Here is a 57,671-nt window from a genome sequence, read left to right as displayed (position 1 = left end):
GCAACTCCGCAGCGCCGCCCTCGCCCTGAACTCACCAACCAACCGCGGCACCAGGCCCCCACCACCTCCGCCGGCGAACTAAGCCCGGCCGCCGAAACCTCAGCCCCCGCCGCCGAGCCCAAGCGTCACCCCCCCCGCCCCGTCAGCGTCACCAAACCGCCCCCAGCCACCCCGTCCCCAACCGCGTCGTCATCGCTGCCCCGCCAGAGCCACGAAACTCCGTCCACCCGCATTGCCCCCAACGGCGTTCTCATCGCTGCCTCGCCAGTCTCACGAAACTCCGCCCGCCCAGCCGCATTCCCCCTACCGCCAAGCCCGCCCCGCCCAGCCGCGCCACCACCACTGCTCACGCCACCACTCGCCGAACCGCCCGGACTTCCCCCGCCGGGCAGCCGCCGCGGTCCCCGGCCGACGTCCCCTTCCCGAGCCTGTCCAGTCCAACCGCACCGTCACCGTCTCCCCCTCTCCCCAGCGGACCACTCGCCCCCGCGGTCCGCGTCCCTTTGCGCGGACCCGTTGCGCCGCAAGGGTGAACCCGCCGCAGCGAATTCCGGCATACCTCCCGAACCAGCCCCCCGCGGGACAAGAGCAGCCGACCGCACCTTGACTTCATAATGGTCTAGTCCAATGCTTACCGCATTCATTTCCCGAATGCTCGCCGGAGGACAGATGCAGCGAAGCAGACTGGCCGCCACATTCGTCGCCGCCGCTACCGTGGCCGGGGCAGCTGCCGTCGTGGCCGCGACCGCCCACGCGCAGACCGGGGCGACGACCGGCCTCGACAACAACTGGTACGCCGCCGCGCCGTACCTCATGCCGCAGAGCAACAACCCGCCCGACCCGGTGACCGTCATGAACGCGACCGGGCAGAAAGCGTTCCAGCTGGCCTTCATCCTCGCGCCCAAGGGCGGCGGATGCAGCCCCACCTGGGACGGCACCACACCGGTCTCCTCGGACACGACCGTCGGCGACGCGATCAACCGCATCCGCGGCAACGGCGGCGACGTGTCGGTTTCGGTCGGCGGCTACGGCGGCACGAAACTCGGCCAGACTTGCGGCACTGTCGACGCGACCGCCGCGGCCTACCAGCAGGTCGTCGCGAAATACAACCTGAAGGCCATCGACTTCGACCTCGAAGAACCCGAGTACGAAGACACCGCGGCCATCGCGAACGAACTCGGCGCCGCGAAGAAACTCCAGGCGGACAACCCCGGCCTGTTCGTCTCGGTGACCATGCCGGGAACCGCGGCGGGCACCGGCTGGTTCGGCACTCAGCTGCTGGACCAGGCGAAGTCGATCGGCTTCTCTCCCAACAACTTCTCGATCATGCCGTTCGACGGCGGCTTCAACGGCGGCGGCGCGTCGCAGGTGTCGGCGCTCGAGGCGTTCCACGGCTTGCTCCAAAGCCACCTCGGCTGGGACAGCGACACCGCGTACGCGCACGAGGGTTTCTCGGGAATGAACGGGAAATCGGACACGTCGGAGATGTTCAACGTTTCCGATTTCCAGACCGTGTACGACTACGCGACGAGCCACCACCTCGGCCGGTTCACCTTCTGGGCGGTGAACCGCGACCGGCAATGCACGACGACGACCGACAACAGCGTGTGCTCGAACGTCCAGCAAAACGACTGGGACTTCACGAAGTTCACCACGCGGTTCGCCGGCGCGACGCCGCCGCAGACCACTCCGCCGACGACCCCGACCAGTCCGACCGGCAATCCCCCGGGAACCTGTTCGGCGCCGGAATGGCAGAAAACACAGGTTTACACCGGCGGCACAGTGGTTTCGCACAACAGCCACAAATGGACTGCCAAATGGTGGACCCAAGGCGAGGAACCCGGCACGACCGGCCAGTGGGGCGTCTGGACCGACAACGGAGGCTGCTGACCGGCCAGTTTTCCCGATCGGGCGTTGCGACGCGGATTCCGTGCCGCAGCGCCCGATCCGTCAGTCGCATTTCAGTCGCATTGAGGAATCAGGGACGAACGCCGGGCAGATGCGTATTCGCCCGGCGGACTTCCGAAGCCAGCGCGGGCACCTCGATCACCCGTCGTCCGGCCGCGACAAGCCGCTCGACCCCTTCGGCCTCGACGAACAACGACGGTTCCCGCCAGGCCATCACCACGCGCGGAATGGCCGTTTCGAGGATCAGCTGCGTGCAGCTTTTGGGGTGAGACGCGCGATCGCTGCACGGTTCGAGCGAGCTGTACATGGTCGCGTCGGCGAGTCGCGGATCATGCGGATCGAGCTTCGCCAGCGCGGATTCTTCCGCGTGGTTGCGCGGATCGCCTTCGCCCGAATGCCCGGTGGCGAGCACCGTCCCGTCCGGCAGCCCGACGACCGCGCCGACCCGGAACGTCGAGCTCGGCGGGCATTCGTCGGCGAGCTCGATGGCCTGCCGCAACCGCAGCAGATCGAGCGACGACGGTTCAGCCGCGGCGCGATATCGCAGCACCGCGACCTCTCCGAGCCGCCGCACTTCCGTCAGTTCCAGCGGTCGCGGGAACGCACCCGGCCCGAGAAACCGCGGCGCCCGCGGGTCGCCGACCATGATCGGCGCGATCGCGAGCCGGAGTTCGTCGGCGAGCCCGGCGTCGAGGAACTGCGTGTGCACTGCCCCGCCGCCCTCGACGAGCAGCGTCCGGATCCCGCGCGCGCCGAGATCGTCGAGGACGCGCTCGAGTCGTGGCGGACTGCCGACCTCCACGACGGTCGCGACCGCACTCAAGCTGTCCGCGCTGCCTCGCGGCGCGTAGACGAGCTTCTCGGCATCGCCGACGGTGAAGAACCGCGACGCCGGATCCAGCTTGCCGCTGCTCGTGACCGTCACCTTGACCGGTTGCTCCGGCCGTCCCGCCGCGACCCGCTCACGGCGGAGTTCGGCGGAGCGCACGAGGAGCCGCGGGTTGTCGGCCCGCACCGTGCCCGCGCCGACGAGGATCGCGTCGGCCTCGGCACGGAGCCGGTCGACCTCCGCGAAGTCGTCCTCGTTGGACAACAGCAGACGGGTGCTGCCGGCGTCGTCGAGGTAGCCGTCCAGCGACTGCGCCGCGGACAGCAGGACGTGCGGCCGCCCGGTCATCGTGCCCATCCGCTCATCGTGCTCCGGCCAGGTCAGGCAGGCACTACGGCGTACTGGCGGACGTACAGGTCGGTGTAGGTCACCGGCCCGCGCGGCCCCGGCACCCGGTCGAGGTTGATGCCGGTTTCGGGCACCGCGAGCAGCTTGAAGCCGTCCAGCAGCCGGGTCGGCGCGTTCCAGAACACGCCCGTGCCGGTGTAGCCGTCGAAGAACTGCTCCGCGGCCGCCGGGTTCTCGGTCGCGATCCCCGCGGCGAGCCCGGACGTGCGCTCGTTCGCGATCTCGACCGCGTCGACCAGCCCGCCGACCTTCTCCACGGTGACCGTCGCCTCCCGCTCGGAGTCCAGCGCCCACTCGTAGCCGATCGGATGCTCGTGCGGCGCGAGCGAGGGCGTGACGCCGCGCTCGGCCAGCGCCGACTCGATCTGCGGCCACACCGTGTCGTGCACGTCCTCGTGGATCAGCAGCAGGTTCAGCCGGTTGCAGACGCCGAGCCGGTCAAGGCTCGAGAACACGAGGTCACGGACCTTGCCCGCATCCGCAGCGGCGTCGACGTACAGCACTCCACCGCCGTCGGCGTGCGCCAACGTGCGCACCCCGTGCACCGCGGCCTCGGTCGCCAGCGCGCGTGTGCTGTCACCGCTGCCGCGCAGGATGACGAGCGGCACGAGCCCAGGCAGCCGAACCAGCGCCGACGCCGCCTCGCGCTCCACGCGCGGCACCAGCTGCACGACGTCCGGGTTGATCCCGGCGGCCTCGAGCGCGGGCGCGATCACGACGTCCCGCAACCGCTGCGCCGAACCCAGCGCCGCCGACCCGGTCCGCAGCACGCCACCGTTGCGCGATTTGACCAGCTGCGACGCCACGTCGACCGTCACGTTCGGCCGCGCCTCGTAGTTCGCGCCGATGACACCCACCGGACGCCGCCGCTCGACCAGCCGCAGCCCACCGTCCAACGTGGACACGTCGACGGACCGCTCCTGGTGCGGCGCGCCGGCCAGCAGCCGCAGTTGCGCAGCCATCCCGTCGAGCCGCTCGGGCGTGATGGTGAGCCGGTCGAGCAGCCCGGCGCTCATCCCGTCGGCCGTAGCCTTGGCGACGTCGGCCCGGTTGGCCTCGAGCACCTCGTCCCGGTGCGCGACGAGCCGCTCCGCCATCCCGACGAGCGCCGCGTCCACCGCGTCGTCCCCGGCGGCAGCCAACGACGGCGCAGCAGCCTTCGCCGCCCGCGCACACTCCTCGACGGCCTTCGCGACCTCGTCCATCGCCTGTCTCCCTCCGGCGGCTCAGCAGACGTCCAGTCTGCCGTACCGCCCACATGGGGAGACGACGGGCTCAGCCCTCGGGACACCCGCGGCGGCGGTTTCCTGGTCGGCAACATGGTCGGCACCGCCGCCGTTCACGGCCGCGGTGGCTCTGCCTGCGGCCCGCCACTGGCACGGACGCAGGCCGCGCCGACCACTCGCGCCGGCCAGAGCACGGGCTCGCGATCGCACCGTCGCGGTTCCGCGCTGCCCGCCTGGCTCGCCGACCGCCGCCAATTCAGCGGCCGCCGCCAGTTCACCGGCCGCCCAGCAGGCACTCCGCGCACCACCGGCTCCACCGCAACCCAGCGATCCCGCACCGTCGCACGACGCCACCGAGCCGCCAGCCCGTGTCACCTCACCGCAAGCCAGAACCGCAGCGACCGCGTCACAACGCCAACGGCTGCAGCAACCACAATCCGCCAGCGATCACGCAGCTCGCCGTGAGCACGCCGAACACCAGCACCCACAAGACCGCAGGCACAGCGGTCAACCGGCTCAACTGGTCGGCGTCGGAGTCCCGCGCCTGGCCACGCCGCCGTTTGAGCTGAAGCTCCACCACCGGCCGAACCCCGCCGAACAGCAGGAACCAGGTCAGCAGATACACGAACGGCGCCTGCACCACCTTCGGCGCGACCAGAGCCACCAATCCGAGCACGACAGCGCTCGCCACCACCGTGAACACGCCGTAGGCGTTGCGCACCATGATCAGCACGCCCAGCAGCAGCAACGCGACCAGCACGAGCACCGTGGTGATCAGGTCGGCCCCGACCAGGCTCGCGAACAGCAGTCCCAGGACCGACGGCGCGATGTATCCGGCCAAGGCGGTGAACGCCATGCCCGGCCCCTCAGGCTTGCCACGCGACACGGTGACCCCGGAGGTGTCCGAGTGCAGCCGGATCGACCGCAGCCGCCGTCCGACCGTCACCGCGGCCAGCGCGTGACCTGCCTCGTGCACGATCGTGATGACGTTGCGGGCGAACCGCCACGGCGTCCCGCCGGCCAGCACGACCAGCAACGCGATCCCGCCGGTGACCAACGTGATGACGCTCGGCGTGTTCGCCTGTTCCAGCGCCGCTCCGACTGTCCCAGTGCCCGCTGCCATGGCCGCACCGGAGAGTTCTCCGGTGCCCGGTCGAGCACTGAGCACAGTCGAGACGGCGAGTGCAGGCGTAGTCACGCGGACACCTCACCACAGGCCCTATTTGGCTGCTGTGAGTGCCCGGGCAACACCCGTCGACCGCGATTCGGTATGGCGCGGCCTCATTCCATGGCGTCTCCCTCCTGTCGATCCGCGACTTCAAGCACCGTTCAGTCCGTCACCTCCCCGGACACCGACGCGCTCAGCCGATCAAGCCGGAACAGATGGGCGACCCACGACCGATACGGACGCCAATCCTCAGCCAGCGGTTCAAGCTCGTCCGGCGGCGTGTCGGGAGGCAACGCGTACTCCGCGCACAGAATCTGGTGGAGCTGGGTGTCCAAGCGGGGAAAGAGATCGGGATGTCCCGCGCCGCGCAGCAGGACCTGCTCGGCGGAAAACGCTCCGATGCCCGGGATCGCGCACAGCCTGCTCAACGCGTCGGGGATCGGCAGCGCCAGCAGCTCTTCGGTGTCCAGGCGGCCGTCGACAGCTGCCCGGGCGACAGCTCGAAGGCGTGCGAGCCGAAACGGCCCCACTGCCGGTTCGTCGCCCAGCTCGGCCAGAATCTGCGGCGACGGAAAGGAAAACAGCCCGTCTTCGCCCACCTGACGGCCATGCCGCACAGCGAGCTGGTCGCGAAATCGCCTCGCCTGCTGGGTCCGCATTCCTTGCGTGAGCACAGCCCAGCAGGCCGCTTCATACGGCGACGAAAACAGCACTGGGCGAGCTCCGCTGTGACGGGCGTGCAGCCGCCGGACCACCGAGTCCCGGCTCGCGATCTCGGCGAACCCGGATTCGTCGACATCGAGCGAAAGCATCCGGCTCACCTGCGCGACCACCCGCGCGGCGATCTCCACCGGCGCCGCCACTCCGACCTCGACCGTGCCCGGGGATCTCTGCCGGATCGCGGCACCGGCATGGGTCCAGGCGCCCTCCACCGGGAACGCCACCCGCAGCACGCCCGGTTCGGCGGCGAAGGCCCCCGCCGGGCCAGCCCCGGCGAGCCACCGCGAGGCGGCACTCAGGTCGAAGGCCCCGTGCACGGCGATTTCGCCGGTGGGCAGGTCGATCGGACGCAGGATCGGTGCGGTCATCAGTCAGTCCTCCTCGCTGGTCTCCGCGAGTCGGAGACCGTGCGGACGACGTTAGGAACAGGCACCGACAATGCCGGGCCTCGAACGCTTGATCGGACAGATCTTCACTCGAACGAGTGAGCCACTGATGCCGCATACTGCCGGTATCCCACCGAGAGGACCTCCGTGCCGCACCACAGCACTCAGCAACGGCTCACCGATCTGCTCAGCGAGCCGGCCACGACAGCCGACGGCTTCCGCGACACGCTCGGCGACGCGGCCCAGGCCGGCCCGCCCACCGGGCTCACTCAGCGGCTCATGCGCACCACGCTGCTGCCGCAGTTCTACGAACGCTACTGGCGGCCCGTGCTCGGCCGCGTCCTCAAAGGCCCCAGCGGCCCGAGCATGGCCGGCGAGGTCGCGCTGGCCTCCGAACGGCTCGCGCTGCAGCCGGGCCAGGTCGTGCTCGACGTCGCGTGCGGGACCGGCAGGTTCACGCGCGCGTTCGGGGACGCGGTGGGACCGGACGGGCTCGCGATCGGCCTGGACGGCGCACGCAGCATGCTTTCGCGCGCGGTCGAAGAAACTGATTCGCCGACCGTGGCCTACCTTCGCGCCGACGCGGTCGAACCGCCGCTGCTTTCCTCCACTGTGGACGCTGTTTGCTGTTTCGCCGCCTTGCACATGTTCGCCGAGCCGGAACGCGCGCTCGATTCGTTCGCCCGGATTCTGCGTCCGGGCGGCCGGATCGTCCTGCTCACGAGCGCCCGCCGAGACTGCCAGCTGGCCCGGATCGCCGACACCGCAGGAGGAATTGTCAGCGGGCAACGCATGTTCGACCGCGGGGAGATCGCCGCCAGCTTGCGCGCGCGTGGCTTCGACGAGGTGCGCGAGCAGTACTTCGGCGTGGCCCAACTCGTCTCCGGTCGACTGTCCGACGTGCAGTGATCCATTTCTGTCGGGGTTCGGAGTTAGCATTCCCCGCATGACCCACGCCGCACCTGTCCCGCCCGACGACAGCCACCTCCGTTCCCTCATCGAAGCCACCGCCGATGCCGTGGCCGCCGCCGAACCGCTCAGCTCCGATTACGCCGGGGCTGACGCGGAAACCCGTGCTGCGGTTGAAGAAGAAGTGCGTTCCCGCGCGGACGAACTTGTCGCGCTCAGCCAGGATCTGCACGCGCATCCGGAAGAGGGGTTCGCCGAACACCGGTCAGTCGGTGCTCTCGCCGAGCTGCTGCGCGCCCACGGACACGAAGTCACCGTTGGGCTCGGCGGGCTGGACACCGCGCTGCGCACCGGGACTCCGAACAACGACGGGCCGCACATCGCTGTTCTGTCCGAGTACGACGCGCTGCCCGGATTGGGGCATGGCTGCGGGCACAACGTGATTTGCACTGCCGGAGCGGGCGGGTTCCTCGGTGCGGCAGCAGTGGCCGAACGGCTCGGCGGGCGTGTGTCGCTGGTGGGCACTCCCGCGGAGGAAGGCGGTGGCGGCAAGGAGACACTCGCGCGAGCTGGGGTCTTCGACGATGTCGACGCGGTGATCATGCTGCACCCGTTCAGCCACGACATCGCGTTGCACCCGTTCCTTGGCAGGCGGCAGCTCGAGATGGTGTTCCACGGCGTCGGCGCACATGCTTCAGCGCAGCCGTTCATGGGACGCAACGCGCTCGACGCGGCGGTGGCGGCTTATCAAGGAGTGTCCGCGCTGCGCCAACAGCTGCCGTCGAGCGACCGGGTGCACGGCATCTTCACCGACGGCGGTGCACGGCCGAACGTGATCCCTGCCCGGGCGGCTCTTCTGTTCTACCTCCGGTCGGCGAATCCCGACACGCTGCGCGACTTGGCCGGCCGGATGACCGCGATCGCCCACGGCGCGGCGGAAATGACTGGCTGCGGGGTGGAATTGCACTGGGACGCGCAGCCGGCGTATCTGCCGATCCGGTTCAACACGACGCTGGCCGGACGATGGTCGGTCAACCAACAGGGCACCGGGCGGAAACCGCTGCCGCCGGGCATCGTGCCGGAGTTTCTGACCGGCAGCACGGACCTCGGGAATTTGTCTTTCCGGATGCCCGCGCTGCACCCGATGATCGCGGTCTCCGGGCCGACGGTCGCCTTGCATACCAAGGAATTCGCCGATGCTGCCGGGTCGCCGACAGGTGATCAGGCGGTCGTCGACGGCGCGTTGGGGCTGGCTCTGACAGTCGCCGACTATCTCGCCGACGCGGAGTTGCGCCAAGCCGTGCATGACGAGTTCGAGGCAGCGGGAGGGGCGCTGGACGTGCCGAGTTTCTTTGACTGACAGGTAGTGAGGGGCGGATGACGACGGCCGGGAGGTTGGAAAGGAGGTGCGCCGCAGTCGGATTGACGGGTTGGGCTGACGCTTTGGACGAGTTGGGCTGGCACTGGGCCGGTATGAGTGGCGAGCACCGGTGGGCTCATGGTCCTGACAGGCGCCGCCCTGCCTTGGCCTCACGGCACGGCACGGCACGGCACGGCACGGCACGGCACGGCACGGCACGGCACGGCACGGCACGGCACGGCACGGCACGGCACGGCACGGCACGGCACGGCACGGCACGGCACGGCACGGCACGGCACGGACGAGGATGCACTGCCTGAGAACGGCTGAGAATTCTCAGCTGATTCTTCTCAGGAAAGCCTGAGGGTTTTCCACAGGCTGCTCATAAGCACGGGCGCGAGTCTGGGTTCATGACCGAGAACGAGAGCCGGCCCGGCCCCGCTACAGCCGGTGGGCGCCAGCCGCACCAGAGCAGTGAGCAGTACGGGCAGTATCGGACCGGGTCGAGTCCGTTCGCCGCGGGGCAGGGGCAGCCGCAGGAGGTCGGAGGCGGGCCTGTCGGGCAGGCCGGAGCGCGTGGCGGGCAGGAGACTGCCGCCAGCGCTCAGCAGGCGGGGCCGAGCGGCGCGCAGCCGCCCAGCGGTGCGCAGGCAGTCGGATCGGGCGCGGCATGGGCTCCCCAGACGGGTGCTGTCGCGGAGTCCGGGCCGAACACCGGGCCTCTGCCGAACGTGCACGCCGCACATCCCCAAACCGGCATTCCGCGCCAGCAACCGAACACGCAGCACCACGAACTCGGCACCCCGCACCAGGAAACCGGCACGCCGCATTACCGAGCCAGCGCGCCGCAGCAGCAGCCCGGCACTCCGCACTACGGCCCGATGCCGCAGCCCGCACAACCACCTGCGGCCCTGGCTGGTCCGAGGAAGCGACCCGGCCGCCTGGCCGCACTGGTCGGGGCTACGGCGCTGGCCGCGGCTCTTCTCGGCGGCGGTGCCGGTGCGGCGATCGTCGGGCTGACAGGTGGTTCCAGTGCGTCCTCAAGCACCGCGTCGCCGGCCGCCACTGGGCAGACCATCAGCAACACCACAGCCTCAGGGGACGTCAGCACCGTCGCGGCGAAGGTGGTGCCCAGTGTCGTTCAGGTGAACGTCACGACCGGTCGGGGCACGGCGATCGGATCGGGCGTCATTCTCACCGCGGATGGTCGGATCCTCACCAACGCGCACGTCGTGCAGGGGGCGCAGACCGTCACGGTCACCACGTCGGACGGCAAGAAGTACCAGGCCAGGGTCGTCGGCTCGGACACCAAGAGCGACATCGCCGTCCTGCAGGCGCAGGGCGCGAGCGGGCTCACCGCGGCGACGCTCGGCGATTCGAGCAAGCTCGCCGTCGGGCAGCAAGTGATCGCGATCGGGTCGCCGGGCGGGTTGCAGAACACCGTCACCACCGGCATCGTCAGTGCGCTCAACCGGCCGCTTTCCGACGTCGGGGGCGGCGACGGCGATCAGCAGAACTCGCCTTTCGGGAGGCAGACCTCGAACGTCACGTCCGGGCCCAGCTACACCGCGATCCAGACCGACGCTTCGATCAACCAGGGCAACTCGGGCGGCGCGCTCGTCGACGGCCAGGGCCGGGTGATCGGCATCAACTCCGCGCTCTACAGCCCGAACTCGTCGGCGGGCAGCGTCGGAATCGGGTTCGCCATCCCGATCAACGACGCCAAGAAGATCGTCGACCAGATCGTCAACGGCTGACCGGAACTCCGGAGGCGGACCGTGGTCGGGGCGGCCCGCCTCCGCTCCTCACTTTCGGGACGGTGAGGAAACCTGGCCGCTCTCTCCGGGAAATCGGGGCCTGGAGAGAGCGGCTTCTTCACGCGCCCGGCAGTTCGTAGACCAGTGTGAACGTGTGCTTGCCCTCGTCGACGGCGATGTCGGCCGATCCGGAGATGCCCGCCAGTTCGTCCGTGCCCGAACCGGGCAGCAAGACCAGCGACAGTCCCTCGTCTCCGGCCGTGTGCCGGAGGACGAAGCTGCCCTTCCGACCGTCGACGGAGCCGGTGAAACGCTCGAAGGCGACGTATGCGCGCGACGTCTCGTTCGACGCCGTCAGCATTTCGACCCGGCTGGTTCCCTCGACCGCGCCGGTGAACGTCTTCTCGATCAGTACCTGCGCGAACGCCGTGCCACCGGCCTCGTCCTGCGCCTGCGGCTCCCATTTGTCCAGCTCGAACGCGGCGACGGCGGTCCTGGTCATGCTGTTGCTCCTCTGCCGGAAACTCGATCCCGCACAGTCAACCGCCGATACCTGCCATCTCCTGTCAGGTATCTCAGCGCCGCCGGTTGCCGAACAGCCCTCGCGAGAACTCCCGGCCGAGCGAACTCGCCGCCGAGCGCATGAACGACTTCACCGCGGGGTTGCTCAGCACCTGCGAGATCATCCCCGGTTCCTCCTTCTCCGGGTGCGCGGCCGGTGCCTCGGGCTCCGCGGCCGGCGCGGCATCCGGGGCCGGCACGGCTTTCGCCGCCAACTTCTCGTACGCCGACTCGCGGTCGATCGTCTCCCCGTACTTCGCGTTCAGCTCCGACGACGCGACCGCCGCACGGATCGCATCCGCACCGATCGACCCCATCTTCGACCGCGGGGCGCGCAGCCGCGTCCACGCGACCGGCGTCGGCGCGCCGCGTTCGGACAGCACGGTGACGATCGCCTCGCCGATCCCCAGCGACGTCAACGCCGTCTCAAGGTCGTAGTGCGGCGACTTCGGATACGTCTTCACCGTGCGCGCCAACGCTTTCTGGTCGTCCGGTGTGAACGCGCGCAACGCGTGCTGCACCCGAGCGCCGAGCTGGGACAGCACGTTGTTCGGGATGTCGGTCGGCAGCTGCGTGCAGAAGAACACGCCGACGCCCTTCGACCGGATGAGCTTCACCGTCTGCTCGATCCGCTCGAGGAACGCCTTCGACGCGCCGGAGAACAGCAGGTGCGCCTCGTCGAAGAAGAACACCAGCTTCGGCTGGTCGAGGTCGCCCTCCTCAGGCAGCTCCTCGAACAGCTCGGCCAGCAGCCACATCAGGAACGTCGAGAACAACGCCGGTTTGGACTGCAGATTGTCCAGCTCCAGCAGGGTGATGACGCCCTTGCCGTCCTGCTGGCGCATCAGGTCGTGGACGTCCAGCTCGGGTTCGCCGAAGAACTCCTCGCCGCCCTGAGCCTCCAGATTGGACAGTGCGCGCAGGATGACGCCCGCCGTCGCCGCGGACACCCCGCCGATGCCCTTGAGGTCTTCCTTGCCCTCATCGCTGGTCAAGTGCGTGATGACCGACCGCAGGTCCTTGGTGTCCAGCAGGGCGAGACCGCGCTGGTCAGCCCAGTGGAAGATCAGCCCGAGCGTCGATTCCTGCGTCTCGTTGAGGCCAAGCACCTTCGACAGCAGCACCGGGCCGAAGCTGGTGATCGTCGCGCGCACCGGGATGCCGGTGCCGCTCGTGCCGAGCGACAAGAACTGCACCGGACCCGCCTCGGGCGCCCATTCGTCGCCCAGTTCCGCGGACCGTTTCGCGGTGCGATCGCTCGGCTCCCCGGGCGCGGACAGGCCGGACAGGTCGCCCTTCACGTCGGCCAGTACGACCGGGACCCCGGCCGCGGACAGCTGTTCGGAGATCAGCTGGAGCGTCTTGGTCTTGCCGGTGCCCGTCGCGCCCGCGACCAGCCCGTGCCGGTTCAGCGTCGCCAGCGGCAGCCGGACCGCGGCCGACGCTTCCGTCTTCCCGTCGATCACCACCGCGCCCAGTTCGACGGCCGCCCCGTCGCTCACGTATCCCTGCGCGATCTCCGCCGCTGGTCCCGACGCTTGCTCGGCCACTGGCCGCACCTCGTTCCGAGTCCGAAATCACACCTCGTTGCACTGGCTGACCGAGCGTAACGCGCCGGAAGCCCAGGTGACGCCGCTGATATCCCCGTGTCGGGTTAGGGTGGTGCGGGTGAACGACCATCTTGTCTGGATCGACTGCGAGATGACGGGGCTCGACCTCGGCAAGGACGCGTTGATCGAAATAGCCGCGCTGGTGACCGACGCCGACCTGAACGTGCTGGGCGAGGGCGTCGACATCGTCATCCACGCCGACGACGCCAAGCTCGACGGCATGCCGCAGGTCGTCCACGACATGCACGCCAAGTCCGGCCTCACCGAAGAAGTCCGCGCCTCGACGACCACGCTCGCCGAGGCCGAGCAGCGCGTGCTGGAGTACATCCGCGAATGGGTGCCGGACCCGGCCAGCGCGCCGCTCGCAGGCAACTCGATCGCCACCGACCGCGGCTTCATCGCCCGCGACATGCCGGAGCTCGACAACCACCTGCACTACCGGATGGTCGACGTGTCGTCGGTGAAGGAGCTCGTGCGCCGCTGGTACCCGCGGATCTACTACGCCAAGCCGGAGAAAGGCCTGGCCCACCGCGCGCTCGCGGACATCAAGGAGTCCGTCGGCGAACTCGAGTACTACCGCGCGATCGCCTTCGTCCCCCAGCCCGGCCCGACGAGCGACGAGGCCAAAGCCGCCGCCGCCGAAGTGCTGGAACGCCACCGAGGGTGACCCCCTGAAAAGCGCTCGCGGGCACCCGCTAGGATTGCTTCCAGCAAGGCGATCGCGAGATCTTTTTGCCAGATGGTGGCTATAGCTCAGCTGGTAGAGCACCTGGTTGTGGTCCAGGAGGTCGCGGGTTCGAGCCCCGTTAGCCACCCTTGCACCCCGGCTTCACCGAGATCTTTTTCGGAGAAGCCGGGGTTTTGTCATTTCCGGGGTAGTGTTGGCGGTACCGGTGTCGCGCGGGTCACTGCGTCCTTTCGCCCGACCAGTCCACTGCCGCGCCGGCCGACGCTGACCGGGTTCGCGGTAGGTCACCGCCGCTGACCTGGGCCGTTGCCCCGGCGAGCCGGAAAGGGGACCCCCCTGAAACGGGGCTTGAACGCCCTGCTAATCTTTTCCACGTCGCCGAGGGAAACCACAGCGACGGGAAGCACCAAGCGCCATTAGCTCAATTGGCAGAGCAGCTGGCTCTTAACCAGCGGGTTCGGGGTTCGAGTCCCTGATGGCGCACAGTTCTGAATCGAAGCCCATCTGCAGGGTTCCTTCATCACGGGGATCTTGCCGGTGGGCTTTGATCATGAGTGGGACCGGCGTGGGGCCGAATGCGGCCGCGCCCGTCGATGTTGCTTCTTAGCCACCCTTCCCCGGCTGCGGCGTCCCTTTCCTCGTCTGCGCTGTTTTGTCCTTCCTCGCTCTCGCAACGCGATCGCGGTGTCGCGGGCGGCCTCCAACACCAGCGCCGCAGTTGCCTCGGCAGCGCGGTGAGCCAGACAAGGCAGCACGCTCGTGTAAGTGTCCGCGGTGAGCACAATGCTGGAGTGCCCGAGCATCGCCTGCACGACCTTCAGATCGTTGCCCGCAGCCAACGACAAGCTCGCCGCGCCATGCCGCAGATCGTGCAACCGGACCGGCGGCAAACCCGCCTCCACCAACAATCTCGTGAATGTGTGCGTCACATATCCCGGGCTCAACGGCCCGCCGGCCCGGTTGGCGAACAGGAACCCGACCGGCTCACCACCGTCACCTTGCCGCCGCTGCGACCGAAGCACCCGCAACGCCGCCACCAGGCCATGATCCAACGCCACCGTGCGCACGCTCGCCTCGGTCTTCGGCGGACACACCACCGTGCGGCCACCGCGGTCCTGGACCTGGTGCGACACCTGCACCACGCCGGCGTCGAGGTCGAGATCGCACCACCGCAGCCCCGCCACCTCACCACGCCGCAACCCGAGCAACGCCACTGCCAGATACAGCACGTACAACGGGTGACCGCGAGCATGCTCCAGGAATTCGGCCGTCTGTTTCGCCGTCCACACCGCCACCGGCGGACGCTCCCCGGTAGCTCGCCAATGCGCCACCCGCGCATCCGTCCACACCACCGCGCGCGGCCGCCGTCCCGAGGGCAACTCCACCAGATGCGCGGGATTTCGCTCGATCAACCCGACCCGGATCGCGCCGTTCAACGCCGTATGCAGCGTGCCGCGGATCCGCACGAACGTCGCCGGCGACAACGGCCGCTGTCGCGTCGCGTTCGCCCGGACGAGCCCGACGAACATCGCCTGAACCCGCGCCACCGTCAACGACCGCAACGGCACGCTCCCCAGACACGGCTTCAAATAGTCGTTCACCTGCTGTGTGTACAGCCGACGCGTGTTGAAACTCAAGCTCTGCCGCATCTCCAGCAAAATGTCCAGCCACTGCCCCACCGTCACCGCACTCCGCCCCGGAACCACATCCCCGCCCACCAGATACGCCCGCGCCTGCTCCGCAGCCACACGCGACCGAAACCCGCCGCGGCGCACCCGATGCCGACGACCGTCCCGGCCGCACGGCAACTCCAGCGAGAAATACCAACTCCCATGGCCCCGCTCCCCCAACCGAGGACAACGCCCGCCACCCGCTTCACTTCGCGCCCTGCAACCGCACCGCTTGTACACCGCCGCTCGCCTCATCACGACCTCCTTGCCGATCCCCCAGCGCGCGCCTCCGTCTCCTCAACGACCACACGCTGCTCGCGGGGATAGCCTGGGCGAATGACCAGCGCCCCCAGACGCCGCCGCGGAGTCAAAGTCACCGTCGAAGCAATCGTCGACATCACCGACGAGAACGCAATCGAACAAGCCGCCATCGCCGACATCGAAGCAACACAGTTCTCCGTCTTGCCCGGCAGCGACCTCACTGTCGCGCAGGTCCGGCAGCAAGAGCAGGACCACATCCGCGGCGACGCCGTCGCCGCCGTGCAATGGTTCATCGACTCCGCGCCGGCGACTGGCCCGAACCCCGCTGCCCAGCCGAAGAAATGGCGCTGCACCTCATCCTGCGCTACGCGGAATCCGCCGACGCCGACGACGACTGGGCCAGCCTCACCGGACGCTACGCGGACCTGCCCGAGCACAAGGACGACTACAACTGGAACATGCTCACCGAAATACTTTTCCAAGACACCGACATACTCGCGCTGTTCAGCAGACGACTCGACAGCATCGAAGACTCCGACACCGACCAAACTGAAAACTCGGCATCGGCGACTACCGGCCCCAAGCCTGGTTCGAATGGTTCCTCAATATGGAACCGCAGGACTCTGGACGACCCTTGCGCCGCTGAACGAGATGAATGCCCGATTACCGTCGAACTTGCTCATCATCCCCAGCATTTGCTCAGCGCGCATACACAAATCGCGGGCTTTACTTGTACACGGAATCCGCATCAGGTCCTGTCCCGATGGCTGTCTGGCCGTCGTAGCCGTTCCCCGCCGGTTTCGACCACTTGGCGGTGTCCACGTACCCGCTGAAGTCGGTCAGGTGCGAGACCGCGAGCGCGCGGACCCCGGCGCGCTGGGCGACGGTGCCGACTTCGCCCACCAGGGTGCAGGCCTCCTGCATGTGATTTTTCACCACGGCGGACGTCCCGGCCTTGGCACGGCCGACAACGGCACCGCATCGGCGATGTCTCGAGCTTGCGCTCGCGAACCCGGCCGCGCGTGCGCAAGCCTGCGCTGGGCTAACGCGTTCCGTCCTCGCCGCGCTCGGCATATCGTGACGCGGTGACGACCGAACCGGACTAGGGGCCCGGCACCGGGCCGATGCTTGTGTGCGACTTATTAATAAGACCACAGCAGACTGACCAACAGGCTTTTCGGCAAGCGCTGCTGGGAAATCTCTTTCGCGAATGCCCGGTATCTACGGTGCACATCAGCTCGTTCTTCGCTCGTCATGGCCGGATCGACGCAGTCGAAGTGGTTCAACCCGAACTGGGCCTGTCCCTTCGTATCGAGGCTGCCGGTCCCGATCAGGCCGAACCGCTCCGGGTCCCGCCCGACGTTCGAGGACCTGGTGGGCTCGAACGGAAAGACGCTAACGCTGTCGATGCAATCAGCCAGTTCTCTGACTTCGCGGAGGGTGTCGAGAGACTCCCGATAGGTGGTCGAGGGAAGATCCGGAATCAGATTGACCGTCAGCTTCATTCCAGCGTCCTTGGCCTCCCTGAGGAACCGGAGGTTCTCCTCGCGATCGGCCGATTTGTGAACCAGATTGAGCACTCGGGTGTTGGTGGTCTCCATCCCGACGGTCAAGAACTCGCAACCGGCTCGCACCATCAACCGCAACAGGTCCTTGTCAAAGCGACGGTCGACCATGGCAAATGAGTTCCATGCGATCAGGACTTCACGCTCGATGAGCAACTGGCTCATCCGGCGGGCGAACGCGGGAGGAATGGACTCAGTGATGAATCGGAAGCGCCGCACCCCAGTCTCCTCGACCAACGCTTCGATCTCGTCAACGAAGTTGTCCGGCCGCCGCCCCCGAAACGGCGGGCTTCCGTCGTAGAGTTCGACGAAGTCGCAATAGTCGCATTTGCCCCAGTAGCAACCGCGGGCCTGCGTAACTCCCAACGTGGTGCCGACCACCCGGTCGAGTGCTGCCTTCGGATAGGCAGGCACCGGCAGCGTGTTGATGTCGGGTCCGGGAGCGGGCGGCTCGTGTCGAACCCGGTCCCCGTCCCGATAGGAGACACCGGCGATTCCGGCCGGGGAGAAGCGGCCTGCGCATGCCCTGCGAGCTAGTTCGAGCAGCGGGTACTCGCCGTCGAAGCGAACTACGCAATCCACTGCCGTGTGGTTGGCCAGCAGGATTTCCAGGTCCGGCGGGCTCATCAGGCTGAGGGTTCCGCCGCCAAGCACGACCGGGATGTCCGGCAGTTCCCGCTTCAGCATGGCGGCCAGCAGAAGCGACAGCTCAAGTTGCGGTCCCATCGGGATCGAGATACCGATCAGCAAGGTGTTCGCCGGGATGCGTTCGACGATGTTCGACTCCCGGTAGAACTGCTCGAAGACGTCGAGCGGATGGCGGTCGGCGCGCACGGCCTCCAGCACTTCGTCGCCTCGGTCGACTTGAAACGGGTTGACGAGCAGGCCGAGCATGTAACCGTTGCCGCCGGTGAACCGGTGCCTGCCCTGCTCGTCGACGAGACGGTGGATGTTGCTCGCTGCCCAACGAGCGGCGGCCGCCGCTGGCGAGCCTTCTGGCGCGCCGGGAATTCGTCCGGCCCTAAGCCGATGGAGCATGTCCTCGCGGAGCAAATGCAGCGCGAACTCTTCGTTGAGGTCCTCCTGCGCACACCCGATGCCATGCGCCTCCAGGAACGCGGCGAGCACGGCGGTGGAAGGGTAGAAGCTGCCGAAGTTCGTCTCGATCAGCGGCGGGAAGATCAACGTGACCCGGTCTTCGTGGACGGTGGTTGGCACGTGCCTGCTCCGTTTCTCGCTTGCGACGACTGGTGCAGTGACAGTCAGGATCCGGTGAGCGCGGCCAGGAGCTTGTCGCGGACCGCTCCGCGATCCGCACCGGGCACCGCGTCCTGCGAAACGAAACCTGTGAGCGTGCACCGAAGGTTGTCGCCCGCGGTGCGATCCACCCGCTGGATCTGGTGCACGGTCGCGGCTTGGACCAAGACCAGTCGATTGGGCCTGGGCAAGACGGCTGTCGGACTGAGGGGACAACGGTCGAGCACGGCCTCCATCCGCGCGGCGGGTTCGAGCTCGTCCACATCATTGACGATGTCCGACACCGCATCGAGCAACATCAGTTCTCCGCCCCACGATGGGCGCCAGTTCTCGTGCAAGAACAAGATGAACTCGCCGCGCCTGCCACCGCCTGCGTCGTTGTGCCAGCCGAGACGGCTGCCCGCCGGGTACTTCCAGAAGGTGAAGCCGATCCGGTTCCAGTCAGTCCCCCAACCTCCGTAAAGGGCCCGTTCGCGGCGAACAACAGCGGCGATCTCCTCGAAGGTTCTTGGCCGCCCGCCCCCTGTGGGCACACCGTCGGTGAAGTGCACGCCATGCGAGCGGAATGCCGGCCCGTCCGCATTCGGCGATATCACGCTGTCCACCGCACGGAACGACGTGCGCCGGACCATAGAGCGTGCAGCCGCCAGCGTGTTTGCGTCCAAGAAGTCGTCGATCACAACGAATCGCTTGCCGCGCTGTGCTTCCCACATTTCGTTTGTTCCTCCTGGGATGAGCCCGCCGTCGTCAGTGCTGTGGCCCAGCCGGCAATGCTGCGTCGTTCGTCGTCCAGCAGCGCGCCGTCGGGCAGTTCCACGCCCGTCTGGCGTTCGAGCCGGGTAGCCAGCGCGATCCAATCCAGTGACCCCAGCCCGAACCGCGCCAGGTCACAGGTGCACAACTCGGGGTCTGCGATCAGTTCACGTGCCGTTACGGCGCGAAGCCCTTGCGAAGCCAGCGCGTCGGCCACCAAGGCGGCCACCAGCACGAGGTCGGCGTCGGCGTACATCAGGCTCCTCCCTGTCGAGGCCGACCGACCAGCGCGATCAGCGCCGACCTGTCTGGTTTTCCCAGCGTCGTGCGCGGAATCCTGTTGCAACGGACGATCCGGGGCAGCGGTCCAGGACAGCCGTCGAGACTGTTCCGCAACTCGTCTTCAGCCGGCCCTCCTTCGACGAAAACATAGAAGTCCTCAATCTCGGGAGTGTCGGCGCGCGGCAGCACCAAGGGGTAGACGTCCGTTACCTCGGCGTTGCGCCGGAGCATCCGGTCCACCTGCTCCGTATCGAGGAAACGGCCGTTAAGGCGCAAGTTCGCCAGCCGCCGCGCGACGAATCGGACTTCGCCGCCGGCCCAGTCGACTAGGTCGCCAGTGCGCCACAACCGGGTAGAGCCGTGACCGCCTAGGTAGCCCTCCACGGGCGCGGGCAGTCGCAGTACTAGTTCTCCGCGCTCCCCGACCGCCGGCTCCACGATGTCCACTCCGGACATCGGACGGCCAAGGTGTCGAGCGCCGAGGAACGTGCCCCCAGTCTCTGTCGACCCGTAGCCGCGCGTCAAGAAAACATCGAACCGGTCGCGGAACGCCGTAGCGAGGTCATCGGTCACCGGCCCCGCGCCGACGACCGCCGCCCGGAGCGCCGCGGCCCCTTGCCGTCGGGTGGCCACCAACAGGCGCGCGACCGGCGCGGTCAAGGCGAGCATCGATACCAAGCCGGCGTCGGCCCTTCGGGCGAGCGATTCCGCCCGCACCAGTGGTGTTGCGTCGACCGACACCCCGCTCAGCAACGCACTCATCGCCACTCCCCAGCCCAGCGAATGCGCCAGCGGCAGCGGCACCGCGACCCGGTCGTCGGCCCTCCAGGCAAGGCCGTCGCAGTAGCCATCGGCTTCGCACCACACGCTGTCCGCGCCACGCCGGACGACCTTCGGCCGGTCAGTGCTGCCGGACGTGAGGTGCAGGACCGCAGTCGAGGACAAATCGGCGACCACGCTGGCGTCTCCGCGCGGCCGTACTGTCCCGTCACCCGACAACCGGGCGCAAGCCGCGAGCTGAACGGGCACGCCGGTTCCCACCGGGGCCGGCACCGCGTCGCATTCCCACACGGCGAGCGCAGCCAGGACCAGGGAAGCACCAGATAGCCCGTGCAGCACCACGACATCGGCGGGGCGAACGCCCGCATCGAGAAGCCGCACGCACAAGCCCGCATCCACCGTGACGGGGTTACCGTCGAGTTCCGCGCCCCCGGTGAGGACGCGGTCCAGCAGGTCACCTCGATCGACCACCACGCCCTCCAGTTACGACGAGGTCAGGGACGTGTCGCTGCCCATCGATTCGTCCTGGAAGACCGAGCCGCGGAAGTCCAGGCCGGAGCTCTGCACGACAGTCCGGGCGTATTGCATCCGCACCACGAACCGCTCCTTCCCGTAGATCAGATACCGCTCGCGGTCCGCGTCCCCCGTGAAGTTCACGGTCATCACGTTGCCGCCTGCCGCCAGTCCACGTGACTGCCCGCCCTTGCTGTTTTTCTCCAACGCACTCACGGCCGGGATCAGAAGATGCGGATAGCACACGCGCAAGCACGCCAGCACGTTCAGCGCGAGGTCGACAGCACCTGGCCGCGTCAGCCGCAACGGGGTGTCCGGGGCTGGCACGAACGGGCTCACGCTGCACATGTGCACACCCAGCGAACCGGTCAGTTCGATGTCGTCGACCATGCTTTCCATCGTCTGGCCAGGCAGGCTGGAAATCAGTCCGGTGCCGACTCGGTAGCCGAGGCTGAGCAAGTCCTTCATGCACCGCAGTCGATCGTCCAGGCTTTCGTGCCGCAACTGTTGGTGCAGCACGGGATCGCTGGTTTCGTGCTTGAGGATGTAGCTGGTCGCGCCGGCCGCACGCAGCCGCGCGTACTGTTCGTGCCGCATGTTGCCCAGGTTGAGCAGCACCTCGACGGGGCCGTCGTACAAGGCGCGGATACGAGGAATCGCCTCCTCGACAGCGTGCAGCTGCCTAGGGGTCTCGCCGCCTTGAAGCAGGACGATGTCGATGCCCGCGTCTCGGATCCTCCTGGCCCGTTCGACGATGTCGTCGGCCGACATGAAGTAGCGGTCGTTGGCCTGGGTGTTGTCCCGGCGCATCGGGCAGTAGTCGCAGTTGACCCGGCAGACGTTGGTCGTCTCGATCACTCCCCGCAGAAGGACAGTCGGGCCGAAGTGCCTGTCGCGCAACCGGCGTGCTTCCGCGAACAACTCCTCCTGCTCGAGTCCCCTGGCCAGCAGCGCGGACCGGATCTCGCTTCGGCTCAGCATGGTGATCCTCTCGTCGATCGGTCAGTCGGAGCAGGCGGTCGCGCGTCCGGCACGGCGAGCGTCACGATCTGGTCTGCGGTGTGCCGGGGATCGGCCGCCCCTCGGAACGTCTCGGCGACAGTGCCGACGTCGGAACGTCGCAACACCCGAGTAATGACACCGTTCACCGACACCGATACAGCGGTGCCGGTGTCACTGCCGAGCCGAACCTCGACCTCGCGTGCACCGGAGACCTCGACAACGAACTGGTTCGGCGCAGGCCGGGCGGCGTACGCCTCGGCGACCTGGTGCCGTTCGAGGCTCCGCAGTCGCAGCCAGTGGACGCCGCCCGGTTCGGCAGCGCAGAAGGTGAACGCCGCAGGCTCGGGGCTTCGTCGCCGCGGAGCCAGCCAGGCCGCCAGCCGTTCGAACAACGGGCTGCCAGCGTCCAGCCCGAGACTTTCCAGCGCATGCTCGCCGTCGGGCACCTCGACGTACTCCAGCGCGGGGTGGCCCCGTGCTCGGAGATCCGCGACGGCCCGGCGGGCCAGGGCGACCGGGATCTGTTCGTCCTGTGCGCCATGCACGACGAACAGCGGCAGGTCGCCGACATTGGGCAACAGGGCCTGCGTGCGCCTGTCTGGGCCGAAGGCCTCCCACAGGGACGGCGCTCCGTTAATCGGGACTACGGCGGCGAATTCGTCCGAAAAGCGCATCGCGAGGTTCCAGGTCGCGATGGCGCCCATCGACACCCCCATCAGCACGCATCGATCTGGGTCGACACCGAGTACCGCACGTGCCCAGCGGAGCGCGGCGTGCGGGAACTCCGCGCCGCACAGGTCCCAGCTCGGCCGGGCGAAGCGCTTGCCGAACACTCCGGCGAAGTTCAGCGAGTTCCTGGTTGTCGGCGGCAGTCCGGCGGTCGGGCAAAGGACAGCCATTCCCAGCCGATCGCCTAGCGCGGTGAATTTAGGCAGTACCAGCTCGCCGTGCCCGCCCGCACCGTGCAGCACGACAAGGGCGCCGAGCTCCCGGTGGCCGGCGGGCTCAGGTACGTGCACGGCGAGGTCAGTGCTCCGGCCCTGTTCGTCGTGCAGCGGCACGGTGTCCGTCCACGCGGTCCAGCCGGAGGGCTCTCGCACCGACAGCAAGCGAGTGAGCATGGTCGCGTCCAGTCCTGCAGCCGCCGGATTCGAGGACCGGTCGGCGCACATAGCTCGTGCCTGTGCCGGCGTCAACATTGGCACTCCCTGAAGTCGAGCCGGCCAAGGCGCACGGCGGTGCGGCTGAGCCGCCGAGCCTTGCGGCCCGCCAAGACGAGTGCGGCGAGCAGATCGCCGCCGGGTACAGGCACCTCCAGGCTGTCCGCGCCAAGCGACGACGCGAGCGGCCGGAAGCGCTCAGCCAGTTCGGGAAGGTCAGCCGCGGTCGGACACGGGCAGGCGCTCAGTACCAGCCTGCGGCCGTCGAGGCCCCAGCTGACCGTCACCTGGCCCGCGCCAGCCGGATTCGCCAGCAGATCGGGCGTGACCACCCCTACCGTTGCGAGCACCGACACGCCGCTGCTCGCCGCTCCTGCGCCGGTGAGCTGCTCGTCCTGCGACAGCAGGGGTATCTGAAATCGATGGACCAGCGGCCCGCTCTGGCGCAATCGCAGCAGGCGGGCCAATGCCGCCTCGGGTCTGTACGGTTCCACCCAGGCCGCGACGCCGGCGAATCCTTCGTCGCGCGCAGCGTCGCGCAGCGCGAAGGCCAGTCGCAGCAGCGCGTTCGATCCTCGCGCCGCCTCGTCCACGACAACACCTTTGAGCAGCAAATGCCGTCCCCAACGCATGCTCCGATGTACCGCGTGCAGCGTCCCGTCCGTGCCGTGCAGGCCCCACCAGCGGTAGTCGGCCGGCTCGCCAAGCTCTTCGGCCAGGCGCTTCCGAGTGAGACCGTCGAACGAGGCCAGCCGGGAAATGTCGTCCGTGTCGGAGGCGTCGAGCGCGCGCACCGTGCCCGTGCTCATGTGGCCCAGCGCTGTCGGGTCAACGGCAGGTAGGGTAACGACATGACCTGTCCGGCCGCGCCCGGCTGGGGACGCAGCGGGAACATCTTCCGACTCGCGACGCGGCCGGCCAAGATATTGAACATCATCTTCGTCGGCACGAAGCGCTGGTCCACCTCTTCGATCACCCAGGAGAACAACTCCGGGTCGAAGGGATAAAAAGTGGGACTGAGCAGGTCGCTATCGGCCAGGCCGAGCTGGCGGGCCATCGCTGTGCTGGGCAGCACTCGATAGCCTAAGTTCATTACCAACTCGTCGTCGGACAGCATCGCGTCGGCGCAGCGCGCTGTAGCGCGGACTGTCTCGCGAGTCTCGCCCGGACCGCCAAACACGACGTTGACTCGGAGGGGAAGGTCGCGCTGCCGGCAGCGCTCCACGAACCTGTCGACGTGGCGGGACCGGAAGCTCTTTCCCAGTGCCCGCATCACCCCGTCGTCGAGGCTGTCCGGGGACACCAAGACATAGTCGACCCCGCTCCCCACGAGCAACTCGGCAAGCTCGTCGTCGAACGGCTTTGGCGTGAAATAGGCGCACCACGTCAGTCCCGGCAGCGCCAGGCCAGCAATGGTTCGGACGACCTCCTTGGCGGGACGCAATTCGCTGTTGAAGATGCTGTCGGTGAAGAAGACCCGCCGGATGCCCGCAGCGTGGATGGCTCGCAGCTCCTCGGCAAGCAGTTCCCTCGGCTTGAGCTCGCCCTTGTTCTCCCCGCTGATGTGGGCGTACGGACAGTAACTGCAGCCCTGGTAGCACGTCTTGCGTTTGGCCTCGACACCGATCATCGCCGTGGGCGACCGGGCGTACGCGGCCAGCAAAGAAGGAGGATGACGCAGCGCCTCCGCGGTGAATCCGCCGTAGCGCCCGCCGCCGAGATTGCGCCCTGTACCACGGTAAGCCTCCGGGGAGGCGACGATGTCCAGCATCATGTTCTCCCCAGGGCCCACCACGCCGACGTCGAAGCCCAGGAGAGGTAACAATACGTCGGCGAACAGGCTGTAGCCGGGGCCACCGCCGACGAACAGCGGGCACCGGCTTCCGGCGGCGGCACGGACGCGGTTCACGAACTCGACGTAGTGCTCGACGTGGTTGTCGCACGCCAGATCCAGCGGATCGATGTTGCGGATGGTGAAGCCGATGACATCCCAGGGTTGGGCCGCCCAGGACAGGTCGTCGTGCGCTTGAGGGTCCTCGACGAGGTCGATCAGCTGAGTGTGGTGGCCCGCTCGGTCCAGGGCGTCCTGAACGCAGCGGAGGCCAATGGGGAAGATCGGCTCGTTGCCCGGCATCTCCAGGCTGGCCAGGTTGACCAACGCGACACGTGCCATCACGGCCCCCAAGTCCGGTGTTTCGCGGATGATGACGGGAGGCCGGTGCCGTCCCAGGATCGAGAGACGGCACCGACCGATGACGAGGTTGATCACCCGTCGGCGAAGCCGGCGATTTGTCGCGCCCAGACGTCTCGGGCCAGCAGTCTGCGCCACTCGCCCATCAGGTAGGTGAGAGCGCTGATCTCAACGTCGGTCAAGTCCGGGTGCCATATGTCGAACAGAAGGACCGCCCGGCCGGAATCGCCGCCGTTCCAGGCTTCGTGTTCAAACGAATCGTCGAAGACGAAAACTTTGCCCGGCTCCCATTCCCGGGATTCCTGGCCGACCCGCAGACCGCATCCGGGCGGCACTACGAGCCCGAGGTGACAACGCAGGTGCGCGTTGGTAAACCCGGTATGCGGCGCGATCCGCGTCCGCGAATCCATGATCGAGAAGTAGCACATTCCGCCTGCTGTCCCAGTCAGGTTGGGCACGGCGCGGAGCGCGCGAACCGTTCGCGGGCACTGTTTGACGTGCTTGGTGTACGCCTTCCCGAGACAGTAGAGGTACAAAGCCGACCAACGCCCGCGTTCGGTCAAGTCCGGCTGAGCCGCGCTTCCCGTACCGGCCAAGCCGCCGGCAGACTCGAACTCCTCGAGGACATCCTTCGTCGAGGACTCGAACCCGGTCAGCCAGGAGAAGCGTTCCCGCGGCCACCATGCTTCTGCCACGAGACCGGGAATGTAAGCCTCGGCGCGCTGCAAGTACGCCGCGCCCGGGTTCCCTCCTCGGGCACTGGCTTCCATGCCCTCGACGATCCTCGCCAGGGCTGCGGGCTCCACTCCGGCGCGATCCATCCACCGACGCAGGCGGGCCGGGCTCTCCTCGAGCCCTGGTTGCACCTGTTGTCCGATCCTGATCAGACCGTAGTGGTCTTTACGGTGTCCGGCTCCCCAGTATAGAGGGGGCCGCAGGAAGGCATCACCAACTTGTGCAGGAACTCCGAGTCCACGTGCGTGAAAAGCGCCTCGCAGGCTCGGTCGAAACGATCTGCGTCGGTGGCCATGAAAATCTCGACCGCATCCTTCTCCATCAGCAGTCCGGCGTTCTCCATAGCCTCACGCGGGTTGTTGGCCAGAGCTGCCGCGAATTCCTTGTCGTAAGTCAGCCTTCCCACAATCGCGTCCATTGTCTGCGCGACCTTGGCAGCCGATTCAAGCTGCGTCGACGTGTATTCATTGCGTTCCTTCACTTCTTTCTCCTTACCTCGGAGGAGTGGCAGCCTTGGCGAACGAACGCGATGACGTTCGCACGGCGGCGAACCAAGGTCAAGGACGTCGCGACACTCCCGACACCGCATCGCACATCACCTGGAATGCCAACAGGCATCAGCCGGTGCAGGACTGTTACATGGACAGCTGTCATCGGCGCGAGACACCTTGCCCGCCGATTTTTTTGTTTCCCCAGTGGCCTTGACGAATCAGCCGCCCAGGTGTCGTCCCTTTGCTACGGTTCGTCCATGAGGCCTATACGCGACGCCCTGTCGTTGAACGAACTCAAGGGGAGACGGGAACGGTTCTTTGCGATCTCGATGTCGGTTCTTTACCTCGGCACCGGCCTGTCCTACTCGTCGCTGGCGATTTACCTGATCCGCTACGCGGGCCTGGCACCGTCGGTCTACGGCGCGGGCATGAGTTTCGCCGCGGTCGCGGGGATCGCCGCGGGGCCACTGGCTGGCTGGCTGGCCGATCGCCGCGACGGGCATGTCGTCTACTCGGTGCTGGTATGGCTGATGGGCACCGCCACCCTGGCTTTCACCGTCGCCCCGGGATGGCTGGCGCTCATTCTGCTCAGCGTGCTGGTGGCCTGCGGACGAGGCAGCGCGGCGGTGATCGGCGCACTGATCGGACGGGCCGTCGACGCCGAACACCGGGTCCCCTACCGAGCTGTGCTGAAATCGCTGAGCAACATCGCGATGGTCGTCGGCCTCAGTCTCGGCGCGCTGGTACTAAGTTTCGGGTCGATCGTCGCATTCCGTATCAGCTTTATCGTCGAGGCAATGACCTTCGTGGTCGCGGGTCTGCTGGTACGAGCCGCCGGAAAGCACCTCGCACCGCTCAAGACGGATCCGACGCGAGAGGCGACGCCTCGTACAGGTCGGGCAAACGTGTTGCGGGACCACCGGTTCGTCTTGCTGACGATCGGCAACGGCGTGCTGACGCTGTCTGAATCGATGATCACCATCGCCTTGCCGCTATGGGTGCTCAGCCGGATGCACGTCCCGCTGTGGCTGGTGTCCGTTGCACTGGTCGTGCAGACGGGCGGCATCGTGGCCTTCCAGATCCCGGTCGGCCGCCGGGTGACCAACGTGCCCACGGCGGCCAGGGCAGCCCGGATCGGCGCACTCCTCCTCGCCGCGGCCGCAGCACTGTTCCCCGTCGGAGCACTCGCCGACCGCGGTGCGATTGCCGTCGCCGCGGTCATCGGGATCGCACTGGCCGCAGTGGGCGGCGAGGTGCTGTGCGGGACCGCGTCCTGGTGCTTCCTGTACGACCTGGCTCCTGAGTCGGCGCTGGGCCGGTATCAAGGCTTCTACAACATGGGATTCGATCTGAGCATGATCGTCGCACCGTCCTTGTTCGGCTGGTTCGCGGCCACCGGCACCCAGGCGGGCTGGTTCGGTCTGACCGCGGTATTCCTGGCGACCGGGCTGGTGTTGGCACCCCTCACCCGCCGGGGCACAGCTCCGGAAGCGACTCCTGTACCGGATTGATCGGGGCAGAGCGGCAACTGAGGAATGTCGTCTGTTGCCGCCGAGGCAGCGGCCTGCTCATTCCGTCGCAGCTTTACGCGAAGCACCTTCCTTCTCTCTCGCCTCCAGTTTCTCCGCTATGTTCCGAACAGTACGAGCGCAGTTCCGCACTGCCTCAGCCAGTGTTCCGATGCAGTGCGGCGGCAGTTCGTCGATCATCCGCTCGGCGTTCTCGTCCCACAGTGCCGCGGCGCCAAGCATCCGGAGAAACGCTCTGCCGCTCTCGCTGAACCGAAGCGAGGGATCGCGCCGCAGAACGCAGGTGAGTTCGCGAGCGTCGGCCGACCTGTGATCGTCGATCGGAACGGAGGACAGTGGCTGAGCTCTGGCTTCGTCACCGGTGGCCTGTTCGCTCAGCACTTTGCGCACGGTCCGCCGCGACAGGCCGGAGACGCGCATGAGGTCGTCCGCTGTCGCCCCCGGGTGACCCGCCATATACTCCGCGGCACGCCGACGGGACGTCCGGTGGTCGACTGGACGGACCCGGCCGTCCAGACCGATCCGTGTGCTGGGAGCGGCGTCATCGACCCCAGGTCGCGGCCGCAAAGCTCCGACGGTCTTCGGCGACAGACCCGTCACCTTCGCAATGGCGCGGTCGGACCAAGACGGGTAGCTGTCGACGATCCGTTCCGCGGCCGCCTTGCGATCGGCTGTGGTGAGCGGCAGCCCATGCGCGATATTCGCCTGGACCGACAGGACAAATGCCTCGTGATCGTCCCCGTCGAAGTACTCGGCGGCGATCGTGCGGCGGCCCGACAGCCGGGCTGCTCGGACCCGGTGCGCTCCGTCGATCACCCGCATCGTCGCACGGTGGACGACGATGGGCGGCAGTGCCGATATCGACTCGGCCAGGAGGTGCACGTGCCCCTCGTCCTCGCCGCAGAGCCGGGGCGACGCGTCGAGAACCAGGAGGTCGATTGGCACCTGGACGATCACGGAAGCACGAGAATGCCCCTCACTGTCTCTGGCGGCGGATGCGCCCGCAGGACGGGCCTCAGCTTCGCTCATCGCTCGGAGAGTCGTAGTCGCGCGGTCACCCGCCTGTTTGCCGATCGGCTCGAGCCCCCACTCCCGACATGGGAGCACTGGGCTGACGCCCATTTTCGCAACCCCCCATCACCGGCTCGTCTCGGCTCCCGTGCGACACCGGCAAGGGGCTCGCGGCACGGCCGGCGGTCGCGACCCCGCTCCGTTTCCGGCATCGACGGGACGTTGGCCCAGGCCAGCCCGTCCCGTTGAGACACAGAGCCAGCCGATTGCCGACGTCCTCTTGAAAACGCAGCGAAGACGCTTCGCCACGTAAAGATGTCCCCCTCCATTGCCCCCCTCGCAAAAAATAACGAACGCGTTCCCCTCAGCGTCGCTGTCACCCGATATGATTATTCGAGATATTCAACGACGAGATGATACCGACACCCTCCGAGTTGACCCACCCCTGAACGGGTGAACGCGACCCGCCGGACCGCGGAGAACCGTCAATATTCGCTCCAGATGGCCGAACCGGATCGACCCAATGCAACTACTTCCACGCTAGCGTCATCGCCTCTCGAGTTTGTCGTGTTTGCATTCGTTCGTCCAGGTTGAAGGCAAGGTTTGGCACCGTTGCCGGTTCGCGTTCAACTAGCTGAGCGCGAGAGCTCGGCTACTTACCAGTAAGTCAAGGTCATTCTCGACTACGCTCTTTGACCATTTCGCGATATACGAAGCCCAAGGCGGGCGTCAATGCCGCAGGGGTAGGCAACGGAACAGCGGAACGACGCCATCGACGGCTGCCTGCCGAGTGCGAGTTGACGGCCGGTCGCGGCCGGCAGTCACTGACGTCCAAGACGAGCTCACCACCGTCGAACACACGGAACGCGGCGACCTGTCCGGCAGGGCACGCCAAGCGTTCTGCCTCACCCGGGCAGACGCCTCCCCGCTCCAAGTGGCCGCTGCGGACGACCTGTTCCGAGACAGCCCGCCCGGCTCCCAAAAACTCTTCACCTCGATCGATCCGACCGCGGCAGCCGTAGCCATAGCCGCAGCGCACTGGCTTCAAGCCGCCGCAGATGTCGCAGCCGACTGCAACCCCGCCGACGCCGTGCAGCAGACGACATCGAGGCACTCGCGGTCGCGACGCCCGTGCACGTCCTGGAGCGGCTGGAGGCAGGAGAACCCCGCGGTCGCCGAGGGGGAGGCCGGATCGCCGATCCCGAGGCGCTCTCCGACCTCATCGAAGACGCCATTGCGTGGTTCGAGCCAAGCCATCCCGACGAAGAAGACACACTCGCCAGCAGCCAACCCCGCATCACGCTCCTCACCCCCCGCACGCCCGCCCACGACATACTCGAAGACCTCCTCGACGAAAACGGCTGCCACCTGCCGGACAGCTCGTACTCCGACAATGACAACGAATACGACGTGGACGGGGATCTCGACGAAGCCGAGATCGAGGGACTCAACGAAAGACTCGACGCCCAATTCGCGAACGCGGTCCGGACAGAAGCCGCAGCTAACCAGAACGGGCTGACCTGACCGGACACGACAGCTGAAACCGGCTCAGCTCAGATAGCCGATGCCGGAGCTGAACCAGGCCCGTCGCGCCACTCAGCGCGCACCACCTGCGTCAACATGGGGGAGCGTTAGCGTTACTCACTGGTTTCTGCACGTATACCTTTCCGTCTTGCTCGCCAGACCCGGACCGTCTGGCAGTACCTGCGCGTCCCGGCTTTATCAGGGCTGCTTGCCGCCCTTACCCGCATCTCCGGGTTTAGACTGCCCTCAGCTCCACGCCGTCTGTCACGACAGACGGCGTGGAGTCCTTTCACCTCCGCTCGGTCAAATAACGCCTCGTGGCGCACCCCCACGTGAGACCAGCCAATTGATCACCAACGTAAATAATCTCGTCGGGCTCGCCCGACGCTAAAACGATCACCCGCCCGAAAACGCTGGTTCAGATTTGGCGGTGCCCCGTTCGCCGGAGGTCGCAACGGCATCGACTGGAAGCTCCAGTGCGCGCAGCAGCCGCAGCTTCGACGGTACGTGCGTCCGGTTCTCGACGGCTCCGGCCGGCCAGCAGGTGTGTTCACGGGCTAGATGGGTTCGCTGGGCGGAACCAAACACTCGCTCACCTGGCCAACCATCATGCCTCGCTCACGAAGGATCTCGCTGGCGCCGGCGGGGACGGGGTGGTGCTGGTCATCGCTGCCGGGTCACCCGTCGGCGGAGGCTGTTGAGCGCACGGTGCTGGGCAACGCGCACTGCACCGGGCGTGGACGACAGAAGTTCGGCGGTCTCCTCCGAGGTCATTTCTCCCATGATGCGGTGGACCAGGACGTCCTGATGTTTCTCCGGCAACGTGCCGACGAGGTCTCGCACCATCTGCCGCATTTCTGCCTGCAACAGCGCCTGTTCGGGGCCGTTGCCGGAATCCGCTCGCTCGGGGACGTCGGCGACGGCCGTGGATGGCTCGCGGCGCTGTTTTCGGTGAAAGTCCGCGACCTTGTGGGCTGCGATGCCGAACATGAAGGAGAGAAAGCTCTTGCCTTCGTCCCGATAAGATGGGAGCGCGGTGAACACCGCGAGCAGCACATCTTGCGCGACGTCGTCGGCTGAGGCGTAGCCCTGGCGAGAGGGGCCGATTCGGGCTCGGCAGTACCGGATCACCTTCGGCTGGATGGTGGCCAGCACCGCGCTGATCGCTGCTGGGTCTCCTTCCCCCGCAGCCTTGGCGGCATTTTCGAGTTCGAGGTCGGGCTCTGCGCGCGGTGTCATGGATGCGCCTCATCTGAGAAGGACCTGGCACGGAGGGCCGGAATCGGGCGGTGTCATTCAGTACCAGCGAAGGGACGACGCCGGGAAGAAGGCGCGTTCCGTGCAACTCATCGATTGATGCTGTACACCGCACCGCGACGGTCGCCGGTTTTCTGGACCTGTTCCTGCTCGAGCAGTGAGCGGATTGCCGGTCCCCACTGGGTGTCGTCGATTCCGCTGCGGCGGATGATCTCGGCTTTGCCGATTTGTCGGCCTTCTCGTTCGAGGCAGGTGAGGATGGCGTCCGCTGGGGTCAGGCTTGCTTCGTGCTCCGGGATGTCCTTGATGAGCCGAGGTTCGTCGGCTTGGACCGGGATGACGGTGGCGGCGCCGACGCGGCGGTAGCGGTCCGGGGTGCACGTCAGCACGATGATCTGCGACTTGCTGTTCGCCGCGGCGAACACGGCGCCCATGCGGGCGAGTCGGTCCGGGTCGCTGTGGCCCAACGCGTCGTCGATGATCACCGGGGCTCCGTCGACCGGGTCGATCAGTGCGGCGCAGGCGAGGCGGGAGACGATGCACAGCTGTTCGCGCGCGCCTGTCGAGAGATCGTCGTAGCCGACGGTGACGCCGTTGAGTGTGCGGTTGGCGATGCGGAGGTCGCTGTCGATGTCCAGCTTCAGTGACTGCCCGAAGACGATTCGGCCGAGCCGCTCGATCTGGTCGCGGAAGGGTTTGACGTAGGCCTGTTTGGCCGTTTCCCGGGCGTCCCGCAGTTTTTCGTACAGAAGCCGGGCGGCATTGGCTCGCAGGTACAGGTTGTCGTACTGCCGGTCGGCCTCTTCCTGCGCCGTTCGAGCCTGATCGAGCCGATCTTGACGGCCTTCCGAGCCGGCGAGGTCGAGGCGGCCGGTCAGTTTGTCCAGCTCGGAAGTACGAGCGTCGTGATCGTTCTGGAGGCGGCTGCCCCACTCATGTGCAGCGGCTACCCGCGCTTCGACGGTGTCCGGGTCCTGGGCGGCGAGGTTTGCCTCGGCGCCCTCCAGGGCGAGCCGGGCGTCGGACCTGGCAGCCTGGGCGTCGGCCAGTTTCGCGGTCAGCGACTCGTCGGTGTCCTCGATACGCGCGCTCGCCAGTTCCTCCCGCATGATCTGGAGCTGTTCTTGCATGGAGGACCATCGCGTGCTCAGTGCGATCGCGGTCTTGGCCGCCTCGGTTTCCGCGGCTTGACGTTCCTGATGGAGGTCAGCGGCGTCGGACAGCTTGCGACGCGCCGATTCGGCCTGCGCGCGGGTGTCGAGTTCGACGGCCGTGGCCGATTCGAGGTCGGCCGGGAGATCGCCGACGTCAGCGCGGGCGCCGACGCGGGCGGAGAGCCGAACGCGGTCGCTGCGAAGGTCGTCGAGGGTCCGGCCCTCGAGCGCGAGTTCCAACGCGTGTTCGGCCTCGCGTCGGCTGCCTTCTGTCGCGCGGCGTGCGGCGATCACGTCCCGGGCTTCGGCGATGTCCGAGACGGCTAGGTCGGTACATCGGCGCTGATACTCGGCGTCGGCGTTCTCGGCTGCCTGCTTGAGATCCTGGCCGCCGCCGGGCTCGATCCGGACAGCGGCGAGATCGGGAAAGACGAGTTCCAGGACGTCGGTCACCGATTGACGCATGCTGGCACCGGCAGCCAGGGCGGTTCGTTCCCCGTTGACGATGAGGTCGAGCGTGGTGAACGCGTCGAGCGCGACGGTCGGTGCGCCGGCTTCGAGCACCGCCTGGGCTTCTCGCCGCTTGGCGTACGCGGATTCGAGCTCCGCGAAACCTGCTTCGTCGAGTGCGCAGACCGCGAGGAATGCATCCGCGCTGTCGCGCTGCCGGATGGCCTCCACCGCGCGCGATTCGCGTCGCTCGAGGTTGTCGAGCTCGGCCTGGTCGCGGAGGTAATGAACGTCGTCAGCCGCGCGGCGTTCCGCGAGCGTTGCTTCGTCGAAAGCCAGCCGTGTCGCGTTCAACGCCGCCGCGGCCTCACGCGTGAGGCCTTGCGCGAGGTCTGCGGTGGCTTGCACCTGGAAAACCTCGTTGCCGGTCGCCTCCACCGCGTGCTCCTGCGCCGCCACCGCCGACACGAGCTCGCGCCGTTGTGCGACTGCGGCGGCGACCGTCTCGGCCTCCGCGGACGCGGCCTTGAATCGGTCGGCCAGGCTTGCCACGAGAGCGCGCTGCTCGTCGAGGTCACGCCGTCGACGTTCCCACTCCCCCAGTTCCGATTCCTGCTCGACCTTGCCGGCGGCCAGGTCCTGGAGCTCCCGGGCTACTACGGCGTGTCGCTCGACGTCGCGCTCCACTTCCCGCAGCGACGCCTCGGCGAACGCCACCGCGCCCTCGGCTTCGGCGCGGCGCTCCGCCGCGGCCTTCAGCTCGGCTTTCGGCTTGCCGCCCGGCGTCCAGTACTTCTCGAGCTCGCGTTCGACGCGCTCGAAAAGCGTTGACTCTCCGCCGGTTTCCCGCGCACCGCCCCCGGCTGCGTCCAGTGCGCGTGCCAGGGAATCGTTACCGCCCAACGCGCTTTGGCTGATCGGCTGGTTTTGTTCGACGCGCAGCGCCGCCCAGAGTCCGTCGTCGAGCGTCTCCTCAAGGATCTGCTTCACCCTGTCGTGCGCTTCCCGGCCGGTCAGATCGGCCGGCGCGGGTTCGTTGACGCGCAGCGTGGTTTCGGGCCGCTTGAGCCACCGTTTGCGGTAGACGAACCGGTATTGGCCGGCCGTGATTTCGGCTTCGACCTCCGGCCCGATGTCCACGCCCTTCGATTGGACGGCGAGGACGTGGCTGGTTTTCGCGGAGTCCGGGCTTTTCAGCAGCAGGTCGATTGCTTCGACCATGCTCGTCTTGCCGACTTCGTTGCTGCCTTCGACGACGGTGACGCCGGAGTCGGCGAAGTCGACTCGCCGGTCGGTCACGCCGCGGAAGTTCCGCAAGTGGACATAGTGGATCTTCATGCTTCGCTCCTGACGAGTCGGTAGAGCAAACTGAGCGCGTCCTGGACAGCGGGATTGCCGGCGGCTGCGCCGACCAGCTCCCGGGCCGCGGTCGCCACGAAGCCGGACAACCCGAGATCGGCGAAGTCGTGATCATCGGGCAGTACGGCGAGATCGGTCCGCCGCAGGTGCGGGTACAGCGACGCGAAGACATCGGAATGCGCGGCGAGTATGTCGTCGAGCCGTGCCTTGTCGGTGATGCTGATGCTGCCGACCAGGCGGTGCTTCACGACGGTCCGGTCCTTGTTCGGCAGGCCGAGCAGCCAGCGATCGAGGTCTGTCACGTCGGCGGAGTTGTTGAGGTGGCGTTCCGGGGCGAGGAACGACCAGGTGCCGACCCGGTGGGTCGTCACCCTGGCCTCGAGGTCGCGGTCGAGGTCGACCACGAGGACGTTTCCCGGGTCGGTCTCGGTGAAGTCGGTGACCTCGGGGGCACCGGAGTACCAGATCGCGCGGCCGGCGACCTGGGTCGTGGAGTGCCGGTCGCCCAGCGCGACATAGTGGATCCGTCCGTCCGACAGCGCCTCGGTCAGGGTGGAGGTGCGGATCGTCGCGGGATTGCCCGGGTCCGGACTGAGGGTGTCGACGGCACCGTGCCCGACGAGAATTCGCTGCACCGCGGGTTTCGGGGTCAGTGCGCGGCACTGGTCTCCGGGCAGGTCGGCGAGTGGATGCTTGACGTTCAGCGGCGCGGCGACCAGTTCGACGCCCGGCGCGATCTCGTGCACGCCGGGCTCGGCCAGGACGTGCACGTGGTCCGGGCAACCGCGCTTGAACGCTGCCGAGCGGTATGCGGAACCGGCGTCAATCGTGTCGTGATTGCCCGGCAGCAAGTACACGGGGACCGGGATCGACGCCATCGCTTCGAGCGCCCGGCCGACGACCTGGGGGCTCAACTGGTTCGCGTCGAACACGTCGCCGCAGACGACGACGAACTCGCACTGCTGCTCCGTCGCGAGGTCTCCGATCGCCCGCACGGCCGCCAGCCGGGCGTCGGAGAAGCGGGCTTGGGCCTCCGCCGACAGGAAATGCCGGGTCATCCCCAGCTGCCAGTCGGCCGTGTGCAGGAAACGCATGGCGTCCTCCTCTGTTCGCTGCGGCGGTCGACCCTGCGCCCGGCGCGGATTCGGAACGGTCATCGGCCCTTCTCGGCACCGTGACTCGATGACGAACCCAATAAGAGCATTGCCTGTGAACTATGTCAACAAGTTATTTCGATGTGTGGTAGGTTCACTGGCAACTCGATTGAGGAGAGGCACGTGGTGGACGAGTCCGAGGTGACAGCGTCGGAGATCGCTCGGCTCGCGGGCGTCGGCCGGGCGGCGGTGAGCAACTGGCGGAAGCGGTTCACGGACTTCCCCCAGCCGGTCGGCGGGACCGACACGAGTCCCCGGTTCCGCTCGGCGGAGATCCTCAGCTGGCTCGAGGACCAGGGAAAACTCGGCACGGAGTCGGCACGGGAGCTCGTCTGGCAACGACTCGCCACGTCCGGCTCCGACCCGGTTGTCGATCGGGTCGCCGCTGCTGGGGAGTACCTGGCCGGCCGGCATCCGACGACGACGCTGGACAAACGCACCCGAGACTCCCTCGACGCGCTCGCCGCGGACGGCGGAGCCGAGCCTGCGTTCGACGAATTGTGCGGACGGTTCGTCGCGTCCAACTGGCGGACGATGGCGGTCACCCCGCCGGACCTGGCCCGGCTCATGACCGACCTCGTCGCGCCGCTCGCCGGCTCGGTCTTCGATCCCGCGTGCGGCCTGGGCACCCTGCTGCGGACGGCGGCACGGACGAAGGCCGGGATCCACGCAGCCGGACAAGAAGTGGACCCGTCGCTCGCGCGGCTGGCCGTCGCGGGGCTTGCCTTTGGCGGCGCGGAGTCCGCGATCGAAACCGGTGACTCACTGCGCGCCGACGCTTTCCCGGACTTGCGGGCCGACGCAGTGGTCTGCAATCCGCCGTTCAACGACCGGAACTGGGGTGCCGAGGAACTCGCCTACGACCAGCGCTGGGCCTTCGGGCTCCCGCCGAAGGGCGAATCCGAACTGGCCTGGGTGCAGCACTGCCTGGCCCATCTCCGCCCGGGCGGGCGGGCCGTGGTGTTGATGCCGCCCGCGGCCGCGTCCCGACGCTCGGGCCGACCCATCCGCGCCGAGCTGCTCCGCCGCGGCGCGGTTCGCGCGATCGTCCAACTCCCGGCGGGCGCCGCACCACCACTGGGACTCTCGCTGCAGCTGTGGGTCTTGGAGCAACCTGCCGAGCAGGCGCCCGACACCCGAGTCCTGTTCGTCGACGGCACCGCCGGGCTGCCCCAGCGCATCGACGACATCGGCTGGCGGGCACTGCGCGAGCGCGTCGATCCGGTCTGGGAGAGCTTCCTCGCCGACCCTGCCGCGGTCGCCGAGGAACCCGGCAGGCACACCGTGCGGCCGGTGATCGACCTCCTCGACGACGAGGTGGACCTGACCCCTGCGCGATACCTGCGTCCGGCTACCGAACTGGATATCGCGGCCTTGCGCACGACCCAACGCTCGTTCGCGAAGCTGCTCGACGACCTCGCCGAGCTTCTGCCGGACGTGCAGCCCACGCACATGGACACCGGCCCCAAGGCCACCGTCTCGATCGCCGAGCTGCAACGCTCTGGCGCGGTCAGCGTGCGGCAGCAGGCGGGCCGGCTGGAGGTTCAGACCGGAGGGGACGGCCTGCCTGTTTACACCGCGCGGGACGTCATTTCGGGTGAGCCTCCCTCCGGTCGAATCCCCGCCGGAACGGAGCACACCGCCGTTCTCCCGGGCGACGTGCTCGTGCCGACGGTGTTGACGAGAGCGGTCGCCCTCGTCGTCACCGAGCCCGGCGCAGCCCTCGGGCCGCACGTGCAGCTGCTGCGGCCGGATCCCGACCAGATCGACTCGTGGTTTCTCGCCGGCTTCCTCCGCAGCCGGGATTCGCTGCGGTTCGCGTCGACGATGTCCGGTACCCATCGCGTCGATGTCCGTCGGGTCGAAGTGCCGCGCGTACCCATCGCTGAGCAGCGCAAGTACGCTGCCGCCTTCGAACTTCTTGCTCGCTTCGACGCCACGCTGAGCCGGGCCTCGAACCTGGGCCACGACCTGACCCGGTCCTTGAACGACGGCCTCGCCGCGGGCGCACTCGCCCCGACCGGGCGCCCGAGCCAGAAGCCTGCAACATGATGACGATGCGCAACGACAGGTATACAGAGAATCCGATGACGACGAGCACCACCCCGAGGGGACGGAAGTGAGCAGCAAACACACCGAGCTGGCCGGTTTCATCTGGTCGGTGGCCGACTTGTTGCGCGGCGACTACAAGCAGTCCGAGTACGGCAAGGTGATCCTGCCGTTCACCGTCCTGCGCCGGCTGGACTGCGTTCTCGCTCCGACCCGCGACGCCGTCCTCGCCGAGAAGGAAAAGCGGGAGAAGCAGGGCATCACGAACATGGAGGGCATGCTCAAGCGGGCCGCCGGCGGGCTGAGCTTCGTCAACACCAGCCGACTCGACTTCGCCGCCTCCGTGCGCGACCAGGACAACGTCGCCAAGAACCTCCGCTCCTACATCCGCGGATTCACCGCGAACGCGCAGGAGATCTTCGAGTCCTACGACTTCGACACCCAGCTCACCCGCCTCGACAACACCGGCCTCGCCTACCAGGTCGCCAGCAAGTTCGCCGAGATCGACCTCAGCCCGGCCGCGGTCAACAACCACCAGATGGGCTATCTATTCGAGGAACTCATCCGACGGTTCTCGGAAATCTCCAACGAGACGGCCGGTGAACACTTCACCCCGCGCGAAGTCATCAAGCTCATGGTGAACCTCCTGCTCGCCCCGGACACCGCCGACCTCGTCACGCCGGGCGTCGTCAAGACCGTGCTCGACCCGGCCTGCGGAACCGGCGGCATGCTCACCGCGGCCGAGGAGTTCATCCTCGACCACAACCCGGACGCTACGGTGAAAGTTTACGGCCAGGAGCTCAACCCCGAGTCCTACGCCATCTGCCGGTCGGACATGATGATCAAGGGCGAGGACGCCGACAACATCCGCTTCGGCAACTCCTTCAGCCACGACAAGCACTACGGCCAGCGGTTCAACTACCTGCTCGCGAACCCGCCGTTCGGGGTGGAGTGGAAGAAGGTCAAGGACGACGTCGAGCGCGAAGCAGAGATCGGCTTCGCCGGACGGTTCGGCGCTGGCCTGCCACGCATCAACGACGGATCGTTGTTGTTCCTGCAGCACATGATCCACCACATGAAGCGCCCAGACGAGGGCGGCAGCCGCATCGCCATCGTCTTCAACGGCAGCCCGCTGTTCACCGGGGCCGCCGGCTCGGGCGAGTCGGAGATCCGGCGGTGGATCCTCGAGAACGACCTCCTCGAGGCGATCGTCGCGCTGCCGGACCAGCTCTTCTACAACACCGGAATCTCGACGTACTTCTGGATCTTGAGCAACCGCAAGGACGCGGCGCACAAGGGCAAGGTAATTCTGCTCGACGCTCGCGAGTACTGGTCCAAGATGCGGAAGTCGTTGGGGGACAAACGGAAGTTCGTTCCGGACGACAAGATCGCCGAGCTGACGTCGCTGTACGGTGAGGCTTTGTCCGCGGCCGAGGATGCTTCGCATCCGTTGCACGGGAAGGTGAAAGTCTTCCCGACCACGGACTTCGGTTACCAGCGCATCACCGTGGAACGGCCGTTGAAGCTGCGCTTCGAGGTGACAGAGGATGCCTTGGCGGAGCTCGAGGCTTCGAAGCCGCTCGCGAAGTACGAGGGCCGTGCCGGGTTGATATCCGATCTGCGCACACTGGTCGACCAACCCGTCATCTGGCGGAAGCAGGACTTCACGAAGCTGTTGTCGGAGGCGCTTTCCGGTGGTCTTTCGGCGTTGCCGGCTCCCGTGAAGAAGGCGGTGTGGGCAGCGGTCTCGGTCTCCGACCCCGAGGGCGAAGTGCAGCTCGACAAACACGGCTCGCCGCTGCCCGACCCGGACCTACGCGACAACGAGAACGTGCCTCTGCTGGACGACATCCACTCGTACCTTGAGCGGGAAGTCCTTCCGCACGTGCCGGACGCCTGGATTGACGAAAGCAAGGCGAAGATCGGGTACGAGATCCCCTTCACGCGGCATTTCTACGTGTACACGCCGCCCCGGCCGCTCGCCGAGATCGACGCTGAGCTGAAGCAGCTGGAGTCCGAAATCCAGCGCCTACTGGCCGAGGTGACTCAGTGAGCGCAGAAGCAATCCCAATTCGCCGTATTTTCCGGGTCGTCAACGGTGGAACTCCTACAGCCGCTGAGGACAACTGGGGCGGCGATGTGCCGTGGGCAACGCCGGTTGACCTGAACTCAGCCGATGGCGTCCTCAATTCTACGCAGAGAACCCTGACGAGACAGGGCGCACTGAGCGGATCTTCTATTGTCGGCAGCGACTCAATCCTGATCTCCACTCGAGCTCCGATTGGTTACGTTGCTCGTGTTACAGCACCAATGGCTTTCAATCAGGGCTGCCGGGCACTGGTTCCGCTTCGACGTGTTGACGCGCGATTTTTCGTCTACCAACTGTCCGCCATGACGCAACAGCTTCAAAGCCGTGGGATGGGGTCAACCTTTCAAGAGTTGTCTGGCGGTGCCCTCGCCGAGGTCCCGGTCAACGTCCCGCCGTTGGAGGAGCAGCGGCGAATCGCCGACTTCCTCGACGCCGAAACCTCCCGCGTGGACGCAATGCTTCACACGCGACAGTTGCAGCGGAGGGCTTTCGAAGAGCGCGAGTTGTCGTATATCTCGGCCACCCTTGCTGGCTTTGACCAGACTGGACCGAGGCACCTGTCCCCGTGGCCATGGCTGGGGAAAATTCCGCAAAGCTGGAAAATCGGTCCAGTTTATGCATATTACAACGTACAGCTTGGCAAGATGCTTAATCCGGAGCGTACCATTGGTCAAAACCTCCGTCCGTACATGCGAAATGCGAATATACATTGGTATGACGTTGATCATTCAGACGTTGCTGCAATGAACTTCGACCCCAACGAGAGACGTCGTTACGAGCTGCGTTCGGGTGACTTGCTAGTCTGCGAGGGCGGTGCCGGAGTGGCTGAGTCGGCGGTGTGGTCGGGTGATTTTGGTGAATGTTATTACCAGAAGTCCTTGCATCGAGTCCGGCCGCGCACTGATCTCCCGGTCGAATGGCTCATGTACTGGCTGCGCCTGGCGAAGCACGTTGGCATGTTGGATGCGGAGGGAAACCTTTCGACGATTCCCCATCTTACTGGCGAGCAAATTCGCCGTATGAGGATTCCCGTGCCTGACGATGCGAGCGAAAGAGTACGTAGCCTTGGCGAAATGATTAGTGCGAACGCATCAGTGCGCTCAGCATTGGATGCAGCCGACCGCTTGTCTCAGGAGCGGCGTCAGGCGTTGATCACTGCTGCGGTCACGGGGCAGCTGGACGTGACGACGGCGCGGTCCGGGGTCGGGGCGTAACACCATGAGCGCGGAGAGGGAGTCGCGATGACTGGCGGCTATCCGTCACCAGCGCAACCCAGCGTGCCGTCGGGCCGGGTCAAGCCGGCGGACCAGGCTCGGCAGCTCATCTCGGCGTTGACCGACCTGGTCCGTCGCGGCACCCAACTCCTGCAGCTCCCCGAGGCCCTGCGGCAGAGCGCACGACAGCAGACAGCGATGCTCGCCGACGAGCAGCTGTTCGCCCTCCTGCAGCAGCGCCCAGTCGCCGACCTCAAAGACCTGATGAGCAAAGGAACCCGGCTGGGGAGCCTGGAGGCCGGCGGTTACCGGACCGTCGCGGACGTCCTCCGGACTCACCCCGGGCACTTGGAACAGGTTCCCGGCGTCGGTAGCCACACTGTGCAGGAAGTCGTTGCTGCGGCGAGAAAACTCGCCGACCAACTCCGCAAGGAATCCCGCGTCCGGCTGGATCCCGCCGCGAAACCCGTGGGCCACACCCAGCTGCTCGCCACCTTGACTGCCGCACGGCACGCGGACAGCGCAGCGTCGGCGTTACGCGGGCCGATCGCACAGCTTGGGCAACAAACCCAGCCACTGATCCCACAAGCGGAACGTGTCACCAGCTCGTGGCGGATGACGTTCGCGGGGCGCAAGAAGAAGGAAGAGGCGCGAGCAGCAGTCGCGCAGCTGCAGGCGATCCTAGCTGATCCGGCCGTTGTCGCGCTGCAGTACACCGTCAACAGCGCCGAACAGGCCACGGATCCGCGCAACTACCGTCCCGAACAGCTGTGGCAGGACTACGAACTCGACGCCGCCGCGTTTAACGCGCTGCTGTCGACGGTCGGCGGTGCCGGGCAGGTCGACGACCGCGAGGCTGCGGAAGGTTTCATCGGGCCGGAGCTCCGGCAGAAGATCTCCGCCGAGCCGCTCGACACCAGCCTGCTCAACACGACTCTGCGGGAATACCAGGCGTTCGGCGCGAAGTACGCCATCCACCAGCAGCGTTCGATCTTGGGCGACGAAATGGGCCTGGGCAAGACCGTCGAAGCCCTCGCGGTGTTCGCGCACATGGCCGCCAAAGGACAGCACCGTTTCATGGTGATCTGCCCCGCGAGCGTGCAGATCAACTGGATGAAGGAGATCGAGCGGCACACCGATTTGGCTGCGCATCTCCTGCACGGTCGCGATCGGGACATTAACGGCAGCACGTGGCTGAGCCAGGGCGGGGTGGCGGTCACGACGTTCGGCACGGTCAGTTCGCTGGACTTCCTCGCAGACGCCGACATCGCGATGCTCGTCGTCGACGAAGCCCACTACGTCAAGAACCCTGATGCGAAGCGTTCGCAGGCGGTCGCGGCGGTGCTGACGGGCGCTCAGCGTGCGTTGTTCCTCACCGGAACGCCGATGGAGAACCGGGTCGATGAGTTTCGCAACCTCGTCGGCTACCTCCAGCCGCGCGTCGCGCACGCGGTGACGACCGCGGACGCGATCGTCGGTGCCAAGGCGTTCCGACGTACCGTCGCGCCGGTTTACTTGCGCCGCAATCAGGAAGACGTGCTGACCGAGCTGCCGGACAAGATCGAGGTCGAGGACTGGGTTCAACCGACACGGCAGGACGAGGCTGCCTACCGCGATGCGGTCCAGGGCCGGAACCTCATGCGGATGCGTCGTGCGGCTTTCGAGTCCGCGGATTCGGCGAAACTGGAACGCATCTGCGAGATCATCGAGGAAGCGGTGGCGGACGGACGCAAGGCGATCGTCTTCTCGTTCTTCCTCGACGTGCTGGGCACGATCCACCGAGCGCTGGGCGAATTGGCGATGGGACCGTTGACCGGCTCGGTCTCGGCTCCGATGCGACAGCAGCTGGTCGAGGACTTCACCAGGCGACAGGGCGGTGCCGTGCTGATGGCGCAGATCGACGCCGGCGGCGTCGGGCTGAATGTCCAGGCCGCCTCGGTCGTGGTGATCGCCGAGCCGCAGTGGAAACCCAGCAGCGAGGAGCAGGCGATCGCCCGCGCCTACCGGATGGGACAGATCCACACCGTGCAGGTCCACCGGGTACTGGCCAAAGACAGTGTGGACGAACGGATCCGAGAGATCCAAGAGAACAAGCGGTTGCTGTTCGACGAGTTCGCACGCAAGAGCGATGCGAAGGAATCCGACGCGCGGTCGACCGACGCCGGAATGCACCGGCCGGCGGTGCTCGACGACGAGTCCGTGCCGAAGGAGCGTCGCGTGATCCTGGCCGAACAACACCGGTTGGGGCTGCAGTGACGACGCGGATCCCGGGCCAACGGGAGGGGAGAAAATGAGCGTGCACAAGGAGATCGCCTTCGAGGACGCGATCGAAAAGTCGCTGCTCGACGGAGGGTGGGAACGCGGGCGATCCGCCGACTACGACCCCGAGCTCGGGCTGTGCCCGGTCGATGTGTTCACCTTCATCGGGCGCACCCAGGCAGACCAGTGGGAGCGCCTGGTCGAGTTCGACGGCGGCCGGGACGAGGCACAGATCCGGTTCAAGAAGTACCTGGCGCGGGAGATCGACTCGCGCGGCGCGCTCGACGTGCTCCGGCACGGCGTCAAAGACCGTGGCGTCCTGCTCCGCCTCGCGTACTTCCGCCCGGCGCACACCCTCGCCGACGACGCGTTGGACCAGTACAACGGCAACATCCTGACGGTGACCCGTCAGCTCCGCTACTCACGGACCACGCCCGACAAGTCGCTCGATCTGGCCTTGTTCGTCAACGGGATCCCGGTCGCCACGGCCGAATTGAAGAACCCGTTGACCGGGCAGAACGTCGAGCACGCCAAAGCCCAGTACCGCCGGGACCGCGACCCCAAGGAACTGCTGTTCGCGCGCCGCGCCCTCGTGCACTTCGCCATCGACCCCGACCTCGTCTTCGTCACGACGAAGCTCGCCGGCGAGAAGACCCGGTTCCTGCCGTTCAACACCGGTTCCGAAGGACCCGGCGAGACCGGCGGCGCCGGCAATCCGCCGGCGAAGCAAGGCGGCTACCGCACGTCCTACTTGTGGGAACAGGTCTGGGCCAGGGAGGCGTGGCTCGACATCATCCGCCGCTTCTTGCACGTGGTGAAACCGACGAAGCCCGAGACGGGCACTCGCCGGAAAAGTCCGCATGAGCTGCCGATGATCTTTCCCCGATTCCACCAGTGGCACGCGGTCCGTCGCCTGACCGAGCACGCGGAAACGCACGGAGCGGGGCACAACTACCTAGTGCAGCACTCGGCCGGGTCGGGCAAGTCGAACACCCTCGCGTGGCTGGCGCACCGGCTGTCGAACCTGCACAGCCAAGCCAACGAGCCGGTGTTCGACAAGGTCATCGTGATCACCGACCGCACCGTGTTGGACAAGCAGCTGCAGCACACCATCCACCAGTTCGAGCACCGAGCCGGCGTCGTCACGCGCATCGGCGACGACCCCGAAGGCAAGGCGTCGAGTGTCCCGAAGTCGGAGCAGGTCTCCCAGGCGCTCTCCGGCGAGACCACCAAAATCCTGGTCGTCACGCTGCAGACCTTCCCGTTCGTCCTGGACAAGGTCAGCGGCCTGCGAGGCAAGAAGTTCGCCGTCATCGTCGACGAGGCCCACTCGTCCCAGTCCGGCGAATCGTCGGCCGCGCTGAAGAAGGTCCTGCTGAAGCTCGGCAGCGACGACATCGATGAAAACGGCGACCCGCTGACCGCGTCCGCGCTCGCCCGAGGCCGCCACGAGACGCTGTCCTACTTCGCGTTCACCGCCACGCCGAAGCCCAAGACGCTGGAGCTATTCGGCACCCCTCATCCGGTCACCGGCAATCTGCAACCGTTCCATGTGTACTCGATGCGACAGGCGATCGACGAAGGCTTCATTCTTGACGTCCTGCGCAACTACCTGACCTACAAGACCTACTGGCGTCTGGCGAACGCCAACCCCGACGACCGGGAGGTCGACGAGCGCAAGGCCGGCGCGCAGCTGGCCCGGTTCGCCGTGCTCAGCCCGGCCAGCCTCGAACAGCGCGCGGAAATCATCGTCGAGCACTTCCACCGCATGGTCGCGCCGCGATTGGAAGGCCGCGCCAAGGCGATGGTCGTGACCCGCTCCCGCGAACACGCGGTGAAGCTGTATCGCAAGATCAAGGAATACGTCGAGGTCCGCGGATACACCGACTGCGGCACGCTGGTCGCGTTCTCCGGCGAACTCGAAGTCGACAAGAACGCCGAGGACAAGGTGACCGAGGCCGGCATCAACGGCTTCTCCGAACGGGTGCTGACGGACAAGTTCGACTACACCCGCGCCGACGACCCGCACGCCGCCTCGAACCCGAAACCGGAGTACCGGATCCTCGTCGTCGCCGACAAATACCAGACCGGGTTCGACCAGCCGCTGCTCACCACGATGTACGTCGACAAGAAGTTGCAGGGTGTCGCAGCGGTGCAGACGCTCTCGCGGCTCAACCGCACGCATCCGCTCAAGAGCCAGGACGATCTCCTCGTCCTCGACCTCGCGAACGAAGCCGAGGAGATCCGGATCGCGTTCAAGCCGTTCTTCGAAAGCAGCATCACCGAACCGACCGACCCGAACCTGCTGTACGCCGCGCAGCGCACGGTGAGCGATTTCGCGCTCCTCGTGGAGTCCGAGATGGACGCGTTCGCCACCGCCTACCTGCGGGCAGAACAGGCAGGCAAGACGGATCAGCAACGGCAACGCGCCCACGCCGACCTGTATCGCTTCACCGACCCCGCGCGAGACCGTTTCGTCCAGCTCGCCGCGGACGACCCCGAGACCGCCGAAGAGTTCCGCTCCGCGCTCCGAGACTACGTCCGCAAGTACGGGTTCCTGTCGCAGGTCGTGCCCTACACCGACGCCGAACTCGAACGCCTCTACCTGTACGGCAGGTACCTGCTGTCCCGGCTGCCGCGTCGCGAGGACCCGGGAGTCGACCTCGGCCAGGTCGACCTCACCCATCTGCGGATCACCCGGACCGGCGAGTACGACGTCAGCCTCGACCCGGAAGGCGCCCAGATGCTGCCCGGTTTCACCGGCGACGGCGCCGGCGGGGCCAACGAGCCGGAACGGGTCTCGCTGTCCGAGCTGATCGCCGGGCTCAACGAGAAGTTCGGCGTCAACCTCGGCGATGACGACCTGGTCGGCGGCTCCGCGCGAGACGCGATGAAGGATCCCAAGGTGAAAGCCGCGGCGTTCGCGAACAACGAGGAGGACTTCGGGCACGTCTTCGACAACGTCTTTGAGGACAAGCTCATCGAACGCATCGAGAACGACACCAAGGTGCTGCAGAAGTTCACCGACGACGAGATCTTCAAAACCGACATGACGAAGATCGCCCGCCGGTACGCTTATGAAGCACTGCGTCGGGACGTGGCCTGAGCCGGTCGGCGAGAGGGGTGTCGTGAGTCAGCAGCGGGTCATCGCGGAGCGATACGAACTGACTGCGCCGATCGGCCGCGGCGGCATGGGCGAGGTCTGGGCCGCGTACGACATGCGGCTCGACCGCCGGGTGGCGATCAAGTTCCTCCGCCCGGAGTTCTCCGCGACGGACACCACCGGGCGCGGGCTGATCGCACGGTTTCGCCGGGAAGCACGGTTGACCGCGCGGCTCGAACACCCGGGCGTGCCCGCAGTGTTCGACGTGGGCACCCACGAACGCCAGCTTTTCCTCGTCATGCAGCTCGTGAACGGCACCAACCTGGCTGACCTACTCGCGACGAAGACACGCTGCTCGGTCGAATGGGCGGCCGCGATCGGTGCGCAGGTCGCCGCAGTGCTCGCCGCCGCGCACGAGGTCTCGCTGGTCCATCGAGACCTCAAGCCTCGCAACATTATGGTGGCTACCGACGGCACAGTGGTCGTTCTCGACTTCGGCGTGGCAGCATTGCTGGACGCGGACATCACCCGGGTCACGATGGCCGGCGAACCGGTCGGCAGCCCGGCCTATATCGCACCGGAGCAATGGACCTCGACCACCATCAGCCCGCGCAGCGATCTCTACGCTCTCGGCTGCGTGCTGCACGAACTCCTCGCCGGAGAACAGGTCTTCCAGGCCGACGCGCCGGCTCGGTTGATGTTCGCCCATCTGCAGGAAACCCCACACTCGCTGCGCGAGTACCGGCCGGACGTCCCCGAAGCCATCGAACGGCTCGTACTCGATCTGTTGGCCAAGGACCCGGCAGACCGCCCCGAAAGCGCTGCCGACGTCTACACGAGGCTCGTGCCCTTCCTACCCAAGCCTTCCGATCCCGAGCTGGCCGATCCATCCGATCCGACGGACCCCACCCGGCCCTATCGATTCCCACTCGCGCCGAGACCGACATCGAGGAAGGCCGCGGCCGCCGCACCGCAGCCGGACAACAGCCAGGATGCCGCGGAGATTCGCGACCGTGCCGCCCAGCTGGCCGAAGACGGTCGACTGACGCAAGCCGCCGCGCTCCTCGGCGGCTACCTGCGAGAACACTCGGCCGACCGCGGGGTCCGCTTCCAGTACGCGAACACCCTGTTCCTGGGCGGGGACTACCGAAATGCACTGCCAGTCTACGAGCAGCTCGCGGACGACTTGACCCGCAGCGCCGGGGGCCCGACCGACGACGCGATGTACTGCCGATTCCAGGCGGCCAACTGTCTCGCCGAGTTGGGCGAGATCACTGATGCGCTGAGCGAATTCCAGAGCATCCAGGCCGCCGAAGCCGGCCGCGGCCTCCCCGACAGTGAACTGGCGCGAGACACCCAAAACCAGGTCGCCGCCCTTCTCGCGGCATCCGGCGACTACGCAGGCGCGCTGCGCGAGCTGGAATCCGTGCTTGCCGCCACGGTGCGTCGACTGGGCACGCAACACGACGAGACAACCGAGCTGCGGCGGAAAGTCGCGATGTTGCGACGGGCGAGCGCGGGCACCGCGTCATTCCAGTGTCAGCGCAGATGAACCCGGGTGTTGCGGTCAGTTACAGAAAAGCCCGCCTTAGCCATGGCTTCGGCACGCGCGCGTTCGCGCGCAGCGTCAGCTCGGACCTCGTTGCCCGAATCGGCCGGCCGGGACAGGTTGTGGTGCAACCTGGGCCAGCCAGCAAAAGTCGCGCTTCCCCTGGTACTGCGCCGTAGGACGTGTCTCGCCAACGGCTCAATTGTCACAGGAGAAGCCAAGGTCGCAGTCGCGTCCTCTCAATTCTCAAAGCGCAGCGCGTTGGAAGCGATCACACCGAGGAACTGGGTCAATGCCTGCTCGAACTCCATGGTTCCGTCGATCGTGGCAGAGGCTGCATGGGTCAGTTCGTGCAGCAGTGTCCCGCAGTAGTCCGCCGGGTTCGACAGCTGGTCTCGCCGGATGACGATCCGCCGGTTGTCCGGCTCCGCCCAGGGTTTGATCTCCCGTCTGGCTCAGCCGCATGGTCTCGGAGATGACGATCTCGTCGACACCGACCGTAGCGGGGGTGACCTTCGCCAGTGCCATGGTCGGGCCGGTCAGCTGGTAGACCCCGGCTTCGGGTGCGGCAAAGTCATGCGGGTCGATGATCTTGAATTGGAAGCCGTCGTTCCATGTGCTCTATCAACGGGGTTCTCCGGGAAGAGCTCATGCTGATCGGCCACTGACTCATCGGGACGCCGAACGGCTGCCCCGCGCACGCCGGCAAGCGCTTGCAGGAGCCCCGGACCGACCTCAGACCAGCCGATCAGCAACGCCACCATCGTCACATCTACCGCCGGAGCAACCAACGGCACCACCCAGACCGGAACACCCAACCGAAGAACAAGCACCAACACATTCCCGAAACCGAACAGGAATGTCAGCCCAACCACCACACCGACCATGATGCTGACCGCCGAGACGACCGGATCACGCCGCACACCCGGCACCATCACGACAACCACCAGAGCACGCGTCGCAATACCCAGTCTGAACCGCACAACACCAGCTGACATTTGCGAGCCCGAGGCGAGCCCGAGACCTCCACCACACGACAACAGCAGCCGACACAGCACGACACCACCGACACCGTGCCACCACACGAAAAGGTCTTGTCCGGCATTACTCGACACCGCCCGACAGGTCAGGCCGTGGACTCTTAACCAGCGGGTTCGGGGTTCGAGTCCCTGATGGCGCACCCACACTCCCCAGGTTCGAGAAGTTTTCGACCTGGGGATTTGTGTTATCTAGACAAGATTCTTCCGGTTCCGGACTGTCCATTGTGGTCTCCTGCGAGCCCGAGGGGAGCCCGAGAGCGCGGGCCGGGTGCGGCACCGCTTTCCGAGGGATGGCTCCGGCGAGTTTCCGTGCCGCGTCGGCGGCGACTTCCTGGGCGACGTTGGTGTAGAGGTCCATCGTCACTTTGATCGACGAGTGGCGGAGCATGTGCTGGATGATCTTCATGTCCACTCCAGCCCCCAGAGCGAGCGTCGCCGCGCCGTGGCGAAGCACGTGCAACGTGACCGGCGGGAGACCGGCCTTCTGGATCAACCGGGCGAATTCGTCGCCCACGTCGGCAGGGTGCAGCGGACTGCCGTCAGGGCACGTGAAGAGCAAGTCGCTCTCCACCCAGTCGCTGCCCTGTGGGGTTCCAAAAGTCAGTCACCGGCCCTGACCAGTAGCTTTACGCGGCCCGTTCGTACTCGCTGATCAGACCTCCGAAGAGCTGTTGTCGCTTGATCCGCTGAGAGCCGAGGTTCGCCACGGGGTGGGTCGGCCGAGGTGGGCGAAGCTCGCGGGAACGATGCGGCCGTCGACCGTTGTAATGCCGGACATACTCGGCCAATATGACCCGCAGATGCCGCTCACCCACGATCAACACACGATCAGTGAGCTCGGTCCTGACCGTGAGCACGAACCGCTCGGCGTAGCCGTTCGCCCGCGGGCAACGCGGAGGAATCTTTACCGCCTCGATGCCCACGCCGGCCAGGACAGTGTCGAACGACGCAGTGAACTGGCCAGCCCGGTCGCGGACAAGAAACCTGAACTCGTCGACTCGATCACCGAGATCCATCACCAGGTTGCGGATCTGCTGCGTAGTCCACCCGCCGTCCGGATTCGTGGTCATGCCCAGGACGCGCACGTAGCGGCTGCCGACCTCCAGCACGAAGAACACATAGATCCGCTTCAGGGTGAACGCACAGTCGACGTGGAAGAAGTCGCACGCCAGCATCGTCGCCGCCTGCGTGCGCAGGAACCGCCGCCAGGACGTGTCGGTACGCCGGTCCGGCGCGGGAGGTACGCGTGCCCGCTTCAGGATCCACCGGATCGTCGACGCACCAACCCGGTGACCAAGCTTCAGCAGCTCGCCTTGAATCCTCTTGTAGCCCCAGTGGTGGTTCTCGGTGGCCATCCGTTCGACCAGCCCGGTGATCGCCTCGTCGACAGGCGGACGGCCGGCTCGGTGTGGGTAGGTCCACTTCGCGGCGACCAGGCGACGGTGCCAGCGCAGGATCGTGGCCGGGGTGACCAGCCGGTGTGTTCGCAGCGTCTTGGGCAGCAGCCGAACCAACGCAGCGATCACCGCCCGATCAGCCCAGTCCAGACGAGGTTTCGGGTTACCTCGGCGCAGCACAGCCACCTCATGGCGTAACACCAGCAACTCGACGTCCTTCGACGCCGACGAGCGCCCAAGCAACACCAGCAGACCCACCAGCCGGAGGAAGATCAGATAGAGCAAACGCAGCGCCATGGCTGGCGATCATGCCCTGCCCATCGAACGCGCCCGTCACCGCAGGTCAGATCCACGAACCGACTTCTGGAACCCCACAGGTTCAACAACGCCCGCAGGGTTTCCCTGATCCGGAGCAGCAACAACAGTCCCGCCGGACGCTGCCCCTTCACCGCCACGACCTTCCGCAGCCCAATGTCGAGGCGGCACCGCTCGATCAGATCATTGTTCTCCCGCGATCGCCTCGAACCTCGCGTCCAAGTACAAGCCCTGGAGGTTGTCGCGGCGGACCTTCTCCAGGCGCAGATGCCGGCGAGCGCAAGGCACCGTCCCCGTTCGTTCGACCCCTGCGCCCGCCCGTCCCGGACCCACCGCCGCCCATTCGATCGAGCGGGCTCCGGCCCCCCGGCGGCTGGTAAGAACACCGGGTACGTCCGCATTCCGGGCGGACATACCGGGCACGCGAAGGGACGCACATGGCTTTTCCAGGTTTGCAGCACATCGCGATCACCGTGTCCGATCTCCGGCGCAGCACCGAGTGGTACACGAGACTGTTCGGCGCCGGACCCGTCCTGGACGAGGACGAAGAAGGCGGCGAGTTCCACCACACGGTCTTCGCCCTCGACGGCGGCATGCTCTTCGGGCTGCACACCCACCTCGGCAGGGAGACCCGGGACCGGGCGGACGAACGCCGCACCGGGCTGGACCACGTCGGGTTCGCGGTCGCGTCGCACGCAGAATTGGCCGAGTGGGCCAAAAGGCTCGACGAGCTCGGCATCCCGCACGGCGGGGTGAAGAAAGCGCACTACGGCAGCGGCGTTTCCTTCCGCGATCCGGACAACATCCCGCTGGAGTTCTTCGCCGGTCCGGAATAACGACCCCACCAGGAAAGCTATGTGCGATCAGCGAGTAGCCGAAGTAATGGCACGCCAGGTCGTCTCAGTCGGGCACGACGCCTCGTTCCGGGACCTGGTCACGGCTCTGCTCGAACACGGCGTGTCGACGGTACCGGTCGTCGATCCGGCTGGGCGACCGATCGGGCTCGTCACCGCAGCCGACGTAGCAGCAAAGAGCGAGTTCCACGGCGGCGCGGACCGGCTGCCCATGTTCGGCGGGCCGCGCCGCCGGAGCCGGTGGCGAAAAGCGGGTGCGCGCACTGCAGGCGAGCTGATGACGGCACCCGCGCCCACGATCGCCGCCGACGCGCCCCTGCACGTGGCGCTCCGGCGGCTCGCGGACGCCAAGTCGGCTCAGTTGTGCGTAGTGGACCAGGAAGCCCGGCTGGTCGGATTGATGTCCCACCGCGACGTCCTGTCCGCGCTGCTGCGGCCGGACGCTGACATCCAGGCCGAGGCTGCAGCCGGTGCACCGGCGGGCATCGCGGTGCGGGTCGCCGATGGCGTCGTAACACTCACCGGCACCGTCGGGTTGAGAAGCGTTGCCGAGCAAGCTGTTCGGAGGGCACAGTGCGTGCGCGGAGCAGTCGCCGTCACCGATGAACTCGACTTCGGCTTCGACGACCTCACCGCGCACGCATTGTGAACCCGGCCGTTCAGCAAAAGCCCATCGGCACTTTCTCCCGGTCCGCCGCGGTACCGAATTCCGCGGGCTGGCAGGTGGTCTCCAGCACCGACATCCACAGGTCGCCGTCGGGATCGACCTGGTTGCGGCGGCTCGTCATCAGCGACAGCGGGACGTGCACGAAGCGCCGCCGCCAGCGCGCGACGGCCGCGGCGGTGCGGCCCGCCATGGCGGCGTGCACCGCCGCGTGCGCCAGCCGCAGGCAATAAACGCTGTCGTAGGGGTTGGCCGCGATGCTCCGGATCGCATAACTCGGGTCGATGTAACGCATCGTAGGAGGAAGACCGGCCGCGGTCAGGTGCGCGGCGACGCGGTCTTTGAGCAGTTCCCCTATGTTGCCGAGCTTGAGATTGCCCGACGCGTCCGTGCCGCGCCCGTTCCGGTGCGCCGCGCCGGGCTGGTCGAGCAGGTCCTGGCCTGCCCCCTCGGCCAGCACGATCACGACGTAGCCCTTCGCCCGAACGCGCTGCTCGATGTGGGCGAGCAGTCCGTCCGGTCCCTCCAGCGCGAAGGGAATCTCCGGGATCAGCACGATGTCCGCGCCGTTGGCGGCCAGCGCGGCGTAACTGGCGATGAACCCGGAGTGCCTGCCCATCAGCTTCACGATCCCGACGCCGTTCGGGCTGGACGCGGCTTCGACGGAGACCGACGAGATGAAGTCCGTCGCCCGGGCGAACGCGCTTTGGAAACCGAAGGACTGGTCCGTGAAGGGCAGGTCGTTGTCGATCGTCTTCGGCACCCCGATGACCGCGATGTCGAGACCACGCGCCCGGATCGCGTCGCTGAGGTACGTCGCGGCGCGCATCCCGCCGTCGCCGCCGATGACGAACATGACGTCGACGCCCCGCAGAACGAGGCTGTCGACCATCTCGTCGGCGTCTTGGCCGCCGCGTGAGCTGCCCAGGATGGTGCCGCCGTCCTTGTGGATGTCGCGAACGTGCGCGGGCGTCAGTTCGACGGTGTCGTGCCGGTGGTCGGCGGTCAGCCCTTGCAGGCCGTTCCGGAAGCCCAGTATTCGCTTCACCTGGTAGTGCACGGCGAGTTCCTGGACGAGACCGCGGATGACGTTGTTCAGCCCAGGGCACAGCCCTCCGCAGGTGACGATCCCGGCGGTGACCTGTGCCGGGTCGAAGTAGATCTTCCGCCGAGGACCCGCCCCTTCGAAGCTCGGAACGCGCGCCGGCGGAAGGCGGTGCCCGGCCAGCATCGACACGGTGTCCTCGAGCAAGACCCGGTCGCCCTCCGCGACATAGTGCGGAGAGGTCTGTTTCGTCGACAGCATCTCGGCGAGCGGCGAATCGTAACGACACTCGCCGAGATGACGAACGCGGAGGTCGTCCAAATGCAGCGTCACCGGATCTCCCTGGTCGTGCGGACAGCGTGGGTCACTCGAAGGTGGTGTGGGTCAGGTAGCGGATCTCGCCCCGGGAAATCAGAAGCGATTCGCAGGTGGTCTTGCCCTCGCATTTCCGGGGGCGGTCGAGGAGCGTTCCCCCGGTGACCCCGGTCGCGACGAAGAAGGCGTCGCCCGCCGCGAGTTCGTCGCATTCGTAGACGCGGTCCAGCGACATGCCCGCCGCGCGGATCGCGTCCGCCTCTTCGTCCCGCTGCGGGGCGAGGCGGCCGAGCATCCCGCCGCCCAGCGCGCGCACCGCGGCGGCGGTCATCACGCCTTCGGGCGTGCCTCCGACGCCGAGAAGCAGGTCGACGTCGAGCGTCGGCAAGAGCACGGCCAGGCTTCCGCCGACGTCGCCGCCCGCCGGGGTCTGCACCGCCGCACCGGCCCGCAGCACGCGAGCGATCAGGTTCTTGTGCCGCGGCTTGTCCATGATCATCACGCGGAGCTCGCTAACCTTCTTGCCGAGCGCGGCGGCGACGTTGGCCAGCGTGCGCTCAGGCGGATCGTCGAGGTCGACGACGTCCTTCGCCTGCGGGGGCACGACGATCTTGTCCATGTAGAACCCCGGACCCGGCGACCAGAGGGTCCCCGGCTCGCCGAAGGCGATCGTCGCCAGGGAACCCGGAAGATCCTTGGCGCAGAAGGACGTTCCTTCCAGCGGATCGACCGCGATGTCGAAATCCGGGCCGTTGCCGGTGCCGACGATCTCGCCGTTGAACAGCATCGGGGCGTCGTCCTTTTCGCCTTCCCCGATGACGACGGTCCCCCGGCCGGGAGCCTGCGCCAGCGCTTCGCGCATCGCCTTGGTGGCAGCCGCGTCGGCGGCCTTCTGGTCGTACCGGCCCACCCAGTCGTAGCTGGCGACGGCGGCGCTGCGGGTCGCGGCCAGCGCCACCGCCTCCAGTGCGTGGACATCGACGCACGCGCGCGGTGCGGCCTCAGTCTGACAGTGCATTTCGGGCTCCCATTCCGGTCGGTCGCATCAGGACGGCGAGGCCGCTATTCGAGATTCGCGTGCAGCCGCCACAGTTCGCGGGCTTGAGAGCCGCTGGTCTGCCACAGCGCGTGGAAGAGCGAATCCGTGATCAGCAGAACGGACTGTTCGAACAGGCTGCCGGCGTACTGGACGGAGGAGTTGCCGTCGAAGTCCTGCTTGTCCGCGGCCGGGATGACCAGCACCTCGGTCGCGGTCTTCGCCAGCGCCGACCCGGGCGCCGTGGTCAGCGCGATCACGTCGGCGCCCTGGGCGCGCGCGGTCTCCGCCGCGCGCACCACCCGAGCGGTCGACCCGGAGCCCGATGCCGCGACCAGGACGTCCCGCTCGCCGATCGCCGGAGCCGTCACCTCGCCGACGACGTGCGTCGGAAGCCCGAGGTGCATGAACCGCATCGCGGCCATCTGCAACGCGAGGCCGCTCCGTCCGGTGCCGATGGTGAACACCGCCGGCGCCTTGAGCAGCAACGCGCCGGCCCGGAGCCACGACGCGGACTGCACCGCCGCGCTCACCCGGTCCACCTCTCCGACGACCGCGCGGGTCGCTCCGGTGAAGAGCGCAGCGTCAAGTTTCTTGGGAATCGTGTTCGTCAACGAGATCTTCCTCCACTCGCGGGCGGGCGACCTTGGCGCGTCGCCTGCGCGGCCATCGCGCGGGCCAATCTGCTTAGACCACAAGGATTCGCCACCGTCGGCCTGCCCAGCAAGGCTTGCGGCATCAGGAAAAGCTATCCCCTGATTGGGATGACGAATAATGGCGGGGAAAAGGAAGCGGCCCCGGCGGTGTATTCCGCCGGGGCCGCTTCGTGCGGGCGTACCGTTCAGGAGGCTCCCATCAGCCCTTGTGGACGTGTTTCGGGCGGATGTTGCCGGATCCTCCTGCCGCCCGCGGCAACGACATCACCGCCGAACGGAGCGCACGCTTCGGCGTGCGGCTTCCACCACGGCGTCGACGGTGATGTCGAACTGGCTGTACAGGGTCTTGAAATCCGCCGACGCGCCGAAATGCTCCAGCGACACGATTTCGCCGGCATCGCCGACGAACCGGTGCCACGGCTGGGCGATCGCCGCTTCGACCGCCACCCGGGCCCGCACCGAAGGGGGCAGCACCTCTTCCCAGTAGGCCGAATCCTGCCGGTCGAACCACTCTACGCACGGCATCGACACGACCCTCGTGGGAATCCCTTCGTCCTCGAGAATCTTCCTGGCCGCTACCGCCAGCTGCACCTCGGAACCGGTGCCGATCAGCACCAGCTCGGGCGTGCCGGCCGACGCTTCGGCGAGCACGTAGCCGCCGCGTGCCACGCCTTCGGCAGAGGTGCCCTCCAGCGTCGGAACGTTTTGCCGGGTGAGCGCGAGCCCGGTCGGGCCTCCGGTGTTTTCCAGGGCGGCTTTCCAGGCATACGCGGTCTCGTTCGCGTCCGCGGGGCGGGCCACCGACATTCCCGGGATCGCCCGCAACGAGGCCAGGTGCTCGACCGGTTGGTGCGTCGGGCCGTCTTCGCCGAGGCCGATCGAGTCGTGTGTCCACACGTAAATGACCGGCAGTTCCATCAGCGCGGCCAAGCGCACCGCCGGGCGCATGTAATCGCTGAAGATCAGGAAAGTGCCGCCGTACGGGCGAGTTCCGCCGTGCAGCGCGATTCCGTTGAGGATCGACCCCATCGCGTGTTCACGGATGCCGAAGTGCAGCGTGCGGCCGTAGGGTTGCGCGGTCCAGGCGTCCGTGGAGATTTCGGCCGGGCCGAAGGAATCCGCGCCCTTGATCGTGGTGTTGTTGCTCTCGGCCAGATCCGCCGAACCGCCCCAGAGCTCGGGCAGCACCTCGCCGAGCCTGGCCAGTACCGCGGCCGACGCCTTGCGGGTGGCGACTCCCGTTTCATCCGGCTCCCAGACGGGCAGATCGTCCGCCCAGCCAGCCGGGAACTCGCGCTTGGCCAAGCGGTCCAGCAGGGCCTTGCCCTGCGGGTTGCTTCGTGCCCAGGCGTCGAATTCGAGCTGCCACTTCTCGTGGTCCGCCCGGCCCCGCGAGGCGGCTTCGCGGGTGTGGCGCAAGACCTCGTCGTCGACCTGGAAACTCAGCTCCGGATCGAAGCCGAGAGCGCGCTTGACCGCGCCGAGTTCTTCCGCGCCCAGCGCCGCGCCATGCACCCCGCCGGTGTTCATCTTCGTCGGGGCGGGGTAGCCGATGACGGTGCGCAGCACGATCATCGTCGGACGGGAGGTCTCCGCCTTGGCTTGCTCGATCGCGCCGAGGAATCCGGCGACGTCCTCGCCGCCGTCCACAGTGAGCACGTGCCAGCCGTAGGCCTCGTAGCGCTTCGCGGTGTCCTCGGACAGCGCGATGCGCGTGTCGTCCTCGATGGAGATCTCGTTGCTGTCGTAGATCACCGTGAGGTTGCCGAGTTGCTGGGTTCCGGCAAGCGACGACGCCTCGGACGTGACGCCTTCTTCGATGTCGCCGTCGGAGGCGATCACGTAGACGTGGTGGTCGAACACGCTCGTGCCCGGCTCGGCGTCCGGATCGAACAGACCGCGCTCGCGGCGGGCCGCCATCGCCATGCCGACCGCGCTCGCCAGGCCCTGGCCGAGCGGGCCGGTGGTGATCTCGACGCCCTTGGTGTGCCCGTATTCGGGGTGGCCCGGGGTCAGCGAACCCCACTTGCGCAACGCTTTCAGATCGTCCAGTTCCAGGCCGTAGCCCGAGAGGTAGAGCTGGATGTACAGGGTGAGGCTGGAATGTCCGGCGGACAGCACGAACCGGTCGCGCCCGATCCACTCCGGATCACCGGGGTCGTGCCGCAGAACCCGTTGGAACAGCGCATAAGCGACCGGCGCGAGGCTCATGGCCGTGCCGGGGTGCCCGCTTCCGCACCGCTCGACCGCGTCCGCCGCCAGCACGCGGACGGTGTCCACCGCACGTGCGTCCAGACTGCTCCAGTCTTGCGGGAACCGCTGGGCGGTCAAGCGGGCAATCTCGTCAGGGGATTGGTTTGCTGCCATGGAAGCGCACTCCCGATGATGTCGATTCTTGGCATATTCCGGAAAGAGCAGATCCGGCCCGCTGCGCGCCGAGCCCGTGTCCGGCGCGCAG

General features: G+C 67.1%; 44 protein-coding genes and 2 tRNA genes. 17 read left to right on the top strand and 29 right to left on the bottom strand.

Translation table 11 applies throughout. The features are described from left to right. Nucleotides 1-669: 669 nt before the first annotated feature. Nucleotides 670-1,890, top strand: a complete 1,221-nt coding sequence (locus H4281_RS36555) for a chitinase (protein ID WP_182895431.1) — start codon at nt 670-672, stop codon at nt 1,888-1,890. Nucleotides 1,891-1,978: 88 nt separating this feature from the next. On the opposite strand, the gene H4281_RS36550 is transcribed toward H4281_RS36555, so the two are convergent. The 4 genes from H4281_RS36550 to H4281_RS36535 form a co-directional block, all read right to left on the bottom strand. Next, complete coding sequence (locus tag H4281_RS36550) at nt 1,979-3,085, bottom strand: dihydrofolate reductase family protein (RefSeq protein WP_182895546.1); 1,107 nt, start codon at nt 3,083-3,085, stop codon at nt 1,979-1,981. 32 nt (nt 3,086-3,117) lie between these two features. After that, nucleotides 3,118-4,350: an aldehyde dehydrogenase family protein gene (locus tag H4281_RS36545; RefSeq protein ID WP_182895430.1), complete on the bottom strand. Its 1,233-nt coding sequence runs from the start codon at nt 4,348-4,350 to the stop codon at nt 3,118-3,120. Between the two features lie 427 nt (nt 4,351-4,777). Then, the gene (locus tag H4281_RS36540) at nt 4,778-5,494 is read right to left on the bottom strand and encodes a M50 family metallopeptidase (RefSeq protein WP_182895545.1); all 717 of its coding nucleotides are present in this window, start codon (nt 5,492-5,494) and stop codon (nt 4,778-4,780) included. 206 nt (nt 5,495-5,700) lie between these two features. After that, nucleotides 5,701-6,627 carry a DNA-3-methyladenine glycosylase family protein gene (locus H4281_RS36535; RefSeq protein ID WP_182895429.1) on the bottom strand — a complete coding sequence of 309 codons (927 nt, stop codon included), beginning with the start codon at nt 6,625-6,627 and terminating at the stop codon, nt 5,701-5,703. A gap of 165 nt (nt 6,628-6,792) precedes the next feature. Between H4281_RS36535 and H4281_RS36530 the strand changes: the two genes are divergently transcribed. From H4281_RS36530 to H4281_RS45940, 3 genes are all read left to right on the top strand, one after another. Further along, a complete protein-coding gene (locus H4281_RS36530; RefSeq protein WP_182895428.1) occupies nt 6,793-7,554 on the top strand; it encodes a class I SAM-dependent methyltransferase in 762 nt (253 codons plus the stop codon). Between the two features lie 37 nt (nt 7,555-7,591). Next, nucleotides 7,592-8,914: a M20 family metallopeptidase gene (locus H4281_RS36525; protein WP_182895427.1), complete on the top strand. Its 1,323-nt coding sequence runs from the start codon at nt 7,592-7,594 to the stop codon at nt 8,912-8,914. A gap of 758 nt (nt 8,915-9,672) precedes the next feature. Continuing rightward, complete coding sequence (locus H4281_RS45940) at nt 9,673-10,671, top strand: S1C family serine protease (protein WP_370648221.1); 999 nt, start codon at nt 9,673-9,675, stop codon at nt 10,669-10,671. A gap of 118 nt (nt 10,672-10,789) precedes the next feature. Here the strand turns inward: H4281_RS45940 and H4281_RS36515 are convergent, their stop codons facing one another. Both H4281_RS36515 and H4281_RS36510 read right to left on the bottom strand, forming a co-directional pair. Next, on the bottom strand, nt 10,790-11,173 hold the full coding sequence (locus H4281_RS36515; protein WP_037817634.1) for a DUF3224 domain-containing protein: 384 nt from the start codon (nt 11,171-11,173) through the stop codon (nt 10,790-10,792). Nucleotides 11,174-11,246: 73 nt separating this feature from the next. Then, a complete protein-coding gene (locus H4281_RS36510; RefSeq protein WP_182895425.1) occupies nt 11,247-12,782 on the bottom strand; it encodes a helicase HerA-like domain-containing protein in 1,536 nt (511 codons plus the stop codon). 118 nt (nt 12,783-12,900) lie between these two features. On the opposite strand from H4281_RS36510, the gene orn reads away from it, so the two are divergent. The 3 genes from orn (at nt 12,901) to H4281_RS36495 (ending at nt 14,013) form a co-directional block, all read left to right on the top strand. Next, nucleotides 12,901-13,509, top strand: a complete 609-nt coding sequence (gene orn / locus H4281_RS36505; RefSeq protein WP_037817745.1) for an oligoribonuclease — start codon at nt 12,901-12,903, stop codon at nt 13,507-13,509. Between the two features lie 75 nt (nt 13,510-13,584). Beyond that, nucleotides 13,585-13,657, top strand: a tRNA-His gene (locus H4281_RS36500). Between the two features lie 283 nt (nt 13,658-13,940). Further along, nucleotides 13,941-14,013, top strand: a tRNA-Lys gene (locus H4281_RS36495). Between the two features lie 65 nt (nt 14,014-14,078). Here the strand turns inward: H4281_RS36495 and H4281_RS36490 are convergent. The 12 genes from H4281_RS36490 to H4281_RS36435 form a co-directional block, all read right to left on the bottom strand. Next, nucleotides 14,079-15,305, bottom strand: coding sequence for a tyrosine-type recombinase/integrase (locus tag H4281_RS36490; RefSeq protein WP_182895424.1), 1,227 nt, complete (start codon nt 15,303-15,305; stop codon nt 14,079-14,081). A gap of 882 nt (nt 15,306-16,187) precedes the next feature. Beyond that, nucleotides 16,188-16,400 carry a hypothetical protein gene (locus tag H4281_RS36485; protein ID WP_182895423.1) on the bottom strand — a complete coding sequence of 71 codons (213 nt, stop codon included), beginning with the start codon at nt 16,398-16,400 and terminating at the stop codon, nt 16,188-16,190. 203 nt (nt 16,401-16,603) lie between these two features. Then, nucleotides 16,604-18,244: a B12-binding domain-containing radical SAM protein gene (locus H4281_RS46690; protein ID WP_182895422.1), complete on the bottom strand. Its 1,641-nt coding sequence runs from the start codon at nt 18,242-18,244 to the stop codon at nt 16,604-16,606. A gap of 44 nt (nt 18,245-18,288) precedes the next feature. After that, complete coding sequence (locus H4281_RS36475; RefSeq protein WP_081685076.1) at nt 18,289-18,996, bottom strand: 2OG-Fe(II) oxygenase family protein; 708 nt, start codon at nt 18,994-18,996, stop codon at nt 18,289-18,291. Further along, the gene (locus tag H4281_RS36470; RefSeq protein ID WP_043837226.1) at nt 18,960-19,292 is read right to left on the bottom strand and encodes an acyl carrier protein; all 333 of its coding nucleotides are present in this window, start codon (nt 19,290-19,292) and stop codon (nt 18,960-18,962) included. The genes H4281_RS36475 and H4281_RS36470 overlap by 37 nt, the downstream gene beginning before the upstream one ends. Then, nucleotides 19,292-20,569, bottom strand: a complete 1,278-nt coding sequence (locus tag H4281_RS36465; protein ID WP_043837227.1) for an AMP-binding protein — start codon at nt 20,567-20,569, stop codon at nt 19,292-19,294. The genes H4281_RS36470 and H4281_RS36465 overlap by 1 nt, the downstream gene beginning before the upstream one ends. Nucleotides 20,570-20,581: 12 nt before the next feature. Further along, the gene (locus tag H4281_RS36460; RefSeq protein WP_051172880.1) at nt 20,582-21,592 is read right to left on the bottom strand and encodes a biotin synthase BioB; all 1,011 of its coding nucleotides are present in this window, start codon (nt 21,590-21,592) and stop codon (nt 20,582-20,584) included. Further along, entirely contained in the window at nt 21,586-22,812 is a 1,227-nt protein-coding gene (locus H4281_RS36455; RefSeq protein WP_182895421.1) for an alpha/beta hydrolase family protein, read from the bottom strand. The genes H4281_RS36460 and H4281_RS36455 overlap by 7 nt, the downstream gene beginning before the upstream one ends. Next, nucleotides 22,806-23,582 carry a hypothetical protein gene (locus H4281_RS36450; protein ID WP_043837231.1) on the bottom strand — a complete coding sequence of 259 codons (777 nt, stop codon included), beginning with the start codon at nt 23,580-23,582 and terminating at the stop codon, nt 22,806-22,808. The genes H4281_RS36455 and H4281_RS36450 overlap by 7 nt, the downstream gene beginning before the upstream one ends. Then, nucleotides 23,579-25,042, bottom strand: a complete 1,464-nt coding sequence (locus H4281_RS36445) for a B12-binding domain-containing radical SAM protein (RefSeq protein WP_043837233.1) — start codon at nt 25,040-25,042, stop codon at nt 23,579-23,581. The genes H4281_RS36450 and H4281_RS36445 overlap by 4 nt, the downstream gene beginning before the upstream one ends. Next, a complete protein-coding gene (locus H4281_RS36440) occupies nt 25,039-25,770 on the bottom strand; it encodes an aspartyl/asparaginyl beta-hydroxylase domain-containing protein (RefSeq protein WP_182895420.1) in 732 nt (243 codons plus the stop codon). Before H4281_RS36440 ends, H4281_RS36445 begins: the two co-directional genes overlap by 4 nt. Before the next feature lie 77 nt (nt 25,771-25,847). After that, nucleotides 25,848-26,180, bottom strand: a complete 333-nt coding sequence (locus H4281_RS36435) for a hypothetical protein (RefSeq protein WP_043837235.1) — start codon at nt 26,178-26,180, stop codon at nt 25,848-25,850. Between the two features lie 48 nt (nt 26,181-26,228). Between H4281_RS36435 and H4281_RS36430 the strand changes: the two genes are divergently transcribed. Then, complete coding sequence (locus H4281_RS36430) at nt 26,229-27,701, top strand: MFS transporter (RefSeq protein ID WP_182895419.1); 1,473 nt, start codon at nt 26,229-26,231, stop codon at nt 27,699-27,701. A 57-nt stretch (nt 27,702-27,758) separates the two neighbouring features. On the opposite strand, the gene H4281_RS36425 is transcribed toward H4281_RS36430, so the two are convergent. Next, complete coding sequence (locus tag H4281_RS36425; RefSeq protein ID WP_158691503.1) at nt 27,759-28,748, bottom strand: ParB/RepB/Spo0J family partition protein; 990 nt, start codon at nt 28,746-28,748, stop codon at nt 27,759-27,761. Between the two features lie 1,113 nt (nt 28,749-29,861). On the opposite strand from H4281_RS36425, the gene H4281_RS36420 reads away from it, so the two are divergent. Further along, on the top strand, nt 29,862-30,254 hold the full coding sequence (locus H4281_RS36420) for a hypothetical protein (protein ID WP_182895418.1): 393 nt from the start codon (nt 29,862-29,864) through the stop codon (nt 30,252-30,254). Between the two features lie 663 nt (nt 30,255-30,917). Here H4281_RS36420 and shbA read toward each other — a convergent pair. The 3 genes from shbA to H4281_RS36405 all read right to left on the bottom strand — a co-directional run bounded on the left by shbA (nt 30,918) and on the right by H4281_RS36405 (nt 35,568). Further along, nucleotides 30,918-31,493, bottom strand: coding sequence for an RNA polymerase sigma factor ShbA (gene shbA, locus H4281_RS36415; RefSeq protein WP_043830304.1), 576 nt, complete (start codon nt 31,491-31,493; stop codon nt 30,918-30,920). A 107-nt stretch (nt 31,494-31,600) separates the two neighbouring features. Beyond that, on the bottom strand, nt 31,601-34,453 hold the full coding sequence (locus tag H4281_RS36410; RefSeq protein ID WP_182895417.1) for an AAA family ATPase: 2,853 nt from the start codon (nt 34,451-34,453) through the stop codon (nt 31,601-31,603). Next, nucleotides 34,450-35,568, bottom strand: coding sequence for a metallophosphoesterase family protein (locus H4281_RS36405; RefSeq protein ID WP_182895416.1), 1,119 nt, complete (start codon nt 35,566-35,568; stop codon nt 34,450-34,452). Before H4281_RS36405 ends, H4281_RS36410 begins: the two co-directional genes overlap by 4 nt. 183 nt (nt 35,569-35,751) lie before the next feature. On the opposite strand from H4281_RS36405, the gene H4281_RS36400 reads away from it, so the two are divergent. The 6 genes from H4281_RS36400 to H4281_RS36375 all read left to right on the top strand — a co-directional run bounded on the left by H4281_RS36400 (nt 35,752) and on the right by H4281_RS36375 (nt 47,894). Next, complete coding sequence (locus H4281_RS36400) at nt 35,752-37,680, top strand: N-6 DNA methylase (protein WP_220508386.1); 1,929 nt, start codon at nt 35,752-35,754, stop codon at nt 37,678-37,680. Between the two features lie 67 nt (nt 37,681-37,747). Further along, nucleotides 37,748-39,730 (top strand): type I restriction-modification system subunit M, encoded by a 1,983-nt coding sequence (locus H4281_RS36395; RefSeq protein ID WP_182895414.1) that lies wholly within the window; start codon nt 37,748-37,750, stop codon nt 39,728-39,730. Continuing rightward, nucleotides 39,727-40,980 carry a restriction endonuclease subunit S gene (locus tag H4281_RS36390; RefSeq protein ID WP_182895413.1) on the top strand — a complete coding sequence of 418 codons (1,254 nt, stop codon included), beginning with the start codon at nt 39,727-39,729 and terminating at the stop codon, nt 40,978-40,980. Before H4281_RS36395 ends, H4281_RS36390 begins: the two co-directional genes overlap by 4 nt. 27 nt (nt 40,981-41,007) lie before the next feature. Beyond that, complete coding sequence (locus H4281_RS36385) at nt 41,008-43,236, top strand: DEAD/DEAH box helicase (RefSeq protein ID WP_182895412.1); 2,229 nt, start codon at nt 41,008-41,010, stop codon at nt 43,234-43,236. Between the two features lie 34 nt (nt 43,237-43,270). Next, a complete protein-coding gene (locus H4281_RS36380; RefSeq protein WP_182895411.1) occupies nt 43,271-46,345 on the top strand; it encodes a type I restriction endonuclease subunit R in 3,075 nt (1,024 codons plus the stop codon). 22 nt (nt 46,346-46,367) lie between these two features. After that, on the top strand, nt 46,368-47,894 hold the full coding sequence (locus H4281_RS36375) for a serine/threonine-protein kinase (protein ID WP_182895410.1): 1,527 nt from the start codon (nt 46,368-46,370) through the stop codon (nt 47,892-47,894). A 536-nt stretch (nt 47,895-48,430) separates the two neighbouring features. Here the strand turns inward: H4281_RS36375 and H4281_RS46685 are convergent. The 3 genes from H4281_RS46685 to H4281_RS45930 form a co-directional block, all read right to left on the bottom strand. Next, nucleotides 48,431-48,874: a hypothetical protein gene (locus H4281_RS46685; protein WP_312872246.1), complete on the bottom strand. Its 444-nt coding sequence runs from the start codon at nt 48,872-48,874 to the stop codon at nt 48,431-48,433. Between the two features lie 121 nt (nt 48,875-48,995). Then, the gene (locus tag H4281_RS36365; RefSeq protein WP_220508385.1) at nt 48,996-49,502 is read right to left on the bottom strand and encodes a tyrosine-type recombinase/integrase; all 507 of its coding nucleotides are present in this window, start codon (nt 49,500-49,502) and stop codon (nt 48,996-48,998) included. A gap of 55 nt (nt 49,503-49,557) precedes the next feature. After that, nucleotides 49,558-50,625: an integrase core domain-containing protein gene (locus tag H4281_RS45930; RefSeq protein ID WP_182895409.1), complete on the bottom strand. Its 1,068-nt coding sequence runs from the start codon at nt 50,623-50,625 to the stop codon at nt 49,558-49,560. Nucleotides 50,626-51,080: 455 nt separating this feature from the next. On the opposite strand from H4281_RS45930, the gene H4281_RS36355 reads away from it, so the two are divergent. After that, nucleotides 51,081-51,479 (top strand): VOC family protein, encoded by a 399-nt coding sequence (locus tag H4281_RS36355; RefSeq protein WP_182895408.1) that lies wholly within the window; start codon nt 51,081-51,083, stop codon nt 51,477-51,479. Nucleotides 51,480-51,525: 46 nt separating this feature from the next. Then, nucleotides 51,526-52,146, top strand: a complete 621-nt coding sequence (locus tag H4281_RS36350; protein WP_182895407.1) for a CBS domain-containing protein — start codon at nt 51,526-51,528, stop codon at nt 52,144-52,146. A gap of 10 nt (nt 52,147-52,156) precedes the next feature. On the opposite strand, the gene H4281_RS36345 is transcribed toward H4281_RS36350, so the two are convergent. The 4 genes from H4281_RS36345 to tkt form a co-directional block, all read right to left on the bottom strand. After that, nucleotides 52,157-53,539: an ATP-dependent 6-phosphofructokinase gene (locus H4281_RS36345; protein ID WP_182895406.1), complete on the bottom strand. Its 1,383-nt coding sequence runs from the start codon at nt 53,537-53,539 to the stop codon at nt 52,157-52,159. A 31-nt stretch (nt 53,540-53,570) separates the two neighbouring features. Then, nucleotides 53,571-54,539, bottom strand: a complete 969-nt coding sequence (glpX, locus tag H4281_RS36340; RefSeq protein ID WP_182895405.1) for a class II fructose-bisphosphatase — start codon at nt 54,537-54,539, stop codon at nt 53,571-53,573. Between the two features lie 44 nt (nt 54,540-54,583). Next, a complete protein-coding gene (gene hxlB, locus H4281_RS36335) occupies nt 54,584-55,171 on the bottom strand; it encodes a 6-phospho-3-hexuloisomerase (RefSeq protein ID WP_182895404.1) in 588 nt (195 codons plus the stop codon). 306 nt (nt 55,172-55,477) lie between these two features. Continuing rightward, the gene (gene tkt / locus H4281_RS36330) at nt 55,478-57,580 is read right to left on the bottom strand and encodes a transketolase (RefSeq protein ID WP_182895403.1); all 2,103 of its coding nucleotides are present in this window, start codon (nt 57,578-57,580) and stop codon (nt 55,478-55,480) included. Nucleotides 57,581-57,671: the final 91 nt, after the last annotated feature.

Source organism: Amycolatopsis dendrobii (genome assembly GCF_014145675.1).
In the GTDB taxonomy this organism is placed as follows: Bacteria; Actinomycetota; Actinomycetes; order Mycobacteriales; family Pseudonocardiaceae; genus Amycolatopsis; species Amycolatopsis dendrobii.
Note: the sequence above shows the minus strand (reverse complement) of the source record. Positions and strands in the feature narration are given on the sequence as shown.

Excerpts from the sequence above, each read along its gene's own strand:
- H4281_RS36555 (WP_182895431.1), top strand. The coding sequence starts at position 670 with ATGCAGCGAAGCAGACTGGCCGCCACATTCGTCGCCGCCGCTACCGTG.
- H4281_RS36550 (WP_182895546.1), bottom strand. The coding sequence starts at position 3,085 with ATGACCGGGCGGCCGCACGTCCTGCTGTCCGCGGCGCAGTCGCTGGAC.
- H4281_RS36545 (WP_182895430.1), bottom strand. The coding sequence starts at position 4,350 with ATGGACGAGGTCGCGAAGGCCGTCGAGGAGTGTGCGCGGGCGGCGAAG.
- H4281_RS36540 (WP_182895545.1), bottom strand. The coding sequence starts at position 5,494 with ATGGCAGCGGGCACTGGGACAGTCGGAGCGGCGCTGGAACAGGCGAAC.
- H4281_RS36535 (WP_182895429.1), bottom strand. The coding sequence starts at position 6,627 with ATGACCGCACCGATCCTGCGTCCGATCGACCTGCCCACCGGCGAAATC.
- H4281_RS36525 (WP_182895427.1), top strand. The coding sequence starts at position 7,592 with ATGACCCACGCCGCACCTGTCCCGCCCGACGACAGCCACCTCCGTTCC.
- H4281_RS36515 (WP_037817634.1), bottom strand. The coding sequence starts at position 11,173 with ATGACCAGGACCGCCGTCGCCGCGTTCGAGCTGGACAAATGGGAGCCG.
- H4281_RS36475 (WP_081685076.1), bottom strand. The coding sequence starts at position 18,996 with ATGTGGGAAGCACAGCGCGGCAAGCGATTCGTTGTGATCGACGACTTC.
- H4281_RS36470 (WP_043837226.1), bottom strand. The coding sequence starts at position 19,292 with ATGTACGCCGACGCCGACCTCGTGCTGGTGGCCGCCTTGGTGGCCGAC.
- H4281_RS36460 (WP_051172880.1), bottom strand. The coding sequence starts at position 21,592 with ATGCTGAGCCGAAGCGAGATCCGGTCCGCGCTGCTGGCCAGGGGACTC.
- H4281_RS36455 (WP_182895421.1), bottom strand. The coding sequence starts at position 22,812 with ATGTTGACGCCGGCACAGGCACGAGCTATGTGCGCCGACCGGTCCTCG.
- H4281_RS36450 (WP_043837231.1), bottom strand. The coding sequence starts at position 23,582 with ATGAGCACGGGCACGGTGCGCGCGCTCGACGCCTCCGACACGGACGAC.
- H4281_RS36430 (WP_182895419.1), top strand. The coding sequence starts at position 26,229 with ATGACGTTCGCACGGCGGCGAACCAAGGTCAAGGACGTCGCGACACTC.
- H4281_RS36425 (WP_158691503.1), bottom strand. The coding sequence starts at position 28,748 with ATGAGCGAAGCTGAGGCCCGTCCTGCGGGCGCATCCGCCGCCAGAGAC.
- shbA (WP_043830304.1), bottom strand. The coding sequence starts at position 31,493 with ATGACACCGCGCGCAGAGCCCGACCTCGAACTCGAAAATGCCGCCAAG.
- H4281_RS36410 (WP_182895417.1), bottom strand. The coding sequence starts at position 34,453 with ATGAAGATCCACTATGTCCACTTGCGGAACTTCCGCGGCGTGACCGAC.
- H4281_RS36405 (WP_182895416.1), bottom strand. The coding sequence starts at position 35,568 with ATGCGTTTCCTGCACACGGCCGACTGGCAGCTGGGGATGACCCGGCAT.
- H4281_RS36385 (WP_182895412.1), top strand. The coding sequence starts at position 41,008 with ATGACTGGCGGCTATCCGTCACCAGCGCAACCCAGCGTGCCGTCGGGC.
- H4281_RS36380 (WP_182895411.1), top strand. The coding sequence starts at position 43,271 with ATGAGCGTGCACAAGGAGATCGCCTTCGAGGACGCGATCGAAAAGTCG.
- H4281_RS45930 (WP_182895409.1), bottom strand. The coding sequence starts at position 50,625 with ATGGCGCTGCGTTTGCTCTATCTGATCTTCCTCCGGCTGGTGGGTCTG.
- H4281_RS36355 (WP_182895408.1), top strand. The coding sequence starts at position 51,081 with ATGGCTTTTCCAGGTTTGCAGCACATCGCGATCACCGTGTCCGATCTC.
- H4281_RS36350 (WP_182895407.1), top strand. The coding sequence starts at position 51,526 with ATGGCACGCCAGGTCGTCTCAGTCGGGCACGACGCCTCGTTCCGGGAC.
- glpX (WP_182895405.1), bottom strand. The coding sequence starts at position 54,539 with ATGCACTGTCAGACTGAGGCCGCACCGCGCGCGTGCGTCGATGTCCAC.
- tkt (WP_182895403.1), bottom strand. The coding sequence starts at position 57,580 with ATGGCAGCAAACCAATCCCCTGACGAGATTGCCCGCTTGACCGCCCAG.